This is a genomic window from Rhodoplanes azumiensis (assembly GCF_042682915.1).
In the GTDB taxonomy this organism is placed as follows: Bacteria; Pseudomonadota; Alphaproteobacteria; order Rhizobiales; family Xanthobacteraceae; genus Rhodoplanes; species Rhodoplanes azumiensis.
In genome coordinates, this window is record NZ_JBHUIW010000019.1 from 1 (window position 1) to 57,671 (window position 57,671).

General features: G+C 70.4%; 45 protein-coding genes (1 of these 45 running past the window's edge). 28 read left to right on the top strand and 17 right to left on the bottom strand.

The annotated features are described in order from the left end of the window. The 3 genes from ACFSOX_RS15850 to ACFSOX_RS15860 form a co-directional block, all read right to left on the bottom strand. On the bottom strand, window positions 1-1,804 hold a 1,804-nt coding region (locus tag ACFSOX_RS15850), incomplete at its 3' end, for a glycosyltransferase family 39 protein (RefSeq protein WP_378478784.1). Window positions 1,805-1,930: 126 nt separating this feature from the next. Further along, window positions 1,931-2,578, bottom strand: coding sequence for a cupin domain-containing protein (locus tag ACFSOX_RS15855; RefSeq protein WP_378478785.1), 648 nt, complete (start codon window positions 2,576-2,578; stop codon window positions 1,931-1,933). 88 nt (window positions 2,579-2,666) lie between these two features. Further along, window positions 2,667-3,473: a cupin domain-containing protein gene (locus ACFSOX_RS15860; protein ID WP_378478786.1), complete on the bottom strand. Its 807-nt coding sequence runs from the start codon at window positions 3,471-3,473 to the stop codon at window positions 2,667-2,669. A gap of 372 nt (window positions 3,474-3,845) precedes the next feature. On the opposite strand from ACFSOX_RS15860, the gene ACFSOX_RS15865 reads away from it, so the two are divergent. Beyond that, entirely contained in the window at window positions 3,846-5,024 is a 1,179-nt protein-coding gene (locus ACFSOX_RS15865; RefSeq protein WP_378478787.1) for a serine hydrolase domain-containing protein, read from the top strand. 49 nt (window positions 5,025-5,073) lie between these two features. Here the strand turns inward: ACFSOX_RS15865 and carA are convergent, their stop codons facing one another. Then, window positions 5,074-6,258, bottom strand: coding sequence for a glutamine-hydrolyzing carbamoyl-phosphate synthase small subunit (gene carA, locus ACFSOX_RS15870; RefSeq protein WP_378478788.1), 1,185 nt, complete (start codon window positions 6,256-6,258; stop codon window positions 5,074-5,076). Window positions 6,259-6,451: 193 nt separating this feature from the next. On the opposite strand from carA, the gene ACFSOX_RS15875 reads away from it, so the two are divergent. From ACFSOX_RS15875 to ACFSOX_RS15885, 3 genes are all read left to right on the top strand, one after another. Then, window positions 6,452-6,904 (top strand): GatB/YqeY domain-containing protein, encoded by a 453-nt coding sequence (locus ACFSOX_RS15875; protein ID WP_378478789.1) that lies wholly within the window; start codon window positions 6,452-6,454, stop codon window positions 6,902-6,904. 247 nt (window positions 6,905-7,151) lie between these two features. Further along, window positions 7,152-7,706 carry a menaquinone-dependent protoporphyrinogen IX dehydrogenase gene (gene hemG, locus ACFSOX_RS15880; RefSeq protein WP_378478790.1) on the top strand — a complete coding sequence of 185 codons (555 nt, stop codon included), beginning with the start codon at window positions 7,152-7,154 and terminating at the stop codon, window positions 7,704-7,706. 2 nt (window positions 7,707-7,708) lie between these two features. Then, on the top strand, window positions 7,709-8,083 hold the full coding sequence (locus tag ACFSOX_RS15885) for a hypothetical protein (RefSeq protein WP_378478791.1): 375 nt from the start codon (window positions 7,709-7,711) through the stop codon (window positions 8,081-8,083). 116 nt (window positions 8,084-8,199) lie between these two features. Here ACFSOX_RS15885 and ACFSOX_RS15890 read toward each other — a convergent pair whose 3' ends face one another. Then, complete coding sequence (locus ACFSOX_RS15890) at window positions 8,200-8,478, bottom strand: BrnA antitoxin family protein (protein WP_378478792.1); 279 nt, start codon at window positions 8,476-8,478, stop codon at window positions 8,200-8,202. Beyond that, on the bottom strand, window positions 8,462-8,764 hold the full coding sequence (locus ACFSOX_RS15895) for a BrnT family toxin (RefSeq protein WP_378478793.1): 303 nt from the start codon (window positions 8,762-8,764) through the stop codon (window positions 8,462-8,464). The genes ACFSOX_RS15890 and ACFSOX_RS15895 overlap by 17 nt, the downstream gene beginning before the upstream one ends. 248 nt (window positions 8,765-9,012) lie before the next feature. Between ACFSOX_RS15895 and dnaG the strand changes: the two genes are divergently transcribed. From dnaG to ACFSOX_RS15920, 5 genes are all read left to right on the top strand, one after another. Next, window positions 9,013-10,992, top strand: coding sequence for a DNA primase (dnaG, locus tag ACFSOX_RS15900; RefSeq protein ID WP_378478794.1), 1,980 nt, complete (start codon window positions 9,013-9,015; stop codon window positions 10,990-10,992). Window positions 10,993-11,323: 331 nt separating this feature from the next. Beyond that, window positions 11,324-13,459, top strand: coding sequence for an RNA polymerase sigma factor RpoD (gene rpoD / locus ACFSOX_RS15905; RefSeq protein WP_378478795.1), 2,136 nt, complete (start codon window positions 11,324-11,326; stop codon window positions 13,457-13,459). A 102-nt stretch (window positions 13,460-13,561) separates the two neighbouring features. Next, window positions 13,562-13,801, top strand: a complete 240-nt coding sequence (locus ACFSOX_RS15910; RefSeq protein WP_378478796.1) for a hypothetical protein — start codon at window positions 13,562-13,564, stop codon at window positions 13,799-13,801. A 327-nt stretch (window positions 13,802-14,128) separates the two neighbouring features. Then, on the top strand, window positions 14,129-15,421 hold the full coding sequence (locus ACFSOX_RS15915) for an adenylosuccinate synthase (RefSeq protein ID WP_378478797.1): 1,293 nt from the start codon (window positions 14,129-14,131) through the stop codon (window positions 15,419-15,421). Window positions 15,422-15,502: 81 nt separating this feature from the next. Further along, window positions 15,503-17,383: a hypothetical protein gene (locus ACFSOX_RS15920; RefSeq protein WP_378478798.1), complete on the top strand. Its 1,881-nt coding sequence runs from the start codon at window positions 15,503-15,505 to the stop codon at window positions 17,381-17,383. Window positions 17,384-17,644: 261 nt separating this feature from the next. Here the strand turns inward: ACFSOX_RS15920 and ACFSOX_RS15925 are convergent, their stop codons facing one another. From ACFSOX_RS15925 to ACFSOX_RS15935, 3 genes are all read right to left on the bottom strand, one after another. Further along, a complete protein-coding gene (locus ACFSOX_RS15925) occupies window positions 17,645-18,637 on the bottom strand; it encodes a Bug family tripartite tricarboxylate transporter substrate binding protein (RefSeq protein ID WP_378478799.1) in 993 nt (330 codons plus the stop codon). Window positions 18,638-18,666: 29 nt separating this feature from the next. Next, entirely contained in the window at window positions 18,667-19,698 is a 1,032-nt protein-coding gene (locus tag ACFSOX_RS15930) for an amidohydrolase family protein (protein WP_378478800.1), read from the bottom strand. Between the two features lie 384 nt (window positions 19,699-20,082). Next, on the bottom strand, window positions 20,083-20,397 hold the full coding sequence (locus ACFSOX_RS15935) for an OmpA family protein (RefSeq protein WP_378478801.1): 315 nt from the start codon (window positions 20,395-20,397) through the stop codon (window positions 20,083-20,085). A 248-nt stretch (window positions 20,398-20,645) separates the two neighbouring features. On the opposite strand from ACFSOX_RS15935, the gene ACFSOX_RS15940 reads away from it, so the two are divergent. Then, window positions 20,646-21,920, top strand: coding sequence for a CaiB/BaiF CoA transferase family protein (locus ACFSOX_RS15940; protein ID WP_378478802.1), 1,275 nt, complete (start codon window positions 20,646-20,648; stop codon window positions 21,918-21,920). 84 nt (window positions 21,921-22,004) lie between these two features. On the opposite strand, the gene ACFSOX_RS15945 is transcribed toward ACFSOX_RS15940, so the two are convergent. Both ACFSOX_RS15945 and ACFSOX_RS15950 read right to left on the bottom strand, forming a co-directional pair. Next, window positions 22,005-24,851 carry an ATP-binding protein gene (locus ACFSOX_RS15945; protein WP_378478803.1) on the bottom strand — a complete coding sequence of 949 codons (2,847 nt, stop codon included), beginning with the start codon at window positions 24,849-24,851 and terminating at the stop codon, window positions 22,005-22,007. Window positions 24,852-25,065: 214 nt separating this feature from the next. Beyond that, window positions 25,066-25,596: a Dps family protein gene (locus ACFSOX_RS15950; protein WP_378478804.1), complete on the bottom strand. Its 531-nt coding sequence runs from the start codon at window positions 25,594-25,596 to the stop codon at window positions 25,066-25,068. A 228-nt stretch (window positions 25,597-25,824) separates the two neighbouring features. On the opposite strand from ACFSOX_RS15950, the gene ACFSOX_RS15955 reads away from it, so the two are divergent. From ACFSOX_RS15955 to ACFSOX_RS15995, 9 genes are all read left to right on the top strand, one after another. Next, window positions 25,825-27,507: a sensor histidine kinase gene (locus ACFSOX_RS15955; protein WP_378478805.1), complete on the top strand. Its 1,683-nt coding sequence runs from the start codon at window positions 25,825-25,827 to the stop codon at window positions 27,505-27,507. Next, window positions 27,504-28,127: a response regulator transcription factor gene (locus tag ACFSOX_RS15960; RefSeq protein ID WP_378478806.1), complete on the top strand. Its 624-nt coding sequence runs from the start codon at window positions 27,504-27,506 to the stop codon at window positions 28,125-28,127. Before ACFSOX_RS15955 ends, ACFSOX_RS15960 begins: the two co-directional genes overlap by 4 nt. A 92-nt stretch (window positions 28,128-28,219) precedes the next feature. Then, a complete protein-coding gene (locus tag ACFSOX_RS15965; RefSeq protein ID WP_378478807.1) occupies window positions 28,220-28,603 on the top strand; it encodes a response regulator transcription factor in 384 nt (127 codons plus the stop codon). Between the two features lie 107 nt (window positions 28,604-28,710). Further along, complete coding sequence (locus ACFSOX_RS15970) at window positions 28,711-29,379, top strand: hydrolase (RefSeq protein ID WP_378478808.1); 669 nt, start codon at window positions 28,711-28,713, stop codon at window positions 29,377-29,379. A 122-nt stretch (window positions 29,380-29,501) separates the two neighbouring features. Continuing rightward, window positions 29,502-30,338, top strand: a complete 837-nt coding sequence (locus ACFSOX_RS15975; RefSeq protein ID WP_378478809.1) for an alpha/beta fold hydrolase — start codon at window positions 29,502-29,504, stop codon at window positions 30,336-30,338. 226 nt (window positions 30,339-30,564) lie between these two features. Beyond that, entirely contained in the window at window positions 30,565-30,858 is a 294-nt protein-coding gene (locus tag ACFSOX_RS15980) for a DUF1427 family protein (protein WP_378478877.1), read from the top strand. Between the two features lie 53 nt (window positions 30,859-30,911). Further along, window positions 30,912-32,891 carry an amidohydrolase gene (locus ACFSOX_RS15985; RefSeq protein WP_378478878.1) on the top strand — a complete coding sequence of 660 codons (1,980 nt, stop codon included), beginning with the start codon at window positions 30,912-30,914 and terminating at the stop codon, window positions 32,889-32,891. Window positions 32,892-33,234: 343 nt separating this feature from the next. Next, window positions 33,235-33,660 carry a DoxX family protein gene (locus tag ACFSOX_RS15990; protein ID WP_378478810.1) on the top strand — a complete coding sequence of 142 codons (426 nt, stop codon included), beginning with the start codon at window positions 33,235-33,237 and terminating at the stop codon, window positions 33,658-33,660. 85 nt (window positions 33,661-33,745) lie between these two features. Then, entirely contained in the window at window positions 33,746-34,138 is a 393-nt protein-coding gene (locus ACFSOX_RS15995; protein ID WP_378478879.1) for an MFS transporter, read from the top strand. 631 nt (window positions 34,139-34,769) lie between these two features. Here ACFSOX_RS15995 and ACFSOX_RS16000 read toward each other — a convergent pair. Next, complete coding sequence (locus ACFSOX_RS16000; RefSeq protein ID WP_378478811.1) at window positions 34,770-36,245, bottom strand: undecaprenyl-phosphate glucose phosphotransferase; 1,476 nt, start codon at window positions 36,243-36,245, stop codon at window positions 34,770-34,772. A 389-nt stretch (window positions 36,246-36,634) separates the two neighbouring features. Here ACFSOX_RS16000 and ACFSOX_RS16005 point away from each other — a divergent pair, with 389 nt between their 5' ends. From ACFSOX_RS16005 to ACFSOX_RS16025, 5 genes are all read left to right on the top strand, one after another. Beyond that, the gene (locus ACFSOX_RS16005) at window positions 36,635-39,046 is read left to right on the top strand and encodes a Wzz/FepE/Etk N-terminal domain-containing protein (RefSeq protein ID WP_378478812.1); all 2,412 of its coding nucleotides are present in this window, start codon (window positions 36,635-36,637) and stop codon (window positions 39,044-39,046) included. 217 nt (window positions 39,047-39,263) lie between these two features. Next, window positions 39,264-41,051, top strand: a complete 1,788-nt coding sequence (locus ACFSOX_RS16010; protein WP_378478813.1) for a carbamoyltransferase family protein — start codon at window positions 39,264-39,266, stop codon at window positions 41,049-41,051. 174 nt (window positions 41,052-41,225) lie between these two features. Further along, window positions 41,226-42,314, top strand: coding sequence for an O-antigen ligase family protein (locus ACFSOX_RS16015; protein WP_378478814.1), 1,089 nt, complete (start codon window positions 41,226-41,228; stop codon window positions 42,312-42,314). A gap of 143 nt (window positions 42,315-42,457) precedes the next feature. Next, on the top strand, window positions 42,458-43,405 hold the full coding sequence (locus tag ACFSOX_RS16020; RefSeq protein ID WP_378478815.1) for a peptidylprolyl isomerase: 948 nt from the start codon (window positions 42,458-42,460) through the stop codon (window positions 43,403-43,405). Window positions 43,406-43,407: 2 nt separating this feature from the next. Then, window positions 43,408-45,675, top strand: coding sequence for a glycosyl hydrolase family 28-related protein (locus ACFSOX_RS16025; RefSeq protein ID WP_378478816.1), 2,268 nt, complete (start codon window positions 43,408-43,410; stop codon window positions 45,673-45,675). 11 nt (window positions 45,676-45,686) lie between these two features. Here the strand turns inward: ACFSOX_RS16025 and ACFSOX_RS16030 are convergent, their stop codons facing one another. The 3 genes from ACFSOX_RS16030 to ACFSOX_RS16040 form a co-directional block, all read right to left on the bottom strand. Next, window positions 45,687-46,991 (bottom strand): hypothetical protein, encoded by a 1,305-nt coding sequence (locus tag ACFSOX_RS16030; RefSeq protein WP_378478817.1) that lies wholly within the window; start codon window positions 46,989-46,991, stop codon window positions 45,687-45,689. A gap of 121 nt (window positions 46,992-47,112) precedes the next feature. After that, the gene (locus tag ACFSOX_RS16035) at window positions 47,113-48,162 is read right to left on the bottom strand and encodes a class I SAM-dependent methyltransferase (protein ID WP_378478818.1); all 1,050 of its coding nucleotides are present in this window, start codon (window positions 48,160-48,162) and stop codon (window positions 47,113-47,115) included. Then, window positions 48,156-49,385, bottom strand: coding sequence for a glycosyltransferase (locus tag ACFSOX_RS16040; protein ID WP_378478819.1), 1,230 nt, complete (start codon window positions 49,383-49,385; stop codon window positions 48,156-48,158). The genes ACFSOX_RS16035 and ACFSOX_RS16040 overlap by 7 nt, the downstream gene beginning before the upstream one ends. Window positions 49,386-49,829: 444 nt before the next feature. Here ACFSOX_RS16040 and ACFSOX_RS16045 point away from each other — a divergent pair, with 444 nt between their 5' ends. Then, entirely contained in the window at window positions 49,830-51,404 is a 1,575-nt protein-coding gene (locus ACFSOX_RS16045) for a substrate-binding domain-containing protein (RefSeq protein ID WP_378478820.1), read from the top strand. A 187-nt stretch (window positions 51,405-51,591) separates the two neighbouring features. Beyond that, a complete protein-coding gene (locus ACFSOX_RS16050; RefSeq protein WP_378478821.1) occupies window positions 51,592-52,185 on the top strand; it encodes a prepilin peptidase in 594 nt (197 codons plus the stop codon). Window positions 52,186-52,273: 88 nt separating this feature from the next. Here the strand turns inward: ACFSOX_RS16050 and ACFSOX_RS16055 are convergent, their stop codons facing one another. Further along, on the bottom strand, window positions 52,274-52,771 hold the full coding sequence (locus ACFSOX_RS16055; RefSeq protein WP_378478822.1) for a tetratricopeptide repeat protein: 498 nt from the start codon (window positions 52,769-52,771) through the stop codon (window positions 52,274-52,276). Between the two features lie 62 nt (window positions 52,772-52,833). Next, the gene (gene gspD, locus ACFSOX_RS16060) at window positions 52,834-55,191 is read right to left on the bottom strand and encodes a type II secretion system secretin GspD (RefSeq protein ID WP_378478823.1); all 2,358 of its coding nucleotides are present in this window, start codon (window positions 55,189-55,191) and stop codon (window positions 52,834-52,836) included. Between the two features lie 341 nt (window positions 55,192-55,532). Between gspD and ACFSOX_RS16065 the strand changes: the two genes are divergently transcribed. Then, window positions 55,533-57,233 (top strand): GspE/PulE family protein, encoded by a 1,701-nt coding sequence (locus ACFSOX_RS16065; protein WP_378478824.1) that lies wholly within the window; start codon window positions 55,533-55,535, stop codon window positions 57,231-57,233. Between the two features lie 11 nt (window positions 57,234-57,244). Then, window positions 57,245-57,671, top strand: the start of a protein-coding gene (locus tag ACFSOX_RS16070; protein WP_378478825.1) for a type II secretion system F family protein. The gene runs 782 nt beyond the window's last position; 427 of the gene's 1,209 nt are visible here — the first part of the coding sequence; the start codon lies at window positions 57,245-57,247; the stop codon falls past the right edge of the window.

A 57,671-nucleotide genomic window follows, 5' to 3' on the forward strand; every position in this document is an offset into this window, starting at 1 on the left:
CGCCACCAACCGAGGCTCGCCGCATAAAGCACAATCCGTGCCGGACAGCCGTGGGCGCGTCCCGGCCATCCACGCCTGTGCCCGTCGCAGAGACTTGGATGCCCGCGACGAGCGCGGGCATGACGGCTCTGTGCGACGCGCTCCGTGGTCCGGTCTGCGGCGGCACGATCAGGATACGATAGGGTGCCGGCCGGTTGGTGTCGCCGAGGAAGGTCCGCGTCACGGCGAGGTCGACGGTGCGAGCCTCGGGCTCGCTGCGGGCGCGGGCCATCAGCTCGGGCAGGCAGGAGCGGTCGTCGGTGCGGCAGACCGCGACATAGCCGTCGCGCAGCAGCCGGTCGGGGGTGATCCACGGGGTCGGCTTCAGCGTGAAGCCCGGCACCGAATCGGGATGATCCGGGTGATAGAACGCGATCGCGGCGCCGAGATCGGCGTCGCCCATCACGATCGGCAGCCGCGTTCCGGTGGCGGCCGTCCATTCGCGGCCGACCACCTCGGCGAGCGGGGCGTAATAGGCGCGGCCTTCCTTGTTGCCCTCCCAGTGGCGCAGCACCGCGAGCCCCGGCGCGACGGCGAGAACCCCCAGCGTCACGACCGCGACGCCGCCCGCCACGGTCGCCGCGGCGGCCCGCGAGACGATCACGTCGCGCGGCGCGAGCAGCACGACGGGCAGCAGGAACCACGCTTGCATGGTCCACAGCGAGGTCAGCTCGACGCCGACGAAGGGCGCGGTCACGGCGGGGATCAGGAGCGGCAGGGCGAGCAGATGCACCAGCATCCGCCGGCCGGGATCCGCCGGCCACAGCGTCTCGGCGATCACGGCGCGGCTCGGTCGCACGATCAGCACCCACACGACGATCGGCAGCGCCACATAGGCGAGCGACCCGATCAGATACAGAAGTGCCTTCCAGAGAATCGCGCCGAGAGTCGCGCCGCCGTGCACGGCATAGGCGTAGCCGAACGGCTGGAAGCCGGTCGTGACGAGCCACGCGAGATGCGGAGCCAGCACGGCGAAGCCGGCCAGCATCGACACCCAGGGCGACGGCGATTTCAGATACGTCCAGCGCGCCGGGTGCAGGAGTGCGGCGAGCGGCAGGCTCACGACCAGGTAGATCGAGTAGTACTTGCCGAGCATCGCCAGCGCACAGGCCGCACCGGCTGCGGCCGACCACGCGAGCGTGCGCGTCTCGAAGGCGCGCAGGAAGCACCAGACGGCGAGCGGCCAGGCGAGCAGCAGTGTCTGGTTGGAGGCGAAGCGCTGGCCGTGAAACTGATAGAACGGGGTCAGCAGCAGGAGAAGCAGCACCAGCACGCGCTTGTCGCCGGCGATCCGGCGCGCCGCGATGCGGTCGACCACCAGGAGGGCGAGCGCCGCGTTCACCATCGCCAGCAGGTGGAACGCCCAGTCGGCGACCGGGAACACCGTGAACCACGCCGCCACCATCAGGGCGCCGAGCGGCGGATGCTTGTAGTAGCCGGGGCTCGGATGCCGGCTCCAGGCATAGACCTCGACGAGATCCGGATGCAGGTCGAGCGAAGCGTAGGAGATCACCTGGAAGGAGGTCCAGGCGGCGACGAACAAGGCGAGCAGCACCGCTGTGGCGACGCCGCTGTCGGCGGTGTCGAGCCAGGCGCCGATCACCCGGCGCGGCAGCGACGGGCGGGCGGCACCCGTCGGCGTGTCGCCCTTGGTCGCATCGCCCTTGGTCGCGTCGCGCGTGATCGCGTCGCCGGGGATCGGATCGCTCGTGATCGGATCGCTTGTGGTCGTGTCGCTCGTGGTCGTGTCGGTCGAGGAGGTCATGAACGGCCGGGGTCCGGCGCGGCGCAGTCGCCGGCTGGCGCGCGTCGGCCGGAGCGTGTCTGGCCACAGACGGACCGAAAGATCAAGCCGGCGGGTGGCGGCCGCAGGGCACCCTGACGCGCCGACTCAGGCCGCGTGCTCGCCGCGGCGCCGCGCGGCCGGCGGGTGAGCCTGCGCCGCCGACACGGTCTCGGCGGGGTGCTTCGCCTCGGCGATGTGCCGTGCCTCGGCGGCCGCCTGGGTCTCGGTCGCCCAAAGCTTGACCAGGGCGCCGGCCTTGCCGTGCACCGGGTCGCTCGTCGGCAGCGGCACCTTGGGGATGGCGGCCGTCGCCTTGGTGTGCTCGGCCTTGCTGCCGCGGCAGAGATCGTAGGTGCCGGTGGGCGGATAGGCGCCGATCACCACGAGGTCGGCCGTGGCGCTGACGCGCTGGTGGCCGGTGCCGGCCGGCAGCACGACAACGTCGCCGACCTTGAGGTCGATCTCGGTGCCCTTGTCGCCGCCGAAGCGGACGCGGGCGCGACCCCGGGCGATCGCCATGACCTCGTGGGTGCGCGAATGGTAGTGCGTGTAGGGATAGATGCCGTTGCGCCAGACCCCGACCCAGCCGTGGCGCTGAAACGCCTTCTCGATCAGATCCTCGGGATGGGCCGACCCCTTGAGGTCGATCGCATCACGGAACACCACGAGCGACAGCACGGAGTTGTTCGGCACCACCCCGTCGTCGTCGAGCTTGAACGTCTCCGGTGGATGGCGGGGGCTCTTGGCGTGCATTCGTCCGTCCTGGTCCGTCCGTCCTGGTTGGGCCGTCTTGGCCATAACGCACCAGTGGCGTTTTCGGGCGCAGTCTGCTGATCCGGGCTTAAAGCGCGCTTAAGCCGGACGGTCCAATTCGCGTGCGTCGCGTGCGATCGCCGAGCGCCGGTCCCCAGGCGGCGCCGCGGCCACCGTCGGCGCCGGGGCGGGGCGTCAGTGTCCCGCGCTCGGCGAGCTGGCGAACCGCGGCGGTGCGTGGGAGGGGCGCGAGGTCGAGCTCGTTCTCGCTGCGCTCACGCGAGCGGCGCAGCTCCGGTGGCAGACGGTAGACCGGGATCTCGGGCTCGCCGGCCGCGGCGGCCGCGACATCGGCCTGCCATCGCCCCAGCACGGGCGGGTGCTCGCGGTCGAGCGGGTCGGTCTTCGGCAACGGCACGGCGCGGACGATGGTGCGGGCGGCGAGGCAGTCCATCATGTTGGGGCGCCACAGGTCGTACTGGCCGTTGGTCGGGTAGGCGCCGATCATCATCAGGTCGGACGATCCCATCACCCGCTGATGGGCCGTGCCGGCCGGCAGCACCAGCACGTCGCCGGCGACGAGGTCGACCTCGACGCCGGAGCGGCCGCCGAGCCGCACCCGGATCCGTCCGGCCGCGATCGCCATCGCCTCGTGCACGCCCGCGTGGTAGTGCGGGTACGGGTACATCTCGTTGCGCCAGAGACCGACCCAGCCGTTGCGCTCGAACGTCGCCATGATGCGGTCGGCGTGGTGGGCCGAGCCGGTCAGGTCGATGCCCTGGCGGACCACCATGCAGGACAGGACGGGGTTGTTCGGGACCAGCCCGTCGTCGCCGAACCGGAACGCCTCGGGGGCCGGGGCGGTTTTACGAACATTTTGATTTTTCTTGATCATTTTGCCCTCGCTGCAGTCACCGGCGGGGGCCGGCCTCGCGGAGGGGACGCTGACCGCCGCCGCTTTAAGCGCTGCTTAACCGGGCGGTTTCAATGCGGAAGCGTTTCGCATCTGCAAAACCGGGATGCGAATCGTCCGTCCTAGGCCCGGCATAGCCGGATTCGCGCAGGCGTCCGAAACGTCCGCGGCGCCCGCGCGGTAGGCCCGCGCGGGCCGTGGGCCAGCCGGAATGGCATCGGTCGTCGTCCGTCCGAAACCCGGGCTAGCTCGTCACGGCGAAATGATCTCCGATCATCATCCTTTGTGCAACTCATGCGCGTAGGGCGTGCGAGGCTTGCGTCGGCACTTTTCGGCAGATCTACGGAGAGCAGGATGACAGGCGAGCGGATGGCGGGGGCGACGCCGGAGCAGATCGTTCAGACCGCCGCCGCGCACTATCTCGCCGTCAGCCACGCACCTGGGTGCTGCATCGCCGTCTACGACCAGGAATCGTTCGGTGACGGCGGGCTGGTCTGTCCTCACGGGCTCGTCGGGGTGCCCGGCTCGGGCACGCCGGTCGTCGGGGTCACGGCCGATACGGTGTTCGAAATCGGATCGGTGACCAAGGTCTTCACCAGCACCCTGCTCGGAGTGGCGGTCCAGGCGGGCGGCGCTTGGCTGACCGACACCGTGCAGTCCTGGCTCGATCGGAACCGGAAAATCGTCTCGACCGATCTCGAAGGCATCACGCTCGGGCAGCTCGCGACCCATACGTCCGGCATGCCGGACCAGCCGAAGGGGCTGACCGATTACAGCAAGCCGCTGTTCGCCGACCTGCCGCCGACGCCCGACATCATCGCTTGGTGGAACAGCTACGACACGCCTCCACCGGGGTGCTGGCAGTATTCGAACATCGGCTTCGTGACGTTGGGCTTCGCGGTGACGCAGATGTTTCCGCTCCCGGGATGGCAATACGACTCCATTCTGTCCGCGCAGGTCACCGGTCCGCTCGGCATGGCTCGAACCGGGGCGGTCGTCGATCCGACCTGGCTCGCGGCCCGAGGGACCATCGGGCGCTGGCGCAGCGAGAGCGGCCGTTTCGTTTTTCAGGGCAACGTGCCGACGAACGACAGCGCGTTCGATCTCAAGAGCACCGGCAACGACATGCTCGCCTTTCTGAAGGCCCAGATCGCTCCGCCGGACGATCTTCTGGGGCGTGCGATCGCGCTCACGCAGCAGCGCCAAGGCACCTTTCCGGTTTGCGCGAGCGGTGCGGCCGTTCGGTCCGGCAGCGTGACGATGGGCCTCGGGTGGCAGATCACGACCGATACGAACGGCAATGCCGTCTACGCGAAGAACGGGGCGACGAGCCGGGGCGGGTTCGAAGCCGTCGTGATTTTCGTCCCGGCGCTACGGTGCGGCGTGGCGGTTCTGAGCAATCAGTATTTCGACGCGAACGCGCCGCACCCGGCCGGGATCGCGCCTGGCGCCACGGCGCTCCTGATCATCCAGAAGCTGCATCCGGGCTTCGCCTTGGCCGGGCCGCTGCCCGATCGGAACGCCTCCGATTGAGCACGACGCCCGCAGGGCGACCGGATCGGGTTTGCGGAGGTTCGTCCGATCATCCCCGCTTGCGGTCGCGCATCAGGCCGGCGAAGCGCTGGAACAGGTAGTGGCTGTCGCGTGGGCCGGGCGAGGCCTCGGGGTGGTACTGGACCGAGAACACCGGCCGGTCGGTCAGCGCGAGGCCGCAGTTCGAGCCGTCGAACAGCGAGACGTGGGTCTCCTTGACGTTCTTCGGCAGGCTGTCGCGGTCGACCGCGAAGCCGTGGTTCATCGAGGTGATCTCGACCTTGCCGGTGTCGAGATCCTTCACCGGGTGGTTCGCCCCGTGGTGGCCCTGGTGCATCTTCTGCGTGGTGCCGCCGAGCGCGATGCCGAGCATCTGGTGGCCGAGGCAGATGCCGAAGGTCGGCAGGCCGGACTCGACCACGGACTTGATCACCGGCACCGCATAGGCGCCGGTCGCCGCGGGGTCGCCCGGGCCGTTGGACAGGAACACGCCGTCCGGCTTCAGCGCCAGGATGTCCTCGGCCGTGGTCGTCGCCGGCACCACCGTCACCTTGGCACCGATGCCGGCGAGGAGGCGCAGGATGTTGCGCTTGATGCCGTAGTCGATGGCGACGACGTGCAGGTCGGGGTTCTCCATCCGGCCGTAGCCCTTGCCCCACACCCACTCGGTCTCGTCCCAGGTGAAGCGCTGGCCGGACGTCACCCGCGGCACCAGATCCATGCCGACGAGGCCGGGCCAGCCCGCGGCCTCGGCCTTCAGTGCGTCGAGGTCGAAGCAGCCGTCCGGCGCGTGGGCGATGACGGCGTTCGGCATGCCCTTGGTGCGGATCAAGCCGGTGAGGGCGCGGCTGTCGATGCCGCCCAGCCCGACGATGCCGCGGGCCTTCAGCCAGGCGTCGAGATGGCGGGTCGCCCGGTAGTTCGACGGCCGGGTCACGGCCGCGTGGAGGATCACGCCGCAGGCGCCCGGCGTGGCGGCCATGTTGACGGTTTCGATGTCCTCCTCGTTGGTCCCGACATTGCCGATGTGGGGGAACGTGAAGGTGATGATCTGGCCCGCATAGGAGGGATCGGTGAGGATCTCCTCGTAGCCCGTCATCGCCGTGTTGAAGCACACCTCGCCGACCGCATGGCCGGTGGCGCCGAGGCCGAATCCCTCGATCACGGTCCCGTCGGCGAGGACGAGCAGGGCGGTGGGCGCGGGATCGGCCCAGGCGGAAGGGTCGTTCGACATGGCGTCTCGATTCGAAGGCGTCGCGATGGGACGGGCGCCGGCGCACCGGCCGCGCGGCGGAGACGGCTGGAGCGCCGGCGGTCACCGACACCGGAAATGTCCGGGTCCGGCGGGCGCGCGCTCTGGCCGTCTCGCCTTATTTGCGTATAAAGAGCGCCGAAGCAAGGTTCGGCGGCGCACGAAAGGGTGCACGATGCTGCGTGACGACATCAACGCTGCGTTGAAGGAGGCCATGAAGGCGCACGATGCGTCGCGGGTCTCGACGCTGCGGCTGGTCAATGCGGCGCTCAAGAACGCCGATATCGAGGCGCGCGGGCAGGGCAAGCCGGCACTCGGCGACGCCGACGTGGTCGCGGTGCTGCAGAAGATGGTGAAGCAGCGCCAGGAGTCGGTCGAGCTCTACGAGAAGGGCGGGCGGGCCGAGCTCGCCGCCCAGGAGCGCGCGGAGATCGAGGTGATCGCCTCGTATCTGCCCAAGCAGCTCTCGCCGGAGGAGGCCGAGGCGGCCGTCAAGGCGGTGATCGCCGAGATCGGCGCCCATGGCATGAAGGACATGGGCAAGGTGATCGCGGTGCTGCGCGAGCGCCATGGCGGGCAGCTCGACATGGGCAAGGCGAGCGGCCTCGTGAAGGGGTTGTTGACGTAGCGTTTGGAGAAAGGCGCGCCCGCCCCCGAAGGCGCGCCACGGACGCATGATCGCGGTCCGCCCGCGGGCCGTCGCCCGCCCGGCGGGCCGGCCCCCGCTCGGCGGGCCGGCCCCCGCTCGGCGGGGGCGTCATGCGCCGCCGAAACGACGTTCCGCCGCGCCGCGGTCGGCCGAAGGCGCGGGGGAGCGACAGTGGGGCCGCGGCGGTTCCGCCGTGGCGACGGCCGAAGATTGTTCGAGCTGTTCCATGCAGATTTTTTACGCGTCCCGTGACGGCCAGTCCCGCAAGATCGCGACCCATGTCGCGGGTCGCCTGGCCGCCCGCGGCATCCCGGCGACGCCGACCGATCTCGCGACGTCGCAGCCCTCGGCGGCCGACCTCGCGGCGCAGCCGCTGGTCGTCGCCATCATGTCGATCCGCTACGGCAAGCACCTCGCCGAGGGGCTTCAGTTCGTCGAGACCTTCAAGGGGCTCGACGCGCCGCCGCCGCTGGTGCTGGCCTCCGTGAATCTCACCGCGCGAAAACCCGGCAAGGACACGGCCGAGGGCAACGCCTATCTGCGCAAGCTGATCACCAAGAACGGGCTCGAGCCCGCCCTCGCCGCCGCCTTCGCGGGGCGGCTCGACTATCCGCGCTACGGCTTCTTCGACCGGCACATCATCCGCTTCATCATGTTGATCACGGGCGGCCCGACCGACCCGACGACCGTGGTCGAATACACCCCCTGGGACCGGGTCGATGCATTCGCCAACGACATCGCGGCGCTGGTGGAGGCCGGCCGCAACGGACACGGGGGGTAGTCATGGGTTCGGCAGAGACGCTCGACAAAGGGGCGAAGGGTGCGGCCCAGGCCGGTGCGACGATGTCCGGCACGCGGCAGGGCGGCATCGGACCTGACGAGGCGCCGGAGGTCGGCATGACGCTGGCGCAGTTCTCGATCGGCTGCGAGTTTCTGACCGCGACGGGACGCTGGCGCTGCACCGACGTCGGCACCCGCACCGTCGTGGCGATCCGGCTCGACCTCGACCACGATCCGACCTGGTACGAGGGCCCACCCTACGCCGTGCCCGAGCACGTCTTCGACGAATACGACATCGAAAGCTGCGTGCCGGCCCCGGACGCCCCGCACTACGACGACAGCGGCCGCGAGCGGCTGGTCTCGCTGCCGCGGGGGTGAAGTCAGGCGACCGTAGCCCGGCTCGAGCGAAGCGGCGGCCGGGATCGTCGTGTGCCGTCATCGCCGCGGCGTCGCCCCCGGATGTCGCTGCGCTCCATCCGGGCTACGCAGAGCGGCTATTCGCCGGCCCTCTTCGCCTTCGCGGTCTGCTCCATGTAGGACCGCAGCACCGCATTGATCCGGCGCTGATAGCCCGGCCCTTCGCCCTTGAAGAAGGCGAGCACGTCGTCGTCGAGCCGGATCGAGATCGCGGTCTTCTTTCCCGGAATCGTCAGCTCGGCCTGCGACCAATCGATGTCGTGAAGGCCGTCCCAGTCGGCGTCGCCCGCCATCGACGCTTCGATCTCGGCGTCCGAGATCCCGCGGAGCCGCTCGATGTCAGTCTTCCCCTTCATCTCGTTGAGCTGAGAGAGCGTTACGGTACGCAGCTTGTTCATTTCGGCGCGCTCGCCTTGCCGTGATGATCCGAATGTTCTCGTCTCGGATCGTGTAGACGATGGCGATCAGAATCCCCTCAGTGAGTGGTCCGATCGCCACGAAACGTGGTTCGTCGTGCCACGGCGATCTGTATTGGTAGACCGTCCCGAGAAGCACCTTTGCAGCATCGACGAAGTCGATCCCGCGCTCTCGAAGCACAGTGTCACGCTTGATGTCGTCCCATTCGAAGCCGTCCGGAATCATTTTCAGAATCTTGAAAAATGTCTCCGCTCGAGCGCGTGGAAATAGAAAAAGATGACTCGTAATATGATCTAGGGTAGGATACATTTGTATATACGACGCGCGATCTTGTCAAGCGCCCTCGCGCTCTGCTTCCCTGTGGAAACCCGGGACAACCCTGCTTCGCAACCCTGGCCGAGTCGCGGCCGGGCCGGACGCCCTATATTGGCGGCAGGTTCGGCCCATGCTTTCGTCTCGGTTCACGACTCACCATGCGGTTTCCGCCCGAATTCCTCGACGATCTGCGCGCCCGCCTCCCGGTGTCGGAGGTGGTATCGCGGCGCGTCAAGCTGAAGAAGGCGGGGCGCGAATGGAAGGGCCTCTCGCCCTTCAACAAGGAGCGGACCCCCTCGTTTTTCGTGAACGATTCGAAGGGGATGTGGTTCGACTTCTCGTCCGGTCGGAACGGCAATATCTTCGACTTCGTGATGGCGACCGAGGGGCTCTCGTTCCCCGAGGCGGTCGAGCGGCTGGCCGGCGCGGCCGGCATGACGCTGCCCAAGTCGACCCCGGAGGCGGCCGAGCAGGCCCGCCACAGCCGCACGCTCCTCGACGTCGTCGAGCTGGCGGCGCGGTTCTTCGAGGCCGCGCTGCAGAGCCGGGCCGGGGCGCGGGCGCGCGGCTACCTGGCCGACCGCGGCCTCGATCCGGCGACCCAGCAAAAGTTCCGCATCGGCTGGGCGCCGGCCGACCGTTTCGCCCTCAAGGAGCATCTCGGCCGCGAGGGCGTGTCGGTCGAGGACATGGTCGAGGCCGGGCTCCTGGTCGCCGGCGACGACATCCCGGTCCCCTACGACCGGTTCCGCGACCGGGTGATGTTCCCGATCGGCGACTTGCGGGGCCGCATCGTCGCCTTCGGGGGCCGTGCGCTGGACAAGGACGTCGCCGCCAAGTATCTGAATTCACCGGAGACTTCGCTCTTCCACAAGGGCGGCCTCCTGTACAATGGCGCCGGCGCCCGGGCTGCCGCGCATGCCGGCGCGCCGCTGATCGCCGTGGAGGGCTATGTCGACGTCATCGCCATGGTGACGGCCGGCTTCCCCGGCACGGTGGCGCCGCTCGGCACCTCGCTCACCGCCGACCAACTCGCTTTGATGTGGAAGATCGCCGACGAGCCGGTGCTGTGCTTCGACGGCGACGCCGCCGGCCGGCGTGCCGCCTACCGGGCCGTCGACCTCGCGCTGCCGCTGCTTCAGCCCGGCAAGAGCCTCTATTTCGCGACCCTTCCGCAGGGTCATGACCCCGACGACCTGATCCGGGCGAGCGGCAAGGGCGCCATGGCCGACGTTCTCGCCGCCGCCCAGCCCCTCGCCGACATCCTGTGGATGCGCGAGACCGAGGCGGGGCGGTTCGACACGCCGGAGCGCCGCGCCGGCCTGGAGGCGCGGCTCGACTCCCTGCTGGCCGGCATCGCCAACGAATCGGTGCGAAAATACTACCGAGCCGACCTCGGCACGCGGCTGCGCGGCCTTCTGGTGCCCGAAGCGGCCGGCGGTGCGGGGCGCTTCGCCGGACGGTCGACGGTGGGCGGGTTCCGCAGCGCCGGCCGGGGCGGCAGGGCGGGCTTGACCCGCGGCGGCAAGGGCGCCGACCGCCGTTTCGGCGGTCCGGACCCGATGCCGGCCGTGCTCAGCCCGCGGATGTCGACGAGCCCGGTGGTGCGCGGCGCCCGCGCCGTGCTGCCCGCCCGCGAGGCATTGCTGGTGCTCGCCGTTCTCAACCACCCCTGGTTGCTGGACGGGCATGCCGAGGCGTTCGCCGTGCTCGACCTCGTCCATCCCGATGCCGACCGGCTGCGACGGGCGATCCTCGACGTCATCGCGGCGCACGAGGAGGAGGGGGTGGAGGTCGACGCCGAGGCCCTGCGGGCAGCCGTGCTGGCCCGCGACCTCGGCGGCCTGGTCGAACGGATCGAGGCGGCGCTGACCCATGTGGCGGACTGGCCGGCCCGGGCCGGCGCCGCGCCCGAGGACGTTCGGCCCTGGTGGCGGCACGTTCTCACCTTGCATCACAAGAACCGGACGCTAAATAAGGAACTCAAAGAGGCCGAGCGCGCGCTGGGGGACGACCCCAGCGAGCGCAATTTCGCGTGGTTGCGGGACGTCCAGGGCCGTCTGGCCGCGATCGAGGGCACCGAGGCCTCGATCGAGGGGTTCGGGGCGCTGTCCGGCCGGCCGTCGCGGGGGCTCTAGAGGAATCGGCCGCGGACGCCCCGACAGGTCGGGCCGGCGGGCCGGACGACGATCGGGCGGGGCGGTCCATTCGGGACGGGGTGCGGAGAACGTTTTGCGGACCGGTGCGGCCGACTGTCGGGCGCGCCATGACGGTGTTTCGGCTCTCGCAAGGTTTCAGTGTGAGACTTCGAGCGATTCGGTCAGGCAAAAGGGCGGGATGACGCCGTCCCGGGGCGAACGGTCCCGGTGCGGCGACGAGCGGTCGCCAGAGGCCGGTGGAGCGACGCCGGCGACGTGACGGCGGGTGCACGGGGCGGTCTGGGCGAGAGCGCGGCTTTCAGGAGAACTCATGGCGACCATCAGGACGAAAGCGGCCGGCAAGGACAAGGTCGTGAAGGACAAGAAGGACGAGACGACCGAAGGCCAGACCCCGGACACCCCGGACACGCCGCTGCCGCTGCTCGACCTGTCGGACGCCGCCGTCCGCAAGATGATCAAGCTCGCCAAGAAGCGCGGCTACGTCACCCACGATCAGATCAACGCCGTCCTCCCCTCCGAGGAGGTCACGTCCGACCAGATCGAGGACATCTTCGCGATGCTCAACGAGATGGGCATCAACGTCGTCGAGCAGGAGGAGCACGGCGAGGAGGAGGCCGCCGAGGAGGCGCACGAGGACGACGACGAGGGCGAGGGCGAGCTCGTCGAGGTCACCCGTGCGACCCCGGCCAAGACCGAGCGCGCCGAGCCCGGCGAGCGCACCGACGACCCGGTCCGCATGTATCTGCGCGAGATGGGCTCGGTGGAGCTATTGTCGCGCGAGGGCGAGATCGCCATCGCCAAGCGCATCGAGGCCGGCCGCGAGGCGATGATCGCCGGCCTGTGCGAGAGCCCGCTGACCTTCCAGGCGATCATCATCTGGCGTGACGAGCTCAACGCCGGAAAGGTGTTCCTGCGCGACATCATCGACCTCGAGGCGACCTATGCGGGTCCGGAGGCGAAGGGCGGCGCGGCCGCCGCGCCCGGCGTCGACGCGGAGGCCGAGGACGGCGAGGAGGCGGTCGACGCACCGCCCGTGGCGCCGGTGGCCCCGGCCGCCAAGCCGGCCGCCGCCAAGCCCGCGGCGCGCGGCCCGCAGCGCCCGGCGACGGGTGACGACGAGGAGAGCGGCGACGGCCCGATGCCGGACGCCGAGATGGACGAGGACGACATGGAAGGCTCCATGTCGCTCGCCGCCATCGAGGCCGAGCTGAAGCCCAAGGTGCTCGAGACCTTCGACATCGTCGCCGACACCTACAAGAAGCTGCGTCGGCTGCAGGAACAGGACATCTCCAACCGGCTTCAGAACGAGAAGCTGTCGCCCAACCAGGAGCGCAAGTACAAGAAGCTGAAGGAGGAGCTGATCGCCGAGGTGAAGTCGCTGCGCCTCAACCAGGCGCGCATCGACTCGCTGGTCGAGCAGCTCTACGACATCAACAAGCGCCTGGTCGGCTACGAGGGCCGGCTGATGCGCACCGCCGAGAGCCACGGCGTGCAGCGCGATGACTTCCTGCGCAACTACCAGGGCTCCGAGCTCGATCCGCGCTGGCTCAACCGCGTCTCCAAGCTGTCGGCGCGCGGCTGGAAGAACTTCGTGGCCAAGGAGAAGGACCGGATCAAGGAGCTTCGGACCGACATCCATACGCTCGCCACGGAGACCGGCCTCGAGATTCAGGAATTCCGCCGCATCGTCCAGATGGTGCAGAAGGGCGAGCGCGAGGCGCGTCAGGCCAAGAAGGAGATGGTCGAGGCGAACCTGCGCCTGGTGATCTCGATCGCCAAGAAGTACACCAACCGCGGCCTGCAGTTCCTGGATCTGATCCAGGAAGGCAACATCGGCCTGATGAAGGCGGTCGACAAGTTCGAGTACCGGCGCGGCTACAAGTTCTCGACCTACGCGACGTGGTGGATCCGGCAGGCGATCACCCGCTCGATCGCCGACCAGGCCCGCACCATCCGCATTCCCGTGCACATGATCGAGACGATCAACAAGATCGTCCGCACCTCGCGCCAGATGCTGCACGAGATCGGCCGCGAGCCGACCCCGGAGGAGCTCGCCGAGAAGCTCGGCATGCCGCTGGAGAAGGTCCGAAAAGTTCTGAAGATCGCCAAGGAGCCGATTTCACTGGAGACGCCGATCGGCGACGAGGAGGATTCGCATCTCGGCGACTTCATCGAGGACAAGAACGCGATCCTACCGATCGACGCGGCGATCCAGAGCAATCTGCGCGAGACGACCACGCGCGTGCTCGCCTCGCTCACGCCGCGTGAAGAACGCGTGCTGCGCATGCGCTTCGGCATCGGCATGAACACGGACCACACGCTCGAGGAGGTCGGCCAGCAGTTCTCGGTGACCCGCGAGCGCATCCGTCAGATCGAGGCCAAGGCGCTGCGCAAGCTCAAGCACCCGTCGCGGTCGCGCAAGCTGCGGAGCTTCCTGGACAACTGATCATGTCGGGGCGGGACGCGCCGTGGCCGCCTCGGCCGTGAGGTGCGCAAACGCAGGTGTGCGCCGGCCCACGCGGTTCGGACGGCCGCCGAGCAGGCCTCGTTGTCCGCCGCCGGCGTGGTGAGCGGCGCGCCGAGGTCGGCCGACTTTGACGGCGACGAGACCGGCGGCCGGCTCGTGATGGTGCCGCCGCGCCCGATCGAGGTGGACGACGAGACGACCGCACGGGTGGGGACGGCGGCGCACGGCGGCGTCCCGCGGCCGCCTCTCGACCTCCCCCTCGCGTCGCGCTACACCGCGGCACGGCGGTTCGGACTCGCGCCGGCGGCTGGATTCTTCTAGAGAATTCGGCCGGAGGGTGACCCGGCCCTCCCGCGGCCGTCCCCCGTCGGTTCCCGCGACAGCGTTTTCTCACCACCGGCCGCTCGCCGACCCATCGGGCTCGGCACGCGGGCCGGGTGGTCGCGCGCCCGAAGCCGTTCGGCGGCAAGGACGCGGATGGCCGGGACGAGCCCGGCCATGACGGAGGGGGCGGATCGCCGCCCTGGGCTCGATCTCTGGCCCGGCCTCGCCGGGCAACCCCCGCCCGGAGGGGCGGACAACACGCCGCGGCCGCGCGCCCCGAACCCGGGGACGGCGGCGGCCCGGCCCGAAGGACAGAAGGCTGACATGGCGAACGTCGTGGTCGTCGGTTCCCAGTGGGGCGACGAAGGCAAGGGCAAGATCGTCGACTGGCTCTCCGAGCAGGCGGACGTCGTGGTGCGGTTCCAGGGCGGCCACAATGCCGGCCACACGCTCGTCATCGACGGCACCACCTACAAGATGTCGCTCCTCCCCTCCGGGGTCGTGCGCGGAAAGCTGTCGGTGATCGGCAACGGCGTGGTGCTGGACCCGCGCGCGTTGGTGGAGGAGATCGACCGGCTGAACGCCCAGGGCGTCGGCCTCACGCCCGAGACGCTGCGGATCGCCGAGAACACCTCGCTCATTCTCTCGCTGCACCAGGAGCTCGACGCCAACCGCGAGGCGGCGGCGAGCGCCCAGACGCGGCTCGGCACGACAAAGCGCGGCATCGGCCCGGCCTACGAGGACAAGGTGGGGCGGCGCGCCATCCGATTGATGGATCTCGCCGACCTCGAGTCGCTGACGCCGAAGATCGAGCGGCTGCTGGTGCACCACAACGCGCTGCGGCGCGGCCTCGGCCTGCCCGAGTACGACCCCAAGGCGATCTACGACGAGCTCGCGGCGGTCGCGCCGAAGGTGCTGCCCTACATGGATTCGGTGTGGGTGCTGCTCGACCAGGTGCGGCGGGAGGGCAAGCGGATCCTGTTCGAGGGCGCCCAGGGCGCGCTTCTCGACATCGACCACGGCACCTATCCGTTCGTCACCTCGTCCAACACGGTGGCGGGCCAAGCGGCCACCGGCTCGGGGCTCGGCCCGTCGGCGGTCGGCTACGTGCTCGGCATCTGCAAGGCCTACACGACGCGGGTCGGCGCCGGTCCGTTCCCGACCGAGCAGGACAACGAGATCGGCCGGCTGATCGGCGACCGCGGCCACGAGTTCGGCACCGTCACGGGCCGCCGCCGTCGCTGCGGCTGGTTCGACGCCGTGCTGGTGCGCCAGACGGTGCGCACCTCGGGCATCCACGGCCTGGCGCTCACCAAGCTCGACATTCTCGACGGGCTCGACGAGATCCAGGTCTGCACCGGCTACCGCCTGGACGGGCGCACCATCGACTACCTTCCGGCGAGCGAGCGGGCGCAGGCGCGGGTCGAGCCGATCTACGAGACCATCGAGGGCTGGAAGGACAAGACCGCCAATGCGCGGTCCTGGGCCGAGCTGCCGGCGCAGGCGATCAAGTACGTGCGCTGGATCGAGGAATTGGTGGGATGCCCGGTCGCTCTGCTCTCGACGAGCCCGGAGCGGGATGACACTATCCTGGTCCACAATCCCTTCGAAAGCTGACGCGCGTCGAGCGCACCGCGCGAGCCGAGCCGAGACACGCCGATCCTCGGGGGCGAGGAACCCGGAACACAGCTGGACCTGATGGCCGACTACTATCCACTGATCGCCAAGGCGGTCGCGGGCCTCGAGAAGAACACCGGGGAAGCGCGGCGCACCCTCTACGAGCGGGCCCGCGGCGCGCTCGTCGCACAGTTGCGCGGCGTGCAGCCGCCGCTCGGCGAATCGGAGATCACCCGCGAGCGGCTGGCGCTCGAGGAGGCCATCCGCAAGGTCGAAGCCGACGCGGCGCGGAAAGCCCGCGCCGAGCGAAGCGACGCGATGGCGTCGCGGCTGGGCGGCGGGTCCGGCGGGGCGTCTCTCGGCGGCGACCGGGCGGCCGCTGGCGAGCGGGGCGGGCCGGCCGAGCGGTCGGCCGGGCCCGAGGATCGCAAGCCTTCCCGCCCCGAAGAGCCCACTGCTGCGCCGGCCGGAGCCGCCGGCCCGGCCACCATGCCCGGCACCCCGGGCGAGTCCCGACCGGCGCGCCGGCCCGGCGACCGGCCGCCGCTCGGGGATCGTCCGCCGCTCGGCGAGCGCACCTCGCTGACCGACCGCGGCCTGAAGGGGTTTCGGGACGTCGTCGCGGAGGCCGAGAGCCTCGGCGAGGCGACCGCCAGCGCCTCCAAGACGGCCCGCGAGGTCTTCGCCGCCACGGCGCCGACCCGCGACGGCACCCGCATCGAGCCGCATGTCGAGCCGGAGGGCCTGCGCCCACCGCCCGGCCGCCGCCCACCGCCGCTCGGGCGCGATTTTCCGCCCGGCCGTGATGGGGCGCCGGGGCGTGACCCCGCCCAGGCGCGCGACCTGCCGCCGCTCACGCGGGACAATCCGCCGTTCACCCGCGATCCACCGCGCCGCTCGCCGCTCGCCCGCGAGGCCGGCCAAGACCCGCATCGTGATGCCGGTCGCGATGCCGGTCGCGAGGTTGTCCGCGAGCCCGGTCGCGATTCCGGCCGCGAGCCGGCGGCGCGTCCGCCCGAGCCGCGCGGCGAGCCGGCCGACGCCGATTTCGGCGCCCGCGGCGGGGTGCGGCCCTATCTCGACGATCACGATTATCGCGACGCGGGCGGCGGGCGGCCGTTCCCGCTGCAGCCGGAGACGCTGCCGGCGCGTGCCGACGATCTCGGTGGTCCGATCAAGGCGCCGCTCGGCGGCAAGCTCGTCAAGGGCACCCTCGCGGCGCTCGCCTTGCTCGTCGTGATCGGGCTCGGCTGGTGGCTGTGGCCGAGCGTGGCGGGCCTCGTCGGGTCGTCGCCGCAGGTCGCCACCGCGCCCGCCCCGACCATGCCGGCCGAACAGAACCGCTCCGGCAAGATCACCGACCGGGTCGGATCGCAGCAGGCACCGGGCGCCGGCGTGCGGCCCCAGCAGGGCCAGCCGGCCGTCGCCCAGCGCGTCGTCCTCTACGAGGAGGATCCGGCCGATCCGGGCGGCAAGCGCTCGGTCGGCACGGCGGTGTGGCGCACCGAGACGATCGTCGCGGCCCCCGGCCAGGCGCCCGACATGGTGGTGCGGGCCGACATCGAGATCCCCGAGCGCAACACCTCGGTGCGCTTCTCGCTGCGCCGGAACACCGACCGCTCGCTGCCGGCGAGCCACACCATCGAGATCATGTTCACGCTGCCGCCCGACTTCCCGAACGGCGGCATCTCCAACATCCCCGGCATCCTGATGAAGCAGGCCGAGCAGACGCGCGGCGTCCCGCTCGCCGGCCTCGCCGTCAAGGTGACGACCAACTTCTTCCTGATCGGCCTGTCGTCGAGCGACACCGACATGCAGCGCAACATCCAGCTCCTCAAGGAGCGGGCCTGGTTCGATGTGCCGATCGTCTACGGCAACAACCGCCGCGCCATCATGGCGATCGAGAAGGGCACCCCGGGAGAGCGCGCGTTCGCGGAAGCCTTCGCGGCCTGGGGGGAGTGAGGGGGACGTCCTTCGGGACGGCGGCGTCGGAGGTCGGGGCTCACCCCACCTCCCCAACCCTCCCCCACAACGGGCAGGGAGCCGGCTGCGGCGAGCCGCCACGTGATTCAGCAACTATTTGGTCTGCGAGATCTGATCAGGCCTTGGCTGATGATGCCGTGCCTCCTGCGTTCCCTCCCCGCTTGTGGGGGAGGGACAGGGAGGGGATGAGCCCCGAGTCGCAGCGCGGCTTCAGCCTGCCTGGAAGAGGGCAGGTACCGTTCAATCCAGCGCGATGCCGGCGGCCTTGATCACCTCGGCCCAGCGGGCCCGGTCGGTCTCGACGAGCTGTTTCAACACCTCGGGCGGGCCGCCCATCGGGGTCTGGCCCTGCGTCTCCATCGCCTTGAGGACGTCGGGGCGCTTCAGCACCTCGTTCACCCGGCCGTTGAGCGTCGCGACGATCTCGGCCGGCGTTCCGGCCGGCGCGAACATGGCCCACCAGTTGTCGACGTCGACGTCCTTGATGCCCTGCTCGGCGAAGGTGGCGAGGTCGGGCGCGATCGGGTTGCGGGCCGTGCCCATCAAAGCGAGCACGTCGACGCGGCCCTGCTTGGCGAGCTCGAGCGCCGCGTTGACCTGCATGAACATCGCCGAGATGTGCCCGCCGGCGAGATCGGTGACGGCGGGCGCGAGGCCGCGATAGGGCACGTGGACGAGCTCGATGCCGGCGCGCCGGCGGAACAGCTCCATGCACAGGTGGTGCGGCGTGCCGATGCCGGGCGAGCCGTAGTTGATGGGATCCTTCGCCGTCTTCGCCTTGGCGACGAAGTCGGCGAGCGTCCTGGTCCCGAGACCGGCATTGACGACCAGCGCGAAGTTCGCCGTCACCAGCGCGGCGACCGGCTCGAAGCTCTTCACCGGGTCGTATTGCAGCGACTTGAACAGGCTCGGATTCATCACGATCGTGTTGGCCGTGACGAGGAGCGTGGTGCCGTCCGGCGTCGCGCGGGCGACGCTGAGCGTGCCGAGATTGCCGCTCGCGCCGACCCGGTTCTCGACGATCATGGTGCGGTCCATCGCCTTGTGCAGATGCTCGGTGAGCAGCCGCGCGAACAGATCGGGCGCGCTGCCCGCCGTGTAGGGCACCACCACCGTGACGGTGGGGCCGCCCTGCGCCGCGGCCGGTGTGCGCGAGCCGGCGAGCGCGAGGCCCGAGAGGGCGAGGCCCGAGAGGGCGAGGTCGTTGAAGCGGCGCCGCGAGAGTATCGTCATGACGAGGTCTCCTTCTTCGGGCGACGTGATCAGATCGTGGCCGGCGTGATGCCGTAGAGCCGGGCCGCGTTGCCGGCCAGGATCGCGGACTTCTCGGCGTCGGTCAGGGATTCGGAGGATGTGACGAACTCGGTCGGCCGCGGATCGCCGACCGGATAGTCGGAGCCGAGCAGCACGCGATCCGCGCCCACCGTCTCGACCAGGATCTCCAGCGCGCGCGGATCGTAGACGCAGGAATCGTAGTGCAGCATGCGCAGATAGTCGGTCGGCGGCTTCGTCATGTTCCGCCGCGTCGCCGGCTTCTCGACGTAGTTGCGCGTGACCCGCCCCGTGTAGAACGGCATGTAGCCGCCGCCGTGCGAGATGCAGATGCGCAGAGCCGGGAAGGCGTCGAGCACGCCCTCGTAGAACAGCGAGGCGATCGCGAAGGTCTCCTCGATCGACTGGCCGAGGCTGTTCCACATCAGATAAGGGGCGAGCCGCGGATCCGGATTGCCGGCCGGGTGCACGTAGACGACGGCGCCGAGCTCCTCCGCCTTCGCCCAGAACGGCCGCAGCGACCGATCGCCGATCTCCTTGTCGCGCACCCGTGACGAGATCTGGACGCCCTTCAGGCCGAGCACGCCGACGCAGCGCTCGAGCTCGGCGACGGCGAGGTCGGGCGCGTGCAGCGGCACGCCGCCGAGGCCGGCGAAGCGGTGCGGTGCGCTCTGCACGATCGTCGCGATCGCGTCGTTGTTGCGCCGCTCGATCGCGAGGCTCTCCTCCGGCGGCGCGAACCAGCTGCACTGGTGCACGAGGCTCGCGCCGAGCACCTGCACGGCGATTCCGGTGCGGTCCATGACGGCGAGGCGTTCGCTCACGTCGGTCATGCGGCGCGCGACGTCGTCGTTGCGGGCGACGAGCGCGGCCTTCTGCTCGGGCGACAGCGACGGATCGGATTCGGCGCGGGCGAACAGGCTGTGCGGCTTTGTCACCGCATAGACGGACGGGACGATCACATGCGCATGCACGTCGATCGCGAAGGGCCGCGAGGCCGGGGCTGGCTCGATGTCTGTCATGTCTGCCGGAAGAGGCCCGCGGTGAGGTCGGGGAACACGAAAGTGCGTGACGAGTCTAGGCGTGAGCCGACGTCCGGCTCAAGCCGGACGCGCCGGGACTAGACCTTCGGCGGGCGCATACGCGCGCGGTTCGCGCAACGCGCCGGCCAGGCGCTCTCCAAGAATGCCGAGAAAGCCAGTGGCACAAGAACTTCTTGCGATGCAGCAGAGCGTGACCGCGGTCCATCGACGGCACGGTATAAGCCGTCCCAATGGTGAGCAAACAAATCACTATTTTACGCGGCGCCGGCCACCGCCTAGCCTCGTCCGCCCGAGGGCGTGTGACCGCGAGCGGCCGCACGTTGAAGCGCCACGTTTCTCACGGCGCCGCGCGCGCGTCGCGGCTCACGAGCAGTCGATCACCTTGAACGCGACGCGGCGGTCGAGCGCGTCGGTCGCGTCGTCGCGGCCGGTGCCGACGATCGTCTCGCGCGAGCCGGCGCCGCGCGTGAGCAGCCGGTTGCCGAGGCCGCGCGACGCGCTGTCGAGGCGGCCGCGGATCGTCTCGGCCCGCAAGGCGGAGAGCCGGTCGTTGACGGCGGCCGGACCGCTTCCGGCCGGCGCCGTAGTCCGGGCGTGCACCCCGTCGGTGCCCGTGCCGATCACGGCGACCGTCGCCGCGAGGCCGACCAAGGCAGTCCGTCCGAACCTGTCCGTCATCGTCGTCCCCGTTCGCTGAGTCGCGCCGAATTGTCGTTCGGGCTCTCGCGGGGGGCAAACCACGCGCCCTCGGGTGTCGTGGCGGGTGCGGGGCGGACGTTCGACGCCGGGACGGGCGACATGAGACGGGCGACATGGGACACGCGACACGAGACGTGCGACAGGAGACGTGCGACACAGGGGCTCGGACCGTGGCGTGCGGATGCCCCGGTGCTGTCGACACGATCCGAGGAGCCAGGGCGAAAGCCATGACCCAAGACGCGACCAGTTCCGGCCCGACCGGCATCGAGCCGAGCCGGACCGGCCCGCTCGCGCATCTGCGCGTGCTCGATCTGACCCAGTTCCTGTCCGGCCCCTATGCGACGCAGATCTTCGGCGATCTCGGGGCCGACGTGATCAAGATCGAGGCGCCCGAGGGCGACATCACCCGCGACCTGCCGCCCCACTTCGTCGGCGGGCAGAGCGCCTACTATCTCTCGATCAACCGCAACAAGAAGAGCCTCGCGATCGACCTGAAGCGTCCCGAGGGGCGCCGGCTGGTGCGCGCGCTGGCGCTCTCGTGCGACATCGTGGTCGAGAACTACCGGCCCGGCGTGCTGGCCCGGCTCGGCCTCGCCTACGACGATCTCGCCGCCGAGAAGCCGGCGATCATCTGGTGCTCGATCTCCGGCTTCGGTCAGGACGGGCCGTATCGCGACCGCCAGGCCTACGACATGATCGCGCAGGCGATGTCGGGCGGCATGTCGCTGACCGGCGAGCCCGACGGACCGCCGGTGCGCTCCGGCATTCCACTCGGCGACATTGCCGCGGGCCTGTACGGCGTCATCGGAATCCTGGCGGCGCATGCCGAGGCGGTGCGCACCGGCCGCGGCAAATGCGTCGACGTCGCCATGCTGGATTGCCAGATCGCGATGCTGAGCTACCAGGCCGCCTACTATCTCGTCTCCGGCACGGTGCCGGGCCGGCAGGGGCGGGGCCACGACTCGATCCCGACCTATCGGGCGTTTCTCTGCGGCGACGGCCTGGAGGTGGCGATCACGGCGAACACCGAGCGGATGTGGCGGAACCTCTGCCGGGTGCTCGACCTGCCCGGGCTCGCCGACGATCCGCGGTTCGCCGTCAACGCGCGCCGCCAGGAGAACCGCGAGGCGCTGTGGGCGATCCTCGAGGAGGCGTTCCGGCAGCGCCCGGCGGCCGCGTGGGTGGCGGATCTGCTCGACGCGCACATCCCGGCCGCCGTGATCAACACGCTCGATCGCAGCCTGAGCGATCCGCAGGTCTTGCATCGCGGCATGGTGCTCGCCCTCGCCGGCCCGGCCGGCGAGGCGCTGCGGGTCGCCGGCAATCCGATCAAGTTCGTGGGCGAAAGCGAGGCGCCGCACCGCTATCCGCCGGCGCTCGCCGCCGACGACGAGAGCGTGCTGGCCGATCTGCTGAAGCTGCCGGCCGAGGAAATCGCGGCGCTCGCCCGCAGCGGCGTCATCGGGGCGCGGCGCCGGGTGCCGGGGGAGGGCGCCGGGTGATCCTTCGGTCCTCTCGCCGGGGGACCGACGACGGATTGATCGGCTGGACCGTCGGGGCTTCGCGCGTCCGCGGCGACGCGGCCGTCACGGATCGCGGGGCTGAACCTCTAGGCTCGCCGACACGGCCCGCGCCGCGACGACGTCGGCGCTCGCGGCGTCGTCTGGGAGGCGTCCCAGGACGGAGCGCAACGTCGCGACGCCGATGCGCGTGTCGGTGCCGCGGCGTCGGGCGTGAGCCGCGATGCTGGTCGCCGTCCGCAGCTCCCAAGCGAGCGCCTTCTGGGCGCGGGCGACGTCGAGCGACCGCGCGAACCAGTCCGCGGCCGAGGTGTCGGCCGGATCGCGGCCGGCGATCTCGCCCTTGATGCGCAGAAGCTCGGCCACGCACCACGCCTCGTCGGTCGCCTCGCAGCGGGTCAACGCCTCGTCGATCACGGTGCGCGCCTCGTCGAGTCGGTCGGCCCGGCACAGGCCGACGGCGAGCTGGCCGAGAAAGCACGTGAGATACTGCACGAAGGTCGCCTTGCGCAGCGTGTCGACGCCGGCCTGGAGCCGCGCGATGCCGCCCGCGAGATCGCCGGACTGCAGCAGCGCCTCGCCCTCGAAGCAGGTCGCGTAAGTGCGCCACCCGTGCAGCGCGTCGCGCGTGGTGAGCCGGATCAACAGCGCGATCCAGTGCCGCGCCGTGTCGAGATCGCCGATCATCAAGGCGATCGGACAGGCGGCCTGGGCGAGCAGGTTGCACAGCGACAGCGGATGATCGAGCGCCTCCGCGGCGGCGACCGTCTCGGTCGCCATCCGCAACGCCTGGGCGGGCCGGCCCTGCAGCCACAAGACGCGGCTCAGCGTCATCCGGGCCGTGACGACCTGATCGAATTGGAAGCGGACCAGATCGGAGCGATGCCGCGGCGCCCGATAGGTCGCGAGCATGCGCTCGATGTGCTGGCGGGCGGCGTCCTGCTCGCCGAGGAAGTGGAGCGAGTCGCCGATCATCCGCTCGCCGACCAGCACGTCGCTGCTCTGCCCGGTCGTCTTCGCGAGGGCGCTGAACCGGCCGGCGATCGCGGCGGCGTCGCGGAACCGGCCGCGGTTCTTCGAATCCGCCCACAGGCCCCACAGCGCGCGGAGCTGATGATCGACGTCGCCGGAGGCCTCCGCCAGAGCCAGCGCACGCGCCCATATCGCGCTCGTCGCGCGGGTCCGGGTCGACGTGTACATCTGCGACCAGGCGAGTGCCGTGTAGAGCCGCATCGCCTCGGGGCTCTCCGCTGCGCCGGCCTGCTCGAGCGACGCGAGCGCCCGCTCGGTGCGCACGCGGCACTCCTCCATCAGCGAAAGCTCGAGCCACAGCGGCACGGCCGCGACCGTGAGGGCGACGGCGAGCCCGACATCGCCGTCCGGGCCGCAGGCCCAGTCGAGCGCGGCGCGCAGATCGTCGGCGAGTGGCTGCCAGGTCGCCCGCCACGTCGCGGTCGGGAGCAGATCCCAGTCGCGCGCCGCGGTGACGAACATGTCGCGGCAATGCGCGGCATGGGCGCGCTTCGCGGCGGTGAGCTCGCCCGCCTCGGCGAGCTTCTCGAGCGCGTAGGCCCGCGTCGTGTCGAGCAGGCGATAGCGCGCCGTCTCGCCGGAGACGTCGACGACGACGAGCGACTTCGAGGCGAGGCTCGCGATCGCCTCGGCGACGCAGAGCGGGCCGATCTCGTCGGCCGGCAGCACGGCCTCGGCTGCCGTGACCGTGAACCAGCCGGCGAACACGCCGAGCCGGCGCAAGATCAGGCGCTCGGGCGCGGGCAGCAGGCCGTAGCTCCAGTCGAGCGCCGCCTCGAGCGTCCGATGGCGCGCGAGCGCCGTGCGTCGGCCCCGCGTCAACAGATGGAAGCGGTCGTCGAGCAGACGCGCGATATCGGCGAGCCCGAGCGAGTCGACGCAGCCGGCCGCCATCTCGATCGCCAGCGCGATACCGTCGAGCCGGCGGCAGATCGCGGCGACGAGCGGCGCCTCGACGTCCGTGAAGGTGAAGGTGTCGCGGGTCGCGATCGCACGCTCGACGAACACGCGAACCGCCGGATAGGCCAGCGCCTCGGCCGCGGTCACGCCGTCGCTGCGGTCCGGCACGGCGAGCGGCGGCAGCCGCAGCACGCGCTCGCCGGCGGCGCGCAGCGGCTCCCGGCTGGTGGCGAGCACGGCGGACGCGGTATCGCGCACCAGCGCTTCGGCGAAGCCGGCGGCCGCCGCGACCAGATGCTCGCAGTTGTCGAGCACGATCAGCATCGCCTTGTCGACGATCGACGTGATCAGTTCGGGGATCGGCAGCGTCGAGCGGACCGGACGCCCGAGCAACGCGGCGAGCGCGGTCGGCACCAGCGCCGGGTCGGTCACGGGCGCGAGGTCGACGAACCAGACGCCGTCCGGGAAGCGCGCGAGAAGCCGCTCGGCGGCCGCGACCGCCACCGTCGTCTTGCCGATGCCACCCGGACCGACGACGGTGACCAGCCGGGCATCCGACAACAGTCGCACGATCGCCTCGACCTGGTCGGAACGGCCGACGACGCTGCCGAGCGGCGCCGGAAGGTTGCTCGGCGGCGCGGCGACGCTCGCCTCGGAACGCGGCGAGTCGGGCTCCTCCACGATCCTGACCGGCGCGACGAACTTGTAGCCGCGCCCGGGAATGTTGACGATGTAGCGGACGTCGGCCTGGCCGTCGCGTAGCGCCTTGCGCAGCGCCGCGACATGCACCTTCAGGTTGGCCTCGTCGACGAAGATCCTGGGCCACGCCCGGGCGATCAGCTCCTGCTTGGTGACGAGGTCGCCGGCGCGCTCGACCAGGGCGAGCAGGATGTCGAGCGCCCGATGACCGATTCGAACAGCCTGGTCGTTCTCGCGCAGAACGAGCTCAGCCGGACTCAGCCGGAAGGGGCCGAAGCGCATGATACGGCCCGGTCCGGCATGCGCCGGCTTATCCACTGCACGTCCCCGCGTTGCCGCCTCTGATGCTTCATCATAGAAGCGGACGGCAGGAACCTCAAAATCCGTCGGGGACGTTCGGAACACGTTGCGACAGGCCGGCCGATCGTCTCGGGCCAGTGATGCCTTACACGATGGTAGCCGAATCCGGCGAGCGGATCGGCGTCGGGACGAGCCCTCAGCGCTTGCGGGTCGTCTCGAACAGGAACCAGGCGCGCCGCTCGGCGCCGTCCGTCCAGTCGTCGATCTGGCTCGACGAGGCGTTGTCCTTGGCGTCGTCGGCGATCTCCTTGGCGGCCCGCCGCGTCTCGACGAGCGCGCGGTTGTCCTGCTCGAGCCCGGCCAGCATCGCGTCGGGTGGCACGAACTCGGCGTCGTTGTCGGCGATGCGCTGGCGGCGTGCGACGTCGCCGATCGAGCGCAACGTGGTGCCGCCGATCTTGCGCACGCGCTCGGCGATGTCGTCGGTGGTGGCGAGGATCTGGCTCGCCTGCTCGTCGAGCATCAGGTGGTGGTCGCGGAAATGCGGGCCCGACATGTGCCAGTGGAAGTTCTTCGTCTTCAGGTAGAGCGCGAACGTGTCGGCGAGGACGCCGTTGAGCGCCTCGGCGACGCCCGAGACGGCGTTGCGGGCGAGATCGGTCGGGGTCGCGAGGGCGGTCTTGGTCGCGAGTTCGGTCTTGGTCGCGACCGCGTCCAGTGACGGCATCGGAAGTCTCCGGGTCGTGAGGAACGGTCGTCGTCCTCGATGAACTCCGACCGCGGTATCCGGTTCGCGGCGCTCGCGACGATGTGTGCGGCGCCTGAGAACGATGTCGAAGCCCGGCGACGTGGTCACCTCGTGCGGGGCGAGGTTTACCGAAATTTACTCGCCTCGCGTCTCCCCGACGCGCACGGTCGCCGTGCCCGACCCGCAGCGGAGACGACCAGCCGAGCCATGACGACATCGACCCGCACACTCGGCGGTCTCACGCCGGCGACCGGGCTCGCGTCCGCGTCGGCCCCGATCCCGGCCGCGGGTGCGGCGGCCGATACGGCGCCGCGCGGCGGGGCGCTCGCGGCCATGTTCCACGCCACGCCGACGCAGGCGGGCGTCGCCGTGATGGTGGTGCTCGCGTTGGTCACGGCGCTGGTCGGCACGGCGCCGTTCGCCCGGCAGCCGACACAGGGGACCGAGATTCTCGTCCCCGCCTATGCGGCGGCGAGCTTCGTGCTCGAGACGCTGACGGCGGCGCTCCTGTTCGCCATGTTCCATGTCCAGCGTTCGCGGGCGCTGTTGCGACTCGCTGCCGGTTATCTGTTCGCGGCCCTGATGGTGCCGGCCTGGGCACTCACCTTTCCAGGTGTCTTCTCGGCTCTGGGCGTCGACGCCGGACTGCAGACCACGGCGGCGATCGCGGCGGTCCGCCGGCTCGGCTTTCCGCTGTTCGTTCTCGGCTACGCGCTCGCTCCCGTCCGTTCCGACACGAGCCGGCGGAGCCTGGTGCCCATCCTGCGCACCGTGCTGGCCGTGGCCGCACTGGCGGCCGTGTGCCTGTGGCCGATCTTCGAAGGACAGGCGGCGCTGCCCGGCTTCATGGCCGACGCTCGCGACGTGACGATGCTGTGGTACCGCGTGCCGGCCGTCGCCGTGGTTCTCTACGGCGTCGCGATGTCGATCCTCGTGTGGCGTCGCCGCTTCGCCCTCGACCTGTGGGTCTGTCTGGTCCTCGTCTCGCTGACCGTCGAGCTCGCGCTGATGTCGTGGTTCGGTGGCGCGACGCGGCTCGGCGTCGGCTGGTGGGCCGGCCGGCTCTACGGTCTGGCCGCGGCGAGCATCGTGCTGCTCGTGCTGCTGTCGGAGACGACGACGGTGCATCTCCGGCTCGCCCGCGCGGTCGCCGCCGAGCGCCGCGCCCGCCAGGATCGCCTCACCGCCATGGAGGCACTGTCGGCGTCCATCGCGCACGAGATCAACCAGCCGCTCGCCAGCATGGTCACAAATGCCGACGCGGCGCTGCGCTGGCTCGGCAAGGCCGAGCCGCGGCTCGACATGGTCGACGCCGCGTTGCGCCGCATCGTCGCCGACGGCCATCGCGCCAACAAGGTGGTGGTCGGCATCCGCACCATGTTCATGACCGGGGCGCAGGAGCGCGAGCCGCTCGATCTGAACGCGCTGCTGCGCGAGACGGTGCGAGGCGCCGCCTCGGAGGCGCGTGCCGCCGGCATCGCGATCGAGTTCGCGCTCGATCCGGCGCTGCCGCCGGTGATCGGCAACGCGCTGCAGCTCCGCCAGGTGGTCGCCAACCTGGTCGAGAACGCCATCGACGCGATGACGGCGACGGCCGGGCGGGAGCGCCGGTTGCGCATCGCGACGCGGCGCGTCGAGCGCGGCGAGGCCGAGGTCTCCGTGGCCGATACCGGCGCCGGCGTGCCGCCCGAGCTCGCCGAGCGCATCTTCGAGCCGTTCGTCTCCACCAAGCCGGAGGGCATGGGCATGGGCCTGATGTTCTGCCGCGCCGTGGCCGAAGCGCACGGTGGCCGGTTGTGGACCGTGCCGGCGAATCCGCGCGGCGCCGTCTTCAGTTTCTTGATTCCCACCGCTCTCGTACCCGCCATTGTCCCGGAGGTGCCGCGATGACCGAGCAATCCGCCGTGTTCGTGCTCGACGACGACCCCTCCGTCTGTGCCTCGTTGGAGAGTCTGCTCGGCTCGGAAGGGCACGACGTGCACGTGTTCGGCACCGCCGAGGCCTTCATCGCGGCGGAGCGTCCCGACCTGCCGGGCTGCATGGTGCTCGACGTGCGGCTGCGCCGCGAGAGCGGGCTCGAGGTCCAGCGCGAGCTCGGCCGACGCGGCATCGACCTACCGGTCGTCTTCGTCACCGGCCACGGCGACGTGCCGATGTCGGTCGCGGCCATGAAGGCGGGCGCGATCGAGTTCCTGCTGAAGCCGTTCCGTGATCAGGATCTGCTCGACGCCGTCAACAAGGGGATCGCGATCGACCGATCGCGACGCGAGCGGGCCGCCCGCATGGCGGAGCTGCGCGAGCGCTTCTCCGCGCTCTCGCCGCGCGAGCGCGAGATCATGCCGCTGGTCGCCGGCGGCCTGCTCAACAAGCAGATCGCCGGGCGGCTGCAACTCTCGGAGGTCACCGTGAAGGTGCATCGCGCCCAGATCATGCAGAAGCTCAAGGCCAAGTCGCTGCCCGACCTGGTGCGCATGGCCGATCGCCTCGCCGAGGATACCGTAAGGGCGTAGACGCGCGACCGACAAGAACAATTGCCATCGCCCCGGGCACGCCCGACGCTGCCGGGGCCCGGCACTCGGCCGGTGCGGCGGCGAGGAGCGCGATGGCGAGCGATGCGGCGTTGAGCGATGCATCGGTGGCGATAGTCGAGGACGACGGCTCCGTTCGTGCCGCGCTGATCAGCCTCGTCGGTGCGTTCGGATTCTCGGCCCGCGGATTCGCCGACGCGGAGAGCTTTCTCGCCGACAGCGCCGCCGGGCAGGTCGACTGTCTGGTCGCCGACGTCCGATTGCCGGGCCTGAGCGGGCTCGGACTTCAGCACGTCCTGTGCACGTCGGGCATCACGATGCCGACCATCCTGATCACGGCCTATCCGGACGAGGCGAGCCGCGGCATCGCGATGCGGGCCGGGGCCTTCGGCTATCTCGTCAAGCCCGTGCAGCCGGAGGCACTGCTCGCCTGCCTGCACGCGGCGCTCGGCGTGTGACGCGACGTCGCCCTATCCGCAGGTCCAGGGCCGGCGATACCAGGGCACAATTGTCCCGAACCCGCGCTCCTCCGTAAAACTGCGCATACACAGTCAGAGGAGCTCGCATGCCCACCGCAACCCCCACGCCCGGCAAGAGGCTCGTCGATCCCGGCAATCACATGCTGATCATGATCGACTTCCAGTCGCAGATGTCGTTCGCGACGAAGTCGATCGACGCCGTCACGCTGCGCAACAACGCGGCGCTCGTCGCTCACGCCGCGGCGGGCTTCCAGGTTCCGACCATTCTCACGACCGTCGCCGAGAAGAGCTTTTCGGGTCCGATGTTCTCCGAGATCACCGACGCCTTCCCGGGCCAGGCGCTGCTCGACCGCACTTCGATGAACACCTGGGAAGACGGTCCCGTGATCGCCGAGGTCAACCGCATCGGCAAGGACCGCGTCGTGCTGTGCGGCCTGTGGACCAGCGTGTGCATCGTCGGCCCGGCGCTGTCGGCCCTCGACCAGGGCTTCGAGGTCTACGTGATCGCCGACGCCTGCGGCGACATCTCCGAGGAGGCGCACGGGCGTGCCATGGACCGCATGGTGCAGGCCGGCGCGCGGCCGATGACCTCGCTCCAGTATCTGCTCGAGCTGCAGCGCGACTGGGCCCGCATCGGCACCTACGACATGACCACCGGCATCGCCAAGCAGTTCGGCGGCGCCTACGGGCTCGGCATCATCTACGCCAAGACGATGTTCGGTGCCTCGGAGGGCCACGCCAAGAGCGCCGCATGAGCGGCGCCGACTGCGACGCCCGCCGCGGCACTCGCCGCCGTCGCCGGCCCTCCCGCCGAGCCGTCGTCGTCTCCGGCGCGTGCCGAGACGAGACCTCCACCAAACCGAAAGGAAGCACTCCCATGCCCTTCGTCACCACCCAGGACGGCGTCGACATCTTCTACAAGGACTGGGGGCCGAAGGACGCCCAGCCGATCGTCTTTCATCACGGCTGGCCGCTGTCGTCGGACGACTGGGACACCCAGATGCTGTTCTTCGTCCAGCGTGGCTTCCGTGTCGTCGCGCATGATCGCCGCGGCCACGGCCGCTCGACCCAGGTGAGCGGTCCGCACGACATGGATCACTACGCCGCCGACGCCTTCGCGGTGGTCGAGCATCTCGACCTGAAGAACGCCGTCCATATCGGCCACTCGACCGGCGGCGGCGAGGTCGCCCGCTACGTCGCCAAGCACGGCCAGCCGTCCGGCCGCGTCGCCAAGGCCGTGCTCGTGGCCGCCATTCCGCCGCTGATGCTGAAGACCGAGAAGAACCCAGGCGGCCTACCGATCGAGGTGTTCGACGGATTCCGCGCCGCGCTTGCTGCCAACCGCGCGCAGTTCTATCTCGACGTCGCCTCCGGCCCGTTCTACGGGTTCAATCGTGCGAGCGCCAAGGTGTCGCAGGGCGCCATCCAGAACTGGTGGCGTCAGGGCATGATCGGCGGCGCCAAGGCGCATTACGACGGCATCAAGGTGTTCTCGGAAACCGACCAGACCGAGGATCTGAGAGCCATCACGGTGCCGACGCTCGTCATGCACGGCGACGACGATCAGATCGTGCCGATCGAGGATTCGGCGAAGCTCGCCGTCAAGCTGCTGAAGAACGGGACGTTGAAGGTCTATCCGGGCTTCCCGCACGGCATGCTCACCACGCACGCCGACGTGATCGATCCCGATCTGCTCGCCTTCATCAAGAGTTGACGACGGCTTCGGCCACCGAACAGCCTCGCGTCACGTTCCGCTCATGCCCGCGCAAGCGGGCATCCAGGGTCTCTCTCCGCCGTGCCGCCCCTGGATCCCCGCCTGCGCGAGGACGAGCGGAGGCCGTGCGCCATGTCGTGAGCCATGCCGTGAGCCGTCATGCACGGGCTCGACCCCGGCGAAGACGCCGAGACAATCAGCCGACGGGACGAAGAGAATGCCCGATCTGAAAGCCTATCTCCTGTCGCTCGGCGCCGGCCTTTTGGTCGGCGTCGTCTACAGCGCCATCGGCGTGCGCTCGCCGGCGCCGCCCACCATCGCGCTGATCGGCCTGCTCGGCATCCTGCTCGGCGAGCAGATCGTGCCGGTCGTGAAGCGGCTGATCGGCGGGCACGACGTCGCCGGTTTCGTCCGCACGACCTGCGCCGAGCACGTGCTCGGCCCGCTTCCGGGCGGCGAGCCCGCCGTGTCCCGTGGTCCGGCCTCCCGGAGTCCGGCCAGGAGCGACGAGCCGTCCTGATCACGAGCCCGCCGCGATCCCGATAAGACCCCCGAACCGGGAGACCCGCCGTGGTGAAACACCCCGACCGCCGGACCGTCGTCGGCACGCTCGTCGCCCTCGCCGCCGGCCTTTCCACGAGAGACAGCGTGACCGCTCAACCCGCCTCGCCCCCCGACCTCGTCCTGTTCAACGGCAAGATCACGACGCTCGACCGCGGCGCGCCGGAGGCGTCCGCGGTCGCGATCAGGGACGGCCGCTTCGTCGCGGTCGGCAGCGATCGCGACGTGATCGCGCTCGCCGGCCGGCGGACGCGCCGAATCGATCTGCGCGGCCGCCGAGCGATCCCGGGCCTGATCGACAGCCACATGCACATCATCCGCGGCGGCCTGAACTACAACATGGAACTGCGCTGGGACGGCGTGCGCTCGCTCGGCGACGCGATGCGGATGCTGAAGGACCAGGTCGATCGCACGCCCGCGCCGCAATGGGTCCGGGTCGTCGGCGGATTCACCGAGCATCAGTTCGCCGAGAAGCGGCTGCCGACCCTCGAGGAGATCAACGCGGTCTCGCCCGACACGCCGGTGTTCATCCTGCATCTCTACGACCGTGCGCTGTTGAATGGCGCCGCGCTGCGCGCCGTCGGCTACGGCAAGGACACGCCGGCACCGCCCGGCGGCGAGATCGTCCGTGACGCGGCCGGCAATCCGACCGGGCTGCTGGTCGCGAAACCCAACGCGACGATCCTGTACGCGACGCTCGCCAAGGGACCGAAGCTGCCGCCGGAGTATCAGAAGAACTCGTCGCGGCACTTCATGCGCGAAGTGAACCGGCTCGGCGTGACCAGCGTGATCGACGCCGGCGGCGGCTTCCAGAACTACCCCGAGGATTACGCGATCATCGAGGAGCTGCACCGCGAGGGCCAGCTCACGGTACGCATCGCCTACAATCTGTTCACCCAGAAGCCCAAGGAGGAGCTGAAGGACTTCGCCTCCTGGGCCGGCCAGGTGAAGCCCGGGCAGGGCGACGACACCTATCGGGCGAACGGCGCCGGCGAGATGCTGGTCTATTCGGCCGCCGACTTCGAGGACTTCCGTGTCGAGCGTCCCGAGATGCCCCCCTCGATGGAGGGCGACCTCGAGCCGGTGATTCGGCTGCTCGCCGAGAAGCGCTGGCCGTGGCGCCTGCATGCCACCTACAACGAGACCATCTCGCGCGCTCTCGACGTGTTCGAGACGGTGAACCGCGACATACCATTCGATGGGCTGCATTGGTTCTTCGATCACGCCGAGACGATCGACGACCGCAACATCGATCGCATCGCGGCGCTCGGCGGCGGCATCGCGGTCCAGCACCGCATGGCGTTCCAGGGCGAAGACTTCGTCGCCCGCTACGGCGCGCGCGCCGCCGAGCGCACTCCGCCGGTGCGGCGCATGCTGGCCGCCGGCGTGCCGGTCGGCGCCGGAACCGACGCGACCCGCGTCGCCTCCTACAATCCGTGGGTCTCGCTCTCGTGGCTCGTCACCGGCAGGACGCTCGGCGGCCTGCCGCTCTATCCGGCCGCCAACCGGCTCGATCGCGCGACCGCGCTGCGGCTGTGGACCGAGGCGAACACCTGGTTCTCGACCGAGCCCGGCAAGAAGGGCCAGGTCAAGGCCGGCCAGCTCGCCGATCTCGCCGTACTGTCGGACGATTTCTTCGCGGTGCCCGAGGACACGATCCAGGACATCACCTCGGTGCTGACGCTGCTCGGCGGGGCGCCCGTGCACGGTGACAAGGAGTTTTCCGATCTGGCCCCGCCGCTGCCGCCGGCGATGCCCGACTGGTCGCCGGTGCGCCGCTTCGGCGGTTATCAGATGCGGGCCGAAGCCGGTGGGTCGCGTCGGGCCTTCGTCGCCGAAAGCGTCACGGCGGCGGCCGCCGGCGCCTGCGGCTGCGCCACCGGCTGCGGCGTTCACGGTCACGCGCATGCATCCGCCTGGGCCGCGGACATGCCGGTGTCGGACGCGCGATCCTTCTGGGGGGCGCTCGGCTGCTCCTGCTGGGCGTTCTGATCGCGATCCGTGACACGTGCTCCGATCGATCGGCTCGGCTCGGCTCGGCCAGGATCCTCTCCCGAACGGCCAGCTCGAGCACAGGTCTCACGATGCATGGGTCGGCCGCACGGGGACGATGGTGCGGGCGTTCTCCGACGATGCGGCGAGCGTGGCGCGGCTCCGTCTCCCCGGCGGCGAGAGGGCCGGGGTGAGCGGGGTCGACGCCGGCTGGATCATCGAGCGGGCGGCCCGTCCGACCCGCTGCGCTCCGCGCGTCGACCTCTCCGCGGCCGGGCGAGGTGAAGGCCACACCAGCGTCGGGTCTCCGAACTGATCACCGGGACACTGTATAGGAGGTACCATGAGCGAATTTGCGTTACCCGCCCCCGTCGCCCGCCTGTTCGGGTGTCCGGGGCTCGACTATCTGCTCCGACTGGCGCTCGCGGCGCCGTTCCTGATCAGCGGCGTCGTCAAGCTTTTGGACTTTTCCGGCGCCACCGCCGAGGTGGCCGGGCTCGGCGTCCAGCCGGCGGCGCCGATCGCCGTGGCCGTGATCGTGACCGAACTCGTCGGGTCCGCCCTGTTCCTCACCCGCCGCCTGTGCTGGCTCGGGGCCGGGCTGCTGGCCGGCTTCACGGTCGCCGCCACGCTGCTCGCGCACGCGTTCTGGACCTTCGACGGGCCGGAGCGCGCCCGCCAGGCGGCGACCTTCTTCGAGCACGTCGCGATGGTCGGCGGGCTGGTGACGGCGGCGCTGCTCGCCGCCCGTCCGCGTCGGCCGGGATGACGGCGCCCCGGGATCACGAGTCTTCGGCGGGTCGCTCGCTTTCAACATCGCGCGGGCGGTCGGCCCGGCGCTCGGTGGCGTCACGCTGGCCGCCTTCGGAGCCGCCGTCACCTACGGGCTCGACGTCGCGAGCTACGTCGTGGTCATCGGCGCCCTGATCTGGTGGCGGCTCGGCACGGCGGCCGACGACGCGCTGCGCGAGCATTTCGGCGGGGTGCTGCGGGCCGGCCTTCGCTTCGCGGGATCGAGCCCCGACATGCACCGCCTGCTGTGGCGTACCGTGCTGTTCTTCCTGTTCGCCAGCGCCGTGTGGGCGCTTCTGCCGCTGGTCGCCCGCCAGGAGCTCGGCGGCAGTCCCGGCTTCTACGGCCTGATGCTGGGCGGCGTCGACGCCGGGCCATCCTCGGCGCGCTGCTGTTGCCGCGGCTGCGCGCCGCGGTCGGGCAGGATCGGCTGGTGCTCGGCGCCTCGCTCGTGACCACGGCGGCGACCATCCTGCTCGCCCCGGCGCCGATCCTCGGAGACGGGAGGCGGGCGCGGCCGGTGACCGGGTGAACCGCTGCACCGGGACGACGTCGGTGCGAGCACCGGGCCGAGTCCCGCTTCGCGCTCGTGCCCCGCGCTCGTGCCCCGCGCTCACGGCCCGCGCGGAAACCTCGCGGATGCTTCAGACGGCGTCCGTCCGGCCCTGCAGAATGGCGTGAAGCCGATCGATCTCGACGCGAGTCTCGGCCGCGATGCGCGCCAGGACGCGGTTCTCGTCCTCGAGGATCTTCATGTAACGATTCCGGACATCCTCTCGGAGCGTCGTACCGAGAGCCTGCACGTCGCGTTCGTGCTCGGCTTTCGGGGCGTCGTCCGGGGGCAGAAACCAGTCCAGAGGCCGAGCCATCGATCACCTCACACCCATCACCGGACCGCATGTCGAGGGAGAAGGCCGCCCGCCGGGTCTTCGGCAACGATTAGCAACGCTCGGCAACATCGCAGTGACATTCCTGCGAGCACCGAGAGGTTTTCCCAGCGTCGGCGGAACGGCGCTCCACGCGATGCCGCGGTCGATCAGGGCGGTACTTTGGATTCGCGGGATACGGGCGGATGGGCCCGCGTCGTCAGAATGCGTTGCGTTGACGGAGAACCTCGACGACGGTCCTCACCATCACCTGGAGGTCGATCCAAACGCTCCAGTTGGCGACGTACCAGAGGTCGAGTGCGACGCGCTGTTGCATCAGCTCGAGGCGCGGCGTTCCCCCGCGGAAGCCGTGCACCTGCGCCCAGCCCGTGATTCCGGGCTTCATGTGATGGCGGAACGCGTAGTTCGCGATCATCTTGCCGTAGTACTCGTCATGGGCGATCGCGTGCGGACGCGGCCCGACGATCGACATCTCGCCGCGCAGGACGTTGAAGAGCTGCGGGAGCTCGTCGATGCTGGTGCGGCGAAGGACGGCCCCGAGCCGGGTGACACGGGGGTCGGCGACCTGGGCCTGGACGACAGTCGCGCCGTCCTCCATCACCGTCATGGTGCGGAACTTGTAGATCAGGAACGGCCGACCGTTGAAGCCGTGGCGCCGCTGGCGGAACAGCACGGGGCCGGGCGACTCCAGCTTGATCGCGACGGCGGTGGCGAGCATCAGGGGCGACAGGACGAGGAGGGCCGTCGCCGCGATCCCGACGTCGACGACGCGCTTCACGGTCTGCTCCAGCGCGGTGAGCGGGGCGCGCTGCGTCTCGACCAGGTAGGCGTGCCGGCAGGGGCCGGCCTGCCGCTGCAGGACGGTCGAGACGGCGCGGTCGGGCAGCAGCCAGACCGCCAGCGGCACGCTGCGCAGCTCCTCCATCACGACCTCGAGCTGGGCCGTGCTGGTCCAAGGCAGCGCGACGACGATGCTGTCCACGGTCTCGTCGAAGCTGGTGCGGATCCGCGCGACGGCGCGCTCGACGGCAGCGCGTTGGGCGCGTGAGACGTGCACGGTCCCGTCGTCGGGCGGCAGCGTGATGCGGTCGACCTCGGCGATGCCGTAACGGACCAGGAGGTCGCGCCAGCCGAACTGGGCGAGCTCGTCCGCGGTTCCGATCAGCACGGCGCGCCGCCCGCTGATGGTGCCGTCCGCCAGCGCGCTGCGCAGCCGTCGCTTGGCGAGCCGACGCCATCCGACGAGCGCGATCCAGCCGACGAGGCCCAGCGCGAGGGTCGAGCCGCGCGACACTTCGGGCCCCATCTTCAGGAGGAAGAGCGTGATCGCGACCATCAGCACGGCGAAGGCCCAGCTCGCCGAGACGGGCGTGTCGTCGGGCTGGTGACGCAGCAGGCTCTCCAGGCGATAGAGCCCGAAGTGATGGGCCGCGAGCGCGTAGGCGACGCCCGCGATCAGCCCGAGCCCCGCCTGGGACGCGACGTCGCCGGCCTCGCCGTGCGCCAGCATCGCGAAGGCGATGCTTCCGACCAGCCCGGCGCCGACGACGATCGCCAGGTCGCACAGGATGAACAGAAGGTCGATGCGGCCCGATGGAAGGCTCCGGCGGGGCGCGGCGGCGGACGCCACCGGGGCGAGGGACGGTTCGTGGACGATCGACAAGGGTGGACCCATGAAGAAAACGTTAATTTTATGAGATCGTCCGTAACATTACTCGGTTACAGTATCTTAACGTTTGTGTGATCCGGGACGTCGCCCGGGACCGGCGGGGAACAATGCGCCGCGGAGGGAACGCGGCCGGGATAGCCACGCATGCGGCGGCGCCGACCGTCGGCATGTCCGACGTCGAAAGTCACGCGAATGGCGCCTCGCGCCACCATGTCATGATGTCTTCACGATGATATCCCATTGAAGCGGCATGCGACCGCGAACCGACCGATCGATCCGATCGATCCGATCGATCGGATCGGTGTCGAGCGGTCGGTGCGGCGGCAGTGGATTCGCCGACAGTGGATGCACCGACAGTGGATTCGCCGACAGTATCGCTCATGCGTGGAGCCACCGTGTCGAGAAGCGATCTCCCATCGCGGGATCAAGCGGAGGCCACCGGCTCGCTCGCCGAACTGCTCGAGCAACTCGTCGGGATCCTGCGGCGTCAGGCCGTCGTTGTGATCGGTGCGGTGGCCGCGAGCCTCGCGATCGGTGTCGCCTATCTGATCGTCACGCCGCCGATGTTCACGGCCACGGCGACGCTGCTGATCGACAGCAGCAAGGCGAAAGGGCCGCCGGGCCAGCCGACCGCGGTGAGCGACTATTCGTCCGACGCCGCGCTGATCGAGTCGCAGGTCGAGATCCTGAAGTCGCGCAGCATCGCGCTCGCGGTCGTCGAGCAGCTCTCGCTCGCCGAGACGCCGGAGTTCGCCGCGCCGCGCCGCGGCGTGCTGCTCGCCGCGCTGGGCCTGTCCGGCGGCGGCTCCGCGGGTCGGGCCGGATCGACCGTGCAGGCGGCCGTCGACGTCTTCCTGGAGAACCGGTCGGTCGTGCGGGTCGGCAAGACCTATGCGCTGGACATCAGCTACACGTCGCGGGATCCGGTGCGGGCCGCGACGATCGCCAACGCGCTCGCCGAGGCCTACATCGTCGATCAGCTCGACGCCAAGTATCAGTCGACGCGGCGGGCCAGCGGCTGGCTGCAGGCGCGCCTGGAGGAGCTCAAGACACAGGCGGTGGCGGCCCGCCAGGCCGTGCTCGACTACAAGGAAAAGAAGAACATCGTCGACATCGGCGGCGCGCAGACGGGCGGCGAGGGCGGCGGTGACGGCCGCCTGGTGACCGAGCAGCAGCTCTCCGAGCTGAACACGCAGCTCGTCAACGCGCGTGTCGCGACCGGGGAGGCGAAGGCGAAGCTCGATCGCATCGAGGACATCCTCGCGCGCGACGTGGACGATGGCACGGTCGCCGAGTCGCTGCGCAGCGACGTCGTCAACTCGCTGCGCAAGAGCTATCTCGACCACGCGACCCGCGAGGCGAGCTGGTCGGCCCGCTACGGGCAAGATCACGCCGCCGCGATCGAGCTGCGTGCCAAGATGAACGAGCTGCGCCGGGCGATCCGCGACGAGCTCGGCCGGATGGCGGCCGGCTTCCGCAGCGATTACGAGATCGCCCGCGCCCGCGAGCAGAACCTTCAGAAGGCGCTGGCCGGCCTGGTCTCCGAGGGCCAGCTCACCAATCGGGATCGCCTCGGCCTGATCGATCTCGAGAGCAGCGCCAAGGTCTATCGCACGATTCACGACACCTTCCTGCAGCGCTACATGGAGGCGATCCAGCAGCAGTCGTTCCCCTTCACCGAGGCGCGCGTGATCGGCGCCGCCGATCCGCCGACCCGCAAGAGCCGACCGGCGACCTCGCTGGTCCTGGCGATCGCGGGCACGATGGGCCTGATGGCCGGCTTCGGTATCGCGGCGCTGCGCGAGGGCTTCGACAAGAGTATCCGAACGCGGCGGCAGATCGAGACCGGGCTCGGCACGGCGTGCCTGTGCGTGCTTCCGACCGTGCGGGCCGCCGGCGAGAGCCGGTCGGCGCGATGGTCCTGGTCGAGGCCGCTGCCGCGGTCCGCCCGGCGCGCGGGGGACGGCGGTGTCGCGGCGCGGGGGGCCGGTGAGGGGGTCGACGCCGATCGCCAGGGTGAGGATCCGGTGGACAGGCCCCACGTGGTCGCCTGGAGCGACCCGACCAAGCGGCTTGCCGTGAAGCAGCCGTTGTCGGCCTTCGCCGAGGGGCTGCGCGCCGTCAAGGTGGCGGTCGAGCTCGCCGGCGCGATCGAGCGGCGCACCGTGATCGGCGTCACCTCGTCGCTGCCGGGGGAGGGCAAGTCGACCGTGGCGGCCAATCTCGCCGGCCTGATGGCGCATGCCGGCAAGCGGGTGATCCTGATCGACGCCGATCTGCGCAACCCGACCTTCGCCGATTGCCTCGCGCCGATCCCCGCGAAGGGCCTCGCCGACGTCCTCGACGACGGCTGCGACGTCACCGCCGCGATCGTCACGGATCCGGAGAGCGGCCTGTCGATCCTGCCGGCGCTGCCGGACGACGCGCGCGTGCACACCGACGAAATCGTCGCCTCGCCGCAGTTCCGGGCGCTGCTCGACCGGCTCGCGGCGCGTTACGACTGGGTGGTCGTCGACCTGCCGCCGATCGGCCCGGTGGTCGACGTGCGCGCGGCCGCGCAGGCGATCGGATCCTTCGTGTTCGTGATCGAATGGGCACGGACGCCGCTCGGCGTCGCGCAGGCCTGCTTCGCGGCGGCGCCGGAGGTGCGCGACCGGATGATCGGCGCGATCCTCAACAAGGCCGATCTCGCCCGGCTCGACCGCTTCGAGCCGCACATGCGCTACGGTCGTGACGGCTACTATGTCGGCGGACGGCGCGCGGCCGTCGTCACGGCCGGCCCGCGCGCCCGCGACCGCGAGGCGTGATCCACCCGGCCCGCATGCGCCCGCGTCGCTGCCGGGCGCTCGTCGCCGTGCGCTCGTCGTCGGGCGCTCGTCGCCGGGCCGCGATTGGCACAGTCTCCACCGTTCGTCGATCCTTGTCGTCTGCGTTACATCGAACCGTTGTTACGTGACGCTCGCCGGACGAGCGAACTTCATGGTCGGGTCGGCGACCGTGCCGACGAGCGAGGAAAGACGTGCGATGGCTGCGATCCTGGGGCTGAACTTGCATCACGCGGATTCCTCCGCCGCGCTGGTTCTCGACGGCAAGCTCGTCGCAGCCGTCGCGGAGGAGCGGTTCGGGCGCCGCGTCAAGCACGACTCGGCGTTTCCGGCGCAGGCGATCCGGGCCGTGCTCGACATCGCCGGCATCACGGTGCGCGACCTCGACGTCGTCGCGGTGCCGCGCGACACGACGAAGAGCCGCGCCGCCCGGATCCGCCACGTCCTCGCGAATCCGGTGTCCGGAACCCGCGCCGCGCTGGAGCATCTGCGGCGGGCGCGGCGCGAGACCGGCCTGATGGACTGGGTCGCCGCGGCCTGCGACGTCGGCCGTGAGAGCGTCACGGCGCGGGTCGTGAACGTCGAGCACCATCTCTCGCACATCGCCAGCGCATACTACTGCTCGCCCTTCGAGACGCTCACGGCGGGCTTCTCCTACGACGGCAGCGGCGACTTCGTCAGCGCCATGGCGGCGCGCTGCGAGGGCACGCGGATCGAGCCGATCGCGCGCGTGAACCTGCCGGACAGCCTGGGCTTCTTCTACACGGCCTGTTGTCAGTTCATCGGTTTCGACGAGTTCGGCGAGGAGTACAAGGTGATGGGCCTCGCCCCGTTCGGCGAGGACGCCTACGCGGCGCAGATGCGCGAGCTCGTGACGACGCCGGACGGCGGCTGGTTCCGCCTCGCTTCCGGCTGTTTCGGCATGCACGGCGGCGGCGAGTCGGGCCGCCTCGACGAGCGCGGCCGCATCGCGATGGGGCGGCTCTTCACCGACAAGTTCGCGGCCCGTTTCGGGGCGCCGCGCCTGCGCGGCAGCGAGGTGACGCAGCGCGATCGCGACATCGCACGCTCCTGCCAGGTTCGCTTCGAGGACGTGGCGATGCACTGCTTCCGCAAGCTGCACGACCTCGTGCCGTCGCGGCAGATCGCCTATGCGGGCGGATGCGCCCTCAACGGCGTCGCCAATGCGCGGCTGCTGCGCGACACTCCGTTCGAGCAGCCCTATCTCCAGGCGGCCGCGTCCGACGAAGGGCTCGCGCTCGGCGCCGCGCTGTGGGCGTGGCACAACGTTCTCGGCGGTCGCGAGCGGTTCCACATGACGCACGCCTATTGGGGCCCGGACTACGACGACGCCGTCGTTCGTGCCGCGGCGGACCAGGCGAACCTGCCCGTGCACCGGATCGCGCCCGACCGCGTCGCCGACATGGCGGCCCGCTTGCTCCGCGCCGGCCTCGTGATCGGCTGGTATCAGGGGCGCTCCGAATGGGGACCGCGGGCGCTCGGCAACCGCTCGATCCTGGCCGACCCGACCCGGCCGGAGATCAAGGATCTGATCAACGCCAAGATCAAGCGCCGTGAGATGTTCCGGCCGTTCGCGCCGACCGTGATCCACGAGGAGACCGGCACCTATTTCGAACAGTCGGTGTTCAGCCCGTTCATGATGCACGTGGTGAAGATCCGCCCCGCGTGGCGCGACCGGCTTCCCGGCGTCACCCATGTCGACGGCACCGGCCGCCTGCAGAGCATCAAGCGCGAGACCAATCCGCGCTACTACGATCTGATCGCCGCGTTCGGCCGGCTGTCCGGCGTCTCGATGGTGCTGAACACGAGCTTCAACGAGAACGAGCCGATCGTCGACACGCCGGCCCAGGCGATGAGCTGCTTCCTGCGCACCGGCCTCGACGTCATCTGCCTCGGCGATTACGTCCTGGCCAAGCCGGAGCACGAGGCCGTGGTGCGTGATCTCCTGGCCGAGCCCGTGGCCTGACGGTCCGTGCGGCTCCCGGCACGCCCGCCTTACGCCGGCGGAGGTCATCAGGAGGGGCACCTCCACGCGAGGTCGGGGCCGGTGTCGTCGGCCCTGCTCCTCTCTGTCGCCTTCTGGGCGTGGTGGGCGTTCATTCACTTTCCCCGTATCGGCGCGGAGCCGGAGACCGGGAACGTGGCGTCGTTCGGGCTGTTTCAGATCCTCGGATGGGGCCTGTTCGTCGCCACCGCCGTCGTCCTCTATCCGAGGCGCGTGCTGCGCGCGGCGGGAGCGTTCGAAGCCCCGCAAACCGTGATGCTGGCGCTGATCGGCGCGGCCCTCGTGCTGCAGTTCCACGGCGACGAGCAGGACGTGCTGGCGGGCATCGGATACACGCTCGTCCTCCTCGCCACGATCGCGGCGCTGGCCGTGGTGTGGACGCTCGACATCGCCGCGCTGTCGCTCCTGGCGGCCGGTGCCGCCGGCGTGATCGTGCTGTTCGGCCTCTCGGCGATCGCCGTGCTCGGCCTGCCGGAGGGGCGCGCGCTGGGGGGCATCCATCCGAACACGGTCGGGGCGTCGATGCTGTCGGGCTTCGTGCTCGCGCAGTTCCGTACCGGACCCGTGATGGTGGCGATCCGGGTGATGTGCCTGGTGCTCGCCGTGCTGGTCAGCTCGCGTTTCGCCGTCCTGGGCTGCACGATCGCCTTCGTCGTGCGCGAGCTTCTCTACCGGCCGCTCGGTCCCAAGCTGATCGCGGGCTTCGCCGCCGTCGTCGCGGCGGCCGTGCTGTTCGGCCCACAGATCACCGCGATCCTCGCGGTCGACGACCCGATGCGCAATTTCGACTCCGGCATCAGCGGTCGAGAGGACTTGTGGTTGAACGCCCTGAAGTCGATCGTGGACTATCCGCTCGGCATCGGCTTCAAGCGCGCGAGCCCGCTGGAAGGCGGCCACAACGGCTATCTGAAGATCGTCGTCGAGTTCGGCGTGACGGGCGGCATCCTGATGATCGTCGCGCTCGTCGCCGCCTGTGCGGCGGCCGTCGCGCGAGCCTTCGGGGCGACGCCCCTCGATCGCCGTCTTATCCTCGCGGCGCGCGCGGGCGGCCTCTGTGCCTATGCGTTCGGAACGTTCTTCGAGCCGCAGATGTTCAATTTCGGCGACACCCACGGCGTGATGGTGCTGCTGCTGTTGTTCGCGCCGGTCCGGGACATCGCGGGCCCGGTCTTCCGGACGGCGACGCCGTCGGTGGGCGCGCCCGCGCCCGCGTCATCGAGATGACGCCGCCATATCATACGAGCGTTACGTTCGGCTCGTCTAACATGGCGTCGCGCGGCGCCCTCGGGCTCGCGGGCGCGCTCGCAGGCGAGCCCGAGTTCCGGTCGCGCGATCTCGACCCGAAGGCGTAACCAAGGACTCCACCGATGACCTCGCTCTCCGCTTTCCGCCACGTCGAAACCGGCGCGGCGCGGCGCCTGGCGTTCGCGATCGCCGCCGCCCTGTTGATCGGCTCGGCGGGTGCCGCGCCGGCCCAGACCGCGGGCAGGGATCCGGTGGTGCTGCGCGTCGACGGCGTCGAGATCCGCGAGAGCGATCTGCGGCTCGCCGACGAGGATTTCGGGCGCAGCCTGCCGAGCGACGACCCGGAGCGGCGGCGCGACTATCTGATCACGTTCCTGACCGATCTCACCGTCTTGCACAAGGCGGCGGTCGAGCAGAAGATCGGGGACGAGGCGGATCTGGTGCGCCGCATGGAGTTCACCCGCAAGAAGGCGCTGATGAACAAGCTTCTCGAGACGACGGCGACCAACGCCGTCACCGAGGAAAGCGTCCGGCGCAAGTACGAGGAGGCGGTCGCCAGCGTCAAGCCGGAGACGGAGTATCACATCCGCAACATGCTGTTCCGCTTCCCCGACAAGACCGACAAGGCGGCCGTGGCCGCGGCGGAGGAGAAGGCCAAGGCGGCGCTGAAGCGGTTGGAGAACGGCGAGGATTTCGAGACGGTCACGATCGCCCTGACGGAGAGCGAGCCGGGCCGGCGCGAGGGCGGCGACCTCGGCTTCCGCACCCGCAACGAGATGGGCAAGGAATACGCCGAGGTGGTCATCGGACGACCGAAAGGCGCCGTCGTCGGCCCGATCTGGACCGAGTTCGGCTGGCATGTCGTCAAGCTCGAGGACGAGCGTCTGCGCAAGCCCGCCGATCTCGACACCATCCGCGACCGCCTGAAGACGTTGATCGCGCGCCAGGCCCAGCTCGCCCTGGTCGACGGGCTGCGCAAGAAGGCGAAGGTCGAGCGGCTCGACAAGCCCGCGGCGGATGCTTCGCCGGCCGCGGCCGGCACGACCGGAGCCGGCGCGGCGCCCAAGTAGCGATGCCGAAGACGGGACGCACGACGCGGCTGACGGCAGAGCGGAACGTCGTGACGCGGCGACGCTGGACGACGATCGCCGTCCTGCTCGCGGCGACCGTGCGGTCCGCGGCGGCTGCCGCCGACCCGGTGGTGTTCTGGCACAACGATCCGGTCGGGCCCGACGATGCCGTTCTGGTCTCCGGCGCCGACCTCGACGTGGTGACGGCGGCGCGCATCGCGCGGATCGACGATGCCGGGCACGTCGGCAACGCGACCGCGCTCGAGCTTCTGCAACGGACGCCGGGCTCGTTCAAGTTCGTGGTTCCGGCCGCGTTCGCCGCGGGCCTCTACCGGGTCACGCTGACTCACGCCGGTGGTGAGGTGACGATCCGGCTCAATGCACCGGTCGTCTACTGGCTGCAGGCCGAAGGCGGGGACACGGTGGCGCCGGGCGGCTGGCTGCGCGTGTTCGGGCGCGACATCGTCAGGCGTTCGGAGCGGGCGCGTCTGCGGCTGGTGCCCGAGGCCGCCGGTCCGCCGGTCGAGCTCGCTCCGGCGCAGGGCGATCTCTGGAGCGCGCGCTTCGTCGTTCCGGATGCGATCCGGGCCGGGGCCTACAAGGTCGAGATCTTCAACGGCGAGGGAGCCGCGCGAGACGTGGTCGAGGCCGGGCGCGTGACGGTGCGGCCGCGCGCCGAGGCGGGCGGGCGCACCTACGACGTCCGCGCTTACGGGGCCGTCGGCGACGCGAGCCGGGACAGCACGCGGGCGATCGCGAGCGCCCTGGAGACGGCGGGGCGCGACGGTGGAGGAACCGTCTATCTGCCGCGCGGTCGTTATCTGGTCTCGGACCGGCTCGAGATTCCGCCGGGCGTCACGCTCGCCGGCGAGCGCACCGATCTCGTCAGCCTCGTCTGGCCGGACCTCGCCACGCCACCCGACGCGCTGATCAAGGGCTTCACGCGCTTCGGCCTGCGCGATCTCACCGTGTATGCCTCGAATCATCGCCACGTCGTCTCCGGTGGGTTCACGGGGGGCGACGCCGCCGAGCCCGATTCCGCCGACATCGAGATCCGGCGCGTCCGCATTCGCGCCTCGGCCTTCTTCGGGCACCTGCGGCCCGACGAGGCGGCGGCGCGGACGGCGCGGCTGGCGGCGAGTTTTCCGGGCCAGCTGGCGCCCGACACGCTCCGGCTGAGCGGTCGGCGGATCGTGGTGGCGGACTGCGACATCCTCGGCACCGGCCGCTCGCTCCATCTGCTCGGAGCGCGCGACGCCGTCGTCACGGGCAACACGCTGGCTGCCGGCCGCTACGGCAGCTACGAGATCGTCGGCGCCGATCGCCTGATCTTCGAGGACAATCGGGTGATCGGGGGCGATCTGCAGGCGTCCGGCGGATCCTTCAACGCGAATGCGCCGACCGTCACGACGTCACGGAACATCTTCGTGTCCGGGAACACCTTCAAGGGGTTCTACGGTCACGATCGCGAGGCGGTGACGTCGGACGCGCCGGGTGGCTACTATCTCGGTGCCGCGAGCACGCTTGCGCCGGACACGCTGTCGCTCGACGGCGAGCCGTCCGATCCGGCGCTGCGCAACCTGCCGAACCCCGAGAGGCTCGGCGTCGGTGCGGTCGTGATGGTCGTCGAGGGACGCGGGACCGGAGCGTCGGGGCGGGTCGCGCGGTTCGAGAGGAGCGGCACGCCGGCGCGGCTTCGCGTCCGGTTGGAGCGCCCGTTGCCGGTTGCGCTCGACGCCACCTCGGTCGTCACCATCGTCAAGGCGCAATCGAACTATCTGGTCGTCGGGAACAGCTTCGAGGACACCGGGCCGGCCGTGCAGAGCTACGGCACCGGGCTCGACCATGTCGTGGCGGAGAACCGTGCGGTGCGCACCGCGGGCTATCTCGTCACCGGCCTCTATTATCATCACATGCAGCCCGGCTGGCGCGTGCAGGTGCTCGACAATCGCATTCTCGAAGGGAACGTCTACCGCGCCATCCACGAGCGCAGCGATCTCGCCTTCGAGGCGGCGATCGCCGTGCAGGGGCTGCAGCCGAGCAACGCGCCCGGCCGGCCGCCGCTGGTTCAGGGCGTGATCGTCCGCGGCAACCGTCTCGACGAGGATGCCCATATCGCGGTCCGGGGCTACGTCGCCGCGTCGCCCGGCGTGCGCGACGTGATCGTCGAAGGCAACACCATCGGGGCGTCACGCGACGGCCTGGTGGTCGACGTCGGCGTCGCCGGCGCGTTGGTCCGCCGTAACACCGTGAGACGCATTCCGCGGTGAGGCGTTCCGCGTCAGGCGCGAGCCGGTCCGGCCGCGTCGACGGAGTTCGCGGCGCACCCGGCCGTGGCGCTCGTGGCGCTCGTAGCGCTCCCCTTCAGCAGTCCGACGACGATCGCCAGCGCGACCGCATGAGACAGGATCTCGCCGGCCAGGAAAGCCAGGATGCCCCAAGCGCCGACCAGCAGCCAGCTCGTGGCGACATTGGCGGCGGCGCCGACCGTCGCGGCGACCGCGATGCCCACGAAGGAGCCGCGGGCCGCGAGGCCCTGCGACAACAGGATCGGCAGATAGGCGGTCAGCAGCGTGGGGGCGAAGGCGAGGAGAACCCACGCCACCGTGCCGAGCCGCCCCAGTTGCGGCACCACGTCGAGGACGACGGCGGCCGCGGCGGCGAGCAGCGTGAGTCCGACGGCGCTCGACAGCGTGAGAATCTGTGCGGTGACGGCGGCGCGCACCGGCGCCGCCTGCGGCCGCAGCATGGTCCGCACGAGGCCCGGGAACTCGGCACGCAGCACGAACGAGACGATCAGGGCGAGCCCCGTGACGATCTGCTTGACGTAGACGAAGAGCGCGGTCGTGTCGGCGCCGAGATACGCGGCGCTGAGCAGCAGCTGAACCCGCGCCGGCGCCTGGCTCGGCAGGAACTGGAGCTGCATCGCGATCCCGTCACGGAACGCGCGACCGAGGCCCGCCCGCGACAGCCCGTGCCAGCGCGGAACGACACCGTGCCGCGCCAGCACGAGCCACTGGACCGTGACCGTCACGACGTAGCCGAGCGAGAAGGCGGTGCCGACAATCCCGCCGGCGAGAGCAGGCGGGGCGGCATGCGCCACGACGAGCCCGAGGCCGCAGGCCGTGTAGGCTGCCGCACCCGTGACGCCGCTCAGCCCACTGGCGCCGCGGCCGTCCAGCAAGCCGATCGGGTTGGCGGTCCAGATCGCCAGGCCGGGCAGGGCGAGCAGAACGAAGTCGCGCGAGAACGTGCTCGGTGCGAAGGCGGCGACATAGACGAGCGCACAGGTGATCACGATCGCCGCCATCACGAGACGAAACGCCGTGGTCTCGAAGAACAGGCGCCAAACCTGGTCGTCCGTCTGGCGCCCCGCCACGCTCGCTGCGACATGGCGGGCCAGGATCGTCGCCGCGCCGCCGTCCACGAGGATGATGGCGAGGATGGCGAAGGAATAATGCGTGCCGAAGCCCGCCAGCAGATCGAGGTCGCCGACCGCGGCGAGCCATGTCTGGGCCGCGAAGATCGAACCCTGCCCGGCCACGAAGCCGGTGAGAAGGAGGGCGACGTTCGCAGCGCGGGTCATCGTCTCTCGGCGGCGGAGGGTACGGACGGCGGCAAAGGTCGGCTGCGGCCATGAAACGCGACGACCGCGGTCGCGGCGGCGGCGAGCATCGCGGCCGCACGGGAACGCGGCGGCGCGCCGTTCAGGCCGCCGGCCGCGTCCCGCAGACGTAGATGTTCGCGCACAGGCTCGGGAACAGCCGCAGGATCCGGTCGCCGGCCGGGGTGAGCAGGCGGACGAAGCCGAACCGGGATTCGTAGCCGAGCCAGTTGCGACCGAATATCCTCACGTTCTCGAGCCCGAGCGACTTCGCGATGTAGGCCAGATCCTCGACGTCGGGCTCGCGGACATGACCGCGGAAGACATCGCTCTCCCACCAATCGGCCATCGTGCTCCACTTGCCGATGCCGAACGGCACGGTGAGTCGCTTGCGCAGGTTGACGCAGTTCGGAACGCCGAGGAAGAAGAAGCCACCCGGCTTCAGCGCGGCGACGCATTGCCGGAGCATCGCCTTGGGCGAGTGGTGCAGATGCTCGAGGCAGTCGAACGTGATCACCGCGTCCACCGAGCTCTCCTCCAGCGGCACCGAACTGAGGACGTCGCAGGAGCGGATCTCGACGCCGTCGCGCCGCTTCTGATCGAGGATCCACGCCGCGTCGGCGTACCCACGGTCGCCGAAGTCGTCGATCAGGAGGGTCCGGTATCCGAGCAGCGACAGCGCGTGGCAGCACGGCGTGAGCCCGCCGCCGATGTCGGCGACCGTGCCGCCTTTCGGAATCGCGCCGATCACGGTGTCCAGGCTGTCGGCGACGCGCTCGGAATGAGATGCCACGGAGGCGACGAGAGCCTGGTCGCGTGCGGGATCCGGGCTGTCGCTGCGCGGGCGATAGCGACTCACCGCGAGTGCGACAGCCTCGCGGACCGTGCGTGGCCGCATTGCGCCGGGCTCCCTGTCCGTAGCCGCGGAGAAGTCGGCGAGAGGCGTCGCGGCGAGGGGCTCGGCGGCGAGGGTCTCGGCGGCGGAGGGCTCGGCAGTGGAGAGCTCGGTAACGGAGGGCTCGGCGGCGAGCGTGGCGCCGTCGCTGGGATAATCGGCCATGTCGTACCTGTCCGTCGTTGCCGAATCTGTCGTTGCCGAACGACGGCATCGAGCGAGTAACGTATTGGTCGGCCTCGTATAGGAGGCTAACATTTCATCGCCATGACGGGGGCCGGTCGCCCGGTCTCCGCCGTCCCGCGGGCGGCGTCGCGCAGCGCGTCCGTGTAGCGTCGCGTGGCGATGCTGATCTCGTAGCGCCGCAAGAAGCAGGCGCGCGCCGCGCCGCGCATCCGGCCGATCCGCTCCGGGGGCGCCGACAGGAACGCCTCCAGCACGCGATGCACACCGTCGACGTCGTCGCTGTCGGCGAGGCCGGCGCCGTCGGCGGCGACGTCACGCCAGAGCGGTACCTTGTCGGTGATCAGCACCGGTGCGGCGGCGGCGAGCGCCTCGGCGACGACCATGCCGAAGCTCTCGCTGTGCGACGGCAGGACCATCGCGTCGCAGCTCCGCAACGCGCCCAGTTTGGCGTCGCCGGTCAGCATCCCGAGCCAGTGGATGCGCTCCGCGAGGCCGAGCGCCGCGGCTCGCCGCTGCAGCTCGGTGCGCCACCCGACCGGGTCCGGCCCGGCGATCACCAGATCGACGTCGCGCCGCTGCGCGGCGACGCGCGCGAAAGCCTCGACGAGGAGATCGCATCCCTTGATGGGATGGAGCCGTCCCAGAAACAGCAGGAAGCGCCGCTCGCGCAAGGCGGGGATGAGGCGTCCGAACGCCTCGACCTGGGCGGCCGGATCTCCGTCGGGCTCGGCGGTTCCGTAGCCGACGATGCGGTCCGGCGCGGCGAAGCGCCAGTCGCCGGCGCGCGCCCGGTTCCTCTCGTCCTCGGTGGCGAAGAGCACGGCGCGCGCCCGGTCGAGCAGCGGCTTCTCGATCAGGGCGAAGGACAGCCGCTTCGCCGCGTGCTTGACGGGATGGCGATGCAGGAGCCAGGGATCGAGCATCCCGTGCGCGAACACGACATAGGGGACGCCGCTGTCGATCAGCGTCCGACGGGCCGCGCAGACGGCGTAGTTCCACAATCCGTTGACGACCGCGACGTCGTGCTCGCACAGATTCTGGCGCAGCCAGGGAACCATCGTCGAGCCGAGGCCGTAACGCCGCCACGGCAGCCGGCTCGAACCGGCGCCGCCGGAGCGACCGAGCGCGACGATCGGAACCGGGATGTCGCGCAGCCACGGCTCGTTCGGCGGATCGAGCGTGACGATGCTGGTCTCGAGGCCGAACTGCCGACGCGCGACCGCCTGCCGGATCACGCCCTCGACCGGACCGCCGTGCCGCGGATCGACGGACCCGATGATCTCCAACACGCGCATGAGGTCAGCTCCCGGTCGACGATCCCCTAGAGCCGGGCTGTGACAACGATATGTAGGGGTGCGGTGCGCATATATCATAATGTGTGTCGATATGTGATGTAAGGCGCGGATGTAGGGTGCGATCGCCGTCAGCGCGACCGGCCGCACGAGACGCTTCGCCGAATCGCGAGGGTGCTCGCGGAAACGCCCGTGAAACCGTCGATCGATGACGGATGTGAACCCTCCGGCGGGGCCGCCGCTCGACCGTCGATCGTCGCGACGATGGACTGCGATCACGCATCGGCCCGAAAGATGACGCCGTCGCGCCGGACTCTACCACGAGAGTAACATAATTCACAAAACGCCAATCAAACGATCACGTCTCGCGACTAAGGTCCGCGCACCCGGCAGCACCGTCGCAAGGTCGGCGGGCCGGAGCGCTCTCTTTCCACAGGAGTTTTCGAGATGCGATCGCTGAAAACTTGGCTCATGGCTTCGGCCGCACTGGCGTGCTTCGGCGCCGCGGAGCCGACGTCTGCCCAGGTCTACTTCCCCATCTACGGTGCCGGCGCGACGTTTCCGTCGGTCGCGTATCGCTCCCTGTTCGACTGCCTCTACGTTCCGGTGGACGGCAACGGCAACACGAACACGCCGCCGTTCGCGATTCATCCGAAGTGCGGCGCGCCGAGCGGCAACGCCGTCAACTACTACGCTCAGATTCTCTACGCCCCGGTCGGTTCGGGCAGCGGCCGCGCCGCCTTCCTGGCCAACAACGGCGGTCTCGTCCCGTCGCCGTCGACCACCAGCATCGTCCCCTACGTCTCGTCGCAGCAGCCCACCTTCCCCTATCCGAACTATCATTTCTGGGCGAGCGACGACGTCGTCACCCAGGCGAACGTGAATGCGCTGCCGGCGCAGTACGGCCGGATCATCCAGCTTCCGTCGCTCGCCGGCGCCGTCACCTTCGCGTTCAACAACAACGACGGCAACGGCAACCCGATCAACGACGTCGGCCCGGACACGGTGGTTCACAACACCGACCCGGCCCTGGGCCCGACCACCCCGTCGAGCCGCCTCAACCTGTCGCGCAACCTGATGTGCGCGCTCGTGTCCGGTCACCTGCGCAAGTGGGACGATTCGCGCCTGACCGCCCTCAACGGCGGCACCCAGCTCGGCACCGGCAACATCACCTTCGTGCACCGCTTCGACAGCAGCGGCACGAGCTTCATCTTCACCACCGCGATGCGCGAGCAGTGCCTCGACGAGTTCGGCCCGAACAACGAGTCTGACGCGACGCTCGTGTCGTACCGGTTCCCGTGGACCGATCGCACGGTGGCTGCCTCGGCCTGCGGGACCACCCTGCTGGTTCCCAAGGGCAGCAATCTGGTGAACTGGCCGGACTACCCCGCCGACCAGTGCGGGGTGGCGATTCCGAATCCGGGCGGCGCCACCTTCACGCAGCCGACCTCGAACGGCAACGCGGCCGTGATCGCGGTGATCCAGAGCACCAACGGCGCGATCGGCTACTCGTCGACCGATTTCGTGCAGCCCTTCGTCGCCAGCGGCCCGCGCGTCGCCAACCTGCAGAACGAGTGGGACGCGAAGCGCAAGCCGCAGGTCTCGGGCATCCCGGCCCGCTTCTTCGTGGCGCCGGACACCTACACGACCTCGCAGGCGATGGAATCGCTCGCGCCGCCGCCGGCTTCCGCCGGCGTCGATGCCGTGGCGATCAGCCAGTTCGGTATCAATCAGAACCCGAACGGCAAGGATGCTTATCCGATCGCCGGCCACACCTGGCTGAATTTCTACTCGTGCTACGACGCCGCCACCAACCCGAACATCGGCGTGCACGTGCGCACGCTCCTGTACTTCCTCTCCGGGACCGACGCCCAGGGGATCCTCGCCGCTTACGGCTTCGTTCCGCCGTCGGGCGCCTGGATCCAGCGCGCCTGGTGGGGCCAGGTCGACGATCCGGTGTACGGTCTGCACCTGAACAACGAGTCGGGCACCGACTGCTACGGCAAGGCCGGCGCGAAGTAATCAGGAGACCGCGAAGGCGGCGCCGCGCGTGCGGCGTCGCCACCGGGTGTCCCGCCATCCACGGCACCCGGCTCCGGCCGGGTGCTTTTTTTTGTCGTCGTCACGTCGTGGCGCGGCGCGATAACGTTCGGCACCGGCGCGGGCACCTGCGCGAGAGCCTGCGAGCGGTCCGGCGAGGGAGCGAATCATGTCGGTCATCGTGCGACGGGGCGCGGCCGGGCACGGGGTCGTGAGCGCCGCGGGCTGGTTCGCGCTCGCCGGATCGGCCGCCGCCCTCGTCAGCATCGCCGTCGTTCCCGGACCGGCCGGTTGGCTCGGCGGCGCCCTGGCGGGCGTCGCGACCGCGATCGCCGCCGTCGATCGGCGCAGCTTCGTCATTCCCGATCCGCTCACCGCGGCCGGCCTGATCCTCGGCCTGGTGCACGCCGCCGTGACGAGCGGCGACGGTGCGATCGTCGCCGCGGTCGCCGACGCGGCGATGCGCGCCGGCGTGAGCGCGGCCGTGTTCGGGCTCCTGTGGGCGGTCTACCGCTGGCTGCGCGGACGCGACGGCCTCGGCCTCGGCGACGTGAAGCTCGCCGCCGTCGCCGGCGCGTGGCTCGGCTGGCCGATCATTCCGGTGGCCGTCGAGATCGCCGCGCTGGCGGCGCTCACGATGCACGCCGTCAGGGTGCATGGACGTGGGCGACGGCTGCGGGCGCGGGCCCGGCTGCCGTTCGGGCAGTCTCTCGCGCCGGCGATCTGGATCGGCTGGCTGATCGAGCAGGCTCTGCTCGGCTGACGGCTCTGCTCGGCGGGCCGATCTGCTCGGCCGAAGGATCGAAGCGGCGCGAGCGCCGTCGGCCCGAGGTGTCGCTCCCGAGTCGGCCTCAATCACGCGGCCGCGCCGCCCACTCCAGCGCCCGCCATTGGCCGATCGTGATCTGGCCGCGGGTCATCTTCGAGGCGACCGCGTCGCGTAGCCGCTGATAGTAGTCGCGATTGGCCTTCGGGGCGCGGGCGGCGGCGAGGTTGAGCCACTTGTAGGCCTCGATCTCGCTCGGCCGAACGCCGTGGCCCTTGTCGTACATCAGGCCGAGCAGATGCTGGGCCGTGGTGTTGCCCTGCTCGGCCGACCGGCGGTACCAGTAGGTGGCGGCGTCATAAGCCTGCGGCACACCCTGTCCGGTCGCGAACATGAAGCCGAGCATCATCTGCGCTTCGGCATTGCCGCGCTCGGCGAGCGGGCCGAGCATCGCCGCGGCGCGCGCATAGTCGCGGCGCGCATAGGCGGCGCGCCCCGCCGCGAGCGCGTCGGCCGTCGCAGGCGTCGTTCCCGCGAGAGCGAGCATCGTGACCGTCAGCGCGATCGCCATCGAGGTCCGCATGTTCGGGTCTCCTCTGCCTCGGGTGCTCGCGCGCGCCTCACGTCACGCATCTCGGCGTCGGATCATCGCGCGGCCGGGAGCAGAACGGCGCCGGGCGCCGAGGCGCCCAGCGTGCCGCGCAGCTTGGTGCGCAGCTCCTCGGCGACGAAATGCGCGTCGACGCTGTCACGAATGATCTGCGGTCGGATGAAGATGATCAGCTCGGTCCGGGTGATCGACCTCTCGTTGTGGCTGAACGCCTCGCCGACGCCCGGAATGCTCTCCAGCACCGGCACGCCGCTGCGGTTGGTCGACTGGCGCTCGCTGATCAGCCCGGCGAGCAGCACGGTCTGGCCGCTGGCGACCGCGATAGCGCTGCGGACCTTGCGCTGCGACACGGTCGGGGTGAGCGATGTCGCCGTCTCCGGCGTCACGTTGCTGATCTCCTGCTCGATCTCGAGCCGGACGTTGCCGTTGGCGTTGATGCGCGGCACCACCCGCAGGATGATGCCGGTGTTGCGGTAGTCGATGCTGTTCACCACGGTGTTGCTGGTGGTGAGCACCGTGGCGCTGCCGGTCGACACCGGCACCTCGTCGCCGACCTGCAGGGTCGCGACCTGGTTGTCGATGACGACCACCGACGGGTTGGACAAGACCTTCAGGCTGGTGACGTCGCGCAGCGCCTCGAGGATCACGTTGGGCGAGGTCTCGTCGCCGATCAGGAAGTTGAAGCCCGGGAAGGCGCGGTTGATCAGCGCGTTGGCGGCCGTGCTCACGGCCGTCGCCGCGGCGCTGGTTCCGGTCGAGGTGGTGTTGACGACCGAGCCCTTCTGATAGGCCGGCAGGCCGAGATTGCGGGCGTTCAGATAGAACTGCACGCCGTAGCGCAGGCTGTCGTTGAGCGTCACCTCGGCGACCGTGGCGTCGATCGCCACCTGGAGCTGCGGCCGGTCGATCTGTCGCAGTGTCCGCTCGATCAGTGAAAAGTTCTCCTGGTTGGCGTAGATCAGCAGCGTGTTGTTGATCGTGTCCGCCGTGATGCGCACGCCCTGCAGCACCGGCGTCGTGCCGGCTGCCCCGGCGCCGCCCGCCGCGCCGGCGGCCCCCGCCGGGCGATTGTCGAACAGGCCGCCGCCGCGGCTGTCGATCAGGCTGCCGCTCTGCCCGGCGCCGCCGGTCGCCGTGCCCGTGCCACTGCCGAGGCCGGTCGAAGCCGTCCGCGATCCGAGCCCGCCGCCCGACGTGCCGGCTCCGAGTCCCGTTCCGGCGCCGGTTCCGCTGCCGGACAAGCGGCTCAGTCCGGACGAGCCGCTGCTGCTCGTCGTCGTGCCGGAGCCGGGTGCGATGCCGGCGCCGCCGTCCAGCGAGGCGCCGCCGCCGCCGACGAACATCTCGTTGAGGACGCGCGCGATGTTGCGGGCCTCGCCGTATTTGACCGTGTAGACATGGACGCTGGACCGCCCCGTGTCGACCGCGTCGAGGCGGCGGATCCAGGTCTCGACGCGGCGGAGCATCTCGGGCTTGCGCGACACCGCGAGCACGGCGTTCATGCGGGCGATCGTCTGGAACTTGACGACGCCCTGCGTCACGCCGCCCTCGCCGCCGTCCAGGATCTTCTCGAGCTCGGCGATGATCGGCTCCGGATTGCCGTTCTGGACGGGGAAGATCCCGACCGACTGCCCGCGCATCCAGTCGGCGTCGAACTTCAGCGTCATGTCGACGATGTTGCGCCGCTCGGTGCCGGTGCCCTGGATCAGGATCAGGTTGCGGCCCGGCTCGGCGCGCGCCATGCCGGGCTTGGCGACGAAGCTGTCGATCAGCTTGAGCAGTGTCTGCGACGAGACGTAGTGCAGCGGAACGACCGAGACGCCGTAGCCGGGCTGGGTCCGCTCGGCCGGATCGACCGAGCCGGCGCCGGCCGCGTCGGCCTGCGGCATCAGCCGATAGGCGGCGTTGTCGCGCACCAGCGCGATGCCGTTCAGCCGCAGCGCGTTCTCCAGCACGAACACGAGATCGGACTTCGGCACCGGGCGGGCCGAGGCGAGACTGACGGTGCCCTGCACGCGGCCGTCGATCACGTAGCCGACGCCGAGAATGTCGCCGAGCACGACCTTGGCGACCGAGGCGACCGGGGCGTTCTCGAAGTTCAGGTCGAAGCCGTCGCCGGCGGCGGTCGGCTGCGGCCGCGGGGCGGTGTCGCCCGTGGCCTCGTCGCCCGTGTAGATGACCGGCTTGACCCGGCGTCCGCCGCCGAGCTGTTCCTGGCGGACCTGGTTCGGAAAGCGGGGCAGGAGGTCGATCGAGCGGACCTTGTCGAACACGTCGGGCTCGCGCCCCTCGTCGACGCTGCCCGGCACGCCGTTGCACGCCGCCAGCACGGCCGCGCAGAACGCGAGACACAGGATCGCCGGGCCGCTGCGACAGAGGATGTCTCGATGCACGGACTGGTCCACTCGTGACACGTGTGACCGGAACGGTGCGCGGCGTCCGCGTCGATCACATCTGGATTATGTTCTGTAGCGAGGCATCATGACATATCGATATCGCGAATGTGCCTCGGTCGTCGCGGGCGCGTGCGTCGACACCCATCTCCGCGTCCGTGTTTCGCAAGGCGTGTGGTGAGATATCGGGCGATGCGCGACCGGGGCACACGGCACGATCTCGCCATGACGGGCCGCGCGATCATGAGATGTGCCGACGGATGCGTTCGGTGCGCGGTAACGATGTCACATTTCCACTAACATCGTGCGCCATAAGACAGCCCTCTCGCAGCGAGGGTGACATGGGTCCGGACGGCGCCGGGACGACGGCCGAGCAGTTCGCGGCACATCTGGCGCGCCGCATCGGCGCGTCGCCGCGCACCGCCGCCGACACCGGCGACCCGCCGACGGCCGCGACGGCCGAGCATCGGCTGCGCAGCCTGTGGGAGGGCGGCGAGATCGCCGCCGGCGAGCTGGCCGACGAGGTCGCCGGCTTCTTCGGGCGGTCCCGGGTGGGGCTGGCCGATCTCGTCGCGGCGCCGCCGCTGGTCGCCCGCTTCTCGCGCCGCTTCCTCCGCGAGATGTCGATCTTCCCGTTCGAGGCCGCCGACGGCGCGCCGGCGATCGCGCTCGCCGACCCGACCGACGCGGCGGCCGTGCGGGCGGCCGAGATCGTGCTCGGCCCGGGGCTCGACATTCGGATCGCCTCGTTCGAGGACATCGCCACGGCGCTCGACCGGCGGCTCGGCGACGAGCCCGCCGCCGGGCCGGACGGCGCCGCCGCCGCCGCCGTGCAGGACGACGACATCGACAGCCTGCGCGATCTGGCGAGCGGGGCGCCGGTGGTGCGCGCCGTCAACGATCTGTTCGAGAGCGCGGTCGAGCTGCGCGCGAGCGACATCCACATCGAGCCGACCCGCGGCGCGCTGCAGGTGCGGCTGCGCGTCGACGGGCTGCTGCGGCCGATCCCGACGCCGCCCGATGCGGTGCCGCAGGCCGTGATCTCGCGCATAAAAATCCTCGCCGGCCTCAACATCGCCGAGCGCCGCCTGCCCCAGGATGGCGCCGCGCGGGTGAAAGTCGGGCGGTCCGAGATCGACGTCCGCGTTGCCGTGATGCCGACCCAGCACGGCGAGTCGGCCGTCATTCGCCTCCTGCCGAAGGATCGCGCCCTGCTCGCGGTGGAGAAGCTCGGCTTCCGGCCCGCCGACGAGCGCAAGCTGCGCCGCGCCCTGGCCCTGCCGCACGGCATGATCGTCGTGACCGGGCCGACCGGCAGCGGCAAGACGACGACGCTCGCCACCGTGCTGTCGATCCTCAACGAGCCGACCCGCAAGATCCTCACGATCGAGGATCCGGTCGAGTACGAGATCGCCGGCATCTGCCAGTCGCAGGCGAAGCCGGCGATCGGGCTGACCTTCGCGGCGGCCTTGCGGTCTTTCGTCCGTCAGGATCCGGACGTGATCATGGTCGGCGAGATCCGCGACGCCGAGACCGCGCATATCGCGATCCACGCCGCGCTCACCGGCCATCTGGTGCTGACCACGCTGCACACCGAGACGGCGGCGGCGGCGGTGCCGCGCCTGCTCGATCTCGGCGTCGAGGCGTTCCTGCTGCGCTCGACGTTGCGCGCGGTCGTCGCCCAGCGTCTTGTGCGTCAGCTCTGCGAGCGCTGCAAGTCGCAGCGGCCGCTGACCGCCGCGGACGTCGCGGCCGACGCCCGCTACGAGGCGATCGGCTTCGCGGTCGGCGAGACGATCCACGAGCCGGTCGGCTGCGATCGCTGCGGCGGCAGCGGCTATCGCGGCCGGCTCGGCGTGTTCGAGATCCTGGAGATGTCCGAGGAAGTGCGCCGGCTGGTCGACGAGCAGTCCGACTGGGCCGCGATCGACAAGGTCGCGATCGCCGGCGGCATGACCACGATGATCGACGACGGGCTGGCGAAATGCCGCGCGGGCCTGACCTCTGCGGCCGAGGTTCTGCGCGTCACCACGGTGCGGTGAGGCGCGGCGCGATGCCCAATTTCCGCTATCGCGCCTTGTCCCCGAACGGCGAGATCGTCGCCGGCTCGATCGCGGCGGCGAGCGCCGCCGAGGTGACGCAGCGCATCGAGTATCTCGGGCTGATGCCGATCGAGACGGCGCCCGACAAGGCGGCAGGCCCGGGACCGTTCTCGTTCTCGCTGTCGCGTCCGCGCGCCGTGGACGTGACGGTCTTCACCCGCGACCTCGCGCTGCTGCTCAAGGCCGGAGCGCGGCTCGACGACGCGCTCGAGCTGCTCGCCGGCGACATGGATGTCGGCCGCCTGCGCCCGGTCATCGGCGAGATCCGGGCCGCCATTCTCTCGGGCGAGAGCTTCGCCGAGGCGCTCGGCCGCCACCCGGCCCTGTTCCCGGCCATGTTCGTCGCGCTGGTGCGGGTCGGCGAGATGTCGGGCAGCC

Bases quoted from the DNA above. Each gene is read 5' to 3' on its own strand.
- ACFSOX_RS15855 (WP_378478785.1), bottom strand. From the start codon at position 2,578: ATGCACGCCAAGAGCCCCCGCCATCCACCGGAGACGTTCAAGCTCGAC.
- ACFSOX_RS15860 (WP_378478786.1), bottom strand. From the start codon at position 3,473: ATGATCAAGAAAAATCAAAATGTTCGTAAAACCGCCCCGGCCCCCGAG.
- ACFSOX_RS15865 (WP_378478787.1), top strand. From the start codon at position 3,846: ATGACAGGCGAGCGGATGGCGGGGGCGACGCCGGAGCAGATCGTTCAG.
- carA (WP_378478788.1), bottom strand. From the start codon at position 6,258: ATGTCGAACGACCCTTCCGCCTGGGCCGATCCCGCGCCCACCGCCCTG.
- ACFSOX_RS15875 (WP_378478789.1), top strand. From the start codon at position 6,452: ATGCTGCGTGACGACATCAACGCTGCGTTGAAGGAGGCCATGAAGGCG.
- hemG (WP_378478790.1), top strand. From the start codon at position 7,152: ATGCAGATTTTTTACGCGTCCCGTGACGGCCAGTCCCGCAAGATCGCG.
- ACFSOX_RS15885 (WP_378478791.1), top strand. From the start codon at position 7,709: ATGGGTTCGGCAGAGACGCTCGACAAAGGGGCGAAGGGTGCGGCCCAG.
- ACFSOX_RS15890 (WP_378478792.1), bottom strand. From the start codon at position 8,478: ATGAAGGGGAAGACTGACATCGAGCGGCTCCGCGGGATCTCGGACGCC.
- ACFSOX_RS15895 (WP_378478793.1), bottom strand. From the start codon at position 8,764: ATGATTCCGGACGGCTTCGAATGGGACGACATCAAGCGTGACACTGTG.
- dnaG (WP_378478794.1), top strand. From the start codon at position 9,013: ATGCGGTTTCCGCCCGAATTCCTCGACGATCTGCGCGCCCGCCTCCCG.
- rpoD (WP_378478795.1), top strand. From the start codon at position 11,324: ATGGCGACCATCAGGACGAAAGCGGCCGGCAAGGACAAGGTCGTGAAG.
- ACFSOX_RS15915 (WP_378478797.1), top strand. From the start codon at position 14,129: ATGGCGAACGTCGTGGTCGTCGGTTCCCAGTGGGGCGACGAAGGCAAG.
- ACFSOX_RS15920 (WP_378478798.1), top strand. From the start codon at position 15,503: ATGGCCGACTACTATCCACTGATCGCCAAGGCGGTCGCGGGCCTCGAG.
- ACFSOX_RS15925 (WP_378478799.1), bottom strand. From the start codon at position 18,637: ATGACGATACTCTCGCGGCGCCGCTTCAACGACCTCGCCCTCTCGGGC.
- ACFSOX_RS15930 (WP_378478800.1), bottom strand. From the start codon at position 19,698: ATGACAGACATCGAGCCAGCCCCGGCCTCGCGGCCCTTCGCGATCGAC.
- ACFSOX_RS15935 (WP_378478801.1), bottom strand. From the start codon at position 20,397: ATGACGGACAGGTTCGGACGGACTGCCTTGGTCGGCCTCGCGGCGACG.
- ACFSOX_RS15940 (WP_378478802.1), top strand. From the start codon at position 20,646: ATGACCCAAGACGCGACCAGTTCCGGCCCGACCGGCATCGAGCCGAGC.
- ACFSOX_RS15945 (WP_378478803.1), bottom strand. From the start codon at position 24,851: ATGCGCTTCGGCCCCTTCCGGCTGAGTCCGGCTGAGCTCGTTCTGCGC.
- ACFSOX_RS15950 (WP_378478804.1), bottom strand. From the start codon at position 25,596: ATGCCGTCACTGGACGCGGTCGCGACCAAGACCGAACTCGCGACCAAG.
- ACFSOX_RS15955 (WP_378478805.1), top strand. From the start codon at position 25,825: ATGACGACATCGACCCGCACACTCGGCGGTCTCACGCCGGCGACCGGG.
- ACFSOX_RS15960 (WP_378478806.1), top strand. From the start codon at position 27,504: ATGACCGAGCAATCCGCCGTGTTCGTGCTCGACGACGACCCCTCCGTC.
- ACFSOX_RS15965 (WP_378478807.1), top strand. From the start codon at position 28,220: ATGGCGAGCGATGCGGCGTTGAGCGATGCATCGGTGGCGATAGTCGAG.
- ACFSOX_RS15970 (WP_378478808.1), top strand. From the start codon at position 28,711: ATGCCCACCGCAACCCCCACGCCCGGCAAGAGGCTCGTCGATCCCGGC.
- ACFSOX_RS15975 (WP_378478809.1), top strand. From the start codon at position 29,502: ATGCCCTTCGTCACCACCCAGGACGGCGTCGACATCTTCTACAAGGAC.
- ACFSOX_RS15990 (WP_378478810.1), top strand. From the start codon at position 33,235: ATGAGCGAATTTGCGTTACCCGCCCCCGTCGCCCGCCTGTTCGGGTGT.
- ACFSOX_RS16000 (WP_378478811.1), bottom strand. From the start codon at position 36,245: ATGGGTCCACCCTTGTCGATCGTCCACGAACCGTCCCTCGCCCCGGTG.
- ACFSOX_RS16010 (WP_378478813.1), top strand. From the start codon at position 39,264: ATGGCTGCGATCCTGGGGCTGAACTTGCATCACGCGGATTCCTCCGCC.
- ACFSOX_RS16020 (WP_378478815.1), top strand. From the start codon at position 42,458: ATGACCTCGCTCTCCGCTTTCCGCCACGTCGAAACCGGCGCGGCGCGG.
- ACFSOX_RS16025 (WP_378478816.1), top strand. From the start codon at position 43,408: ATGCCGAAGACGGGACGCACGACGCGGCTGACGGCAGAGCGGAACGTC.
- ACFSOX_RS16030 (WP_378478817.1), bottom strand. From the start codon at position 46,991: ATGACCCGCGCTGCGAACGTCGCCCTCCTTCTCACCGGCTTCGTGGCC.
- ACFSOX_RS16035 (WP_378478818.1), bottom strand. From the start codon at position 48,162: ATGTTAGCCTCCTATACGAGGCCGACCAATACGTTACTCGCTCGATGC.
- ACFSOX_RS16040 (WP_378478819.1), bottom strand. From the start codon at position 49,385: ATGCGCGTGTTGGAGATCATCGGGTCCGTCGATCCGCGGCACGGCGGT.
- ACFSOX_RS16045 (WP_378478820.1), top strand. From the start codon at position 49,830: ATGCGATCGCTGAAAACTTGGCTCATGGCTTCGGCCGCACTGGCGTGC.
- ACFSOX_RS16050 (WP_378478821.1), top strand. From the start codon at position 51,592: ATGTCGGTCATCGTGCGACGGGGCGCGGCCGGGCACGGGGTCGTGAGC.
- ACFSOX_RS16055 (WP_378478822.1), bottom strand. From the start codon at position 52,771: ATGCGGACCTCGATGGCGATCGCGCTGACGGTCACGATGCTCGCTCTC.
- ACFSOX_RS16065 (WP_378478824.1), top strand. From the start codon at position 55,533: ATGGGTCCGGACGGCGCCGGGACGACGGCCGAGCAGTTCGCGGCACAT.